Origin of the sequence: Escherichia sp. WS33 (assembly GCF_046486385.1) — a bacterium.
Lineage (GTDB): Bacteria > Pseudomonadota > Gammaproteobacteria > Enterobacterales > Enterobacteriaceae > ECMA0423.
This window is the reverse complement of the sequence record NZ_JBJQLJ010000013.1, coordinates 57672-113722: the sequence shown is the minus strand read 5'-3', so window position 1 is coordinate 113722 and position 56051 is coordinate 57672. Positions and strand designations below refer to the sequence as shown.

General features: G+C 51.9%; 59 protein-coding genes and 3 tRNA genes (2 of these 62 cut by a window edge). 41 read left to right on the top strand and 21 right to left on the bottom strand.

Going from position 1 to position 56051, the window contains the following annotated elements:
• From mscM to rsgA, 3 genes are all read right to left on the bottom strand, one after another.
• Window positions 1-2738 carry the 5' portion of a miniconductance mechanosensitive channel MscM gene (gene mscM, locus ACJHXA_RS12830; protein ID WP_001236817.1) on the bottom strand. Its footprint begins 586 nt before the window's first position, so the window shows 2738 of its 3324 coding nt (coding positions 1-2738); the start codon lies at window positions 2736-2738; its stop codon lies off the left edge, out of view.
• A gap of 21 nt (window positions 2739-2759) precedes the next feature.
• Window positions 2760-3728 carry an archaetidylserine decarboxylase gene (asd, locus tag ACJHXA_RS12825; protein ID WP_000934920.1) on the bottom strand — a complete coding sequence of 323 codons (969 nt, stop codon included), beginning with the start codon at window positions 3726-3728 and terminating at the stop codon, window positions 2760-2762.
• 96 nt (window positions 3729-3824) lie between these two features.
• The gene (gene rsgA, locus ACJHXA_RS12820; protein WP_000041970.1) at window positions 3825-4877 is read right to left on the bottom strand and encodes a small ribosomal subunit biogenesis GTPase RsgA; all 1053 of its coding nucleotides are present in this window, start codon (window positions 4875-4877) and stop codon (window positions 3825-3827) included.
• A gap of 94 nt (window positions 4878-4971) precedes the next feature.
• Between rsgA and orn the strand changes: the two genes are divergently transcribed.
• From orn to ACJHXA_RS12795, 5 genes are all read left to right on the top strand, one after another.
• A complete protein-coding gene (orn, locus tag ACJHXA_RS12815) occupies window positions 4972-5517 on the top strand; it encodes an oligoribonuclease (RefSeq protein WP_001295188.1) in 546 nt (181 codons plus the stop codon).
• A gap of 210 nt (window positions 5518-5727) precedes the next feature.
• Window positions 5728-5803 (top strand) — tRNA-Gly (locus ACJHXA_RS12810).
• Between the two features lie 36 nt (window positions 5804-5839).
• A tRNA-Gly gene (locus ACJHXA_RS12805) sits at window positions 5840-5915 on the top strand.
• A 35-nt stretch (window positions 5916-5950) separates the two neighbouring features.
• Window positions 5951-6026: transfer RNA gene (locus tag ACJHXA_RS12800), tRNA-Gly, on the top strand.
• Between the two features lie 233 nt (window positions 6027-6259).
• Window positions 6260-6313 (top strand): hypothetical protein, encoded by a 54-nt coding sequence (locus ACJHXA_RS12795; RefSeq protein WP_010723271.1) that lies wholly within the window; start codon window positions 6260-6262, stop codon window positions 6311-6313.
• On the opposite strand, the gene queG is transcribed toward ACJHXA_RS12795, so the two are convergent.
• Window positions 6296-7435 (bottom strand): tRNA epoxyqueuosine(34) reductase QueG, encoded by a 1140-nt coding sequence (gene queG / locus ACJHXA_RS12790; RefSeq protein ID WP_001294219.1) that lies wholly within the window; start codon window positions 7433-7435, stop codon window positions 6296-6298. The genes ACJHXA_RS12795 and queG overlap by 18 nt on opposite strands.
• Here queG and nnr point away from each other — a divergent pair.
• From nnr to ACJHXA_RS12685, 21 genes are all read left to right on the top strand, one after another.
• Window positions 7434-8981, top strand: a complete 1548-nt coding sequence (nnr, locus tag ACJHXA_RS12785; protein ID WP_001295189.1) for a bifunctional ADP-dependent NAD(P)H-hydrate dehydratase/NAD(P)H-hydrate epimerase — start codon at window positions 7434-7436, stop codon at window positions 8979-8981. The two genes, queG and nnr, sit on opposite strands and share 2 nt — an antisense overlap.
• Window positions 8953-9414 (top strand): tRNA (adenosine(37)-N6)-threonylcarbamoyltransferase complex ATPase subunit type 1 TsaE, encoded by a 462-nt coding sequence (gene tsaE / locus ACJHXA_RS12780; RefSeq protein ID WP_000981977.1) that lies wholly within the window; start codon window positions 8953-8955, stop codon window positions 9412-9414. Before nnr ends, tsaE begins: the two co-directional genes overlap by 29 nt.
• 18 nt (window positions 9415-9432) lie before the next feature.
• Window positions 9433-10770: an N-acetylmuramoyl-L-alanine amidase AmiB gene (gene amiB / locus ACJHXA_RS12775; RefSeq protein WP_000990321.1), complete on the top strand. Its 1338-nt coding sequence runs from the start codon at window positions 9433-9435 to the stop codon at window positions 10768-10770.
• A gap of 9 nt (window positions 10771-10779) precedes the next feature.
• Window positions 10780-12627 carry a DNA mismatch repair endonuclease MutL gene (mutL, locus tag ACJHXA_RS12770; RefSeq protein ID WP_001122499.1) on the top strand — a complete coding sequence of 616 codons (1848 nt, stop codon included), beginning with the start codon at window positions 10780-10782 and terminating at the stop codon, window positions 12625-12627.
• Window positions 12620-13570: a tRNA (adenosine(37)-N6)-dimethylallyltransferase MiaA gene (miaA, locus tag ACJHXA_RS12765; RefSeq protein ID WP_001280345.1), complete on the top strand. Its 951-nt coding sequence runs from the start codon at window positions 12620-12622 to the stop codon at window positions 13568-13570. The genes mutL and miaA overlap by 8 nt, the downstream gene beginning before the upstream one ends.
• An 85-nt stretch (window positions 13571-13655) precedes the next feature.
• Window positions 13656-13964 (top strand): RNA chaperone Hfq, encoded by a 309-nt coding sequence (hfq, locus tag ACJHXA_RS12760; RefSeq protein ID WP_001051883.1) that lies wholly within the window; start codon window positions 13656-13658, stop codon window positions 13962-13964.
• 75 nt (window positions 13965-14039) lie between these two features.
• Entirely contained in the window at window positions 14040-15320 is a 1281-nt protein-coding gene (hflX, locus tag ACJHXA_RS12755) for a ribosome rescue GTPase HflX (RefSeq protein WP_000460360.1), read from the top strand.
• A gap of 85 nt (window positions 15321-15405) precedes the next feature.
• Complete coding sequence (hflK, locus tag ACJHXA_RS12750; RefSeq protein WP_000312488.1) at window positions 15406-16665, top strand: FtsH protease activity modulator HflK; 1260 nt, start codon at window positions 15406-15408, stop codon at window positions 16663-16665.
• Between the two features lie 2 nt (window positions 16666-16667).
• Window positions 16668-17672, top strand: coding sequence for a protease modulator HflC (gene hflC, locus ACJHXA_RS12745; protein WP_001232412.1), 1005 nt, complete (start codon window positions 16668-16670; stop codon window positions 17670-17672).
• An 81-nt stretch (window positions 17673-17753) separates the two neighbouring features.
• Complete coding sequence (locus ACJHXA_RS12740; protein ID WP_001089295.1) at window positions 17754-17951, top strand: DUF2065 domain-containing protein; 198 nt, start codon at window positions 17754-17756, stop codon at window positions 17949-17951.
• Window positions 17952-18054: 103 nt separating this feature from the next.
• Window positions 18055-19353: an adenylosuccinate synthase gene (purA, locus tag ACJHXA_RS12735; RefSeq protein WP_000527955.1), complete on the top strand. Its 1299-nt coding sequence runs from the start codon at window positions 18055-18057 to the stop codon at window positions 19351-19353.
• Between the two features lie 204 nt (window positions 19354-19557).
• Window positions 19558-19983: a nitric oxide-sensing transcriptional repressor NsrR gene (gene nsrR, locus ACJHXA_RS12730; RefSeq protein WP_001177639.1), complete on the top strand. Its 426-nt coding sequence runs from the start codon at window positions 19558-19560 to the stop codon at window positions 19981-19983.
• 38 nt (window positions 19984-20021) lie between these two features.
• Window positions 20022-22463: a ribonuclease R gene (rnr, locus tag ACJHXA_RS12725; protein ID WP_061326750.1), complete on the top strand. Its 2442-nt coding sequence runs from the start codon at window positions 20022-20024 to the stop codon at window positions 22461-22463.
• Between the two features lie 179 nt (window positions 22464-22642).
• Window positions 22643-23374 carry a 23S rRNA (guanosine(2251)-2'-O)-methyltransferase RlmB gene (gene rlmB, locus ACJHXA_RS12720; RefSeq protein ID WP_001293282.1) on the top strand — a complete coding sequence of 244 codons (732 nt, stop codon included), beginning with the start codon at window positions 22643-22645 and terminating at the stop codon, window positions 23372-23374.
• Between the two features lie 126 nt (window positions 23375-23500).
• Complete coding sequence (locus ACJHXA_RS12715; RefSeq protein ID WP_000220137.1) at window positions 23501-23902, top strand: YjfI family protein; 402 nt, start codon at window positions 23501-23503, stop codon at window positions 23900-23902.
• An 18-nt stretch (window positions 23903-23920) separates the two neighbouring features.
• Window positions 23921-24619 carry a PspA/IM30 family protein gene (locus ACJHXA_RS12710; protein WP_000511955.1) on the top strand — a complete coding sequence of 233 codons (699 nt, stop codon included), beginning with the start codon at window positions 23921-23923 and terminating at the stop codon, window positions 24617-24619.
• Window positions 24620-24669: 50 nt separating this feature from the next.
• Window positions 24670-25329 (top strand): YjfK family protein, encoded by a 660-nt coding sequence (locus ACJHXA_RS12705; protein WP_000012553.1) that lies wholly within the window; start codon window positions 24670-24672, stop codon window positions 25327-25329.
• 17 nt (window positions 25330-25346) lie between these two features.
• Window positions 25347-25745, top strand: coding sequence for a DUF350 domain-containing protein (locus ACJHXA_RS12700; RefSeq protein ID WP_000547760.1), 399 nt, complete (start codon window positions 25347-25349; stop codon window positions 25743-25745).
• A gap of 9 nt (window positions 25746-25754) precedes the next feature.
• The gene (locus ACJHXA_RS12695) at window positions 25755-26393 is read left to right on the top strand and encodes a DUF1190 domain-containing protein (RefSeq protein WP_000101653.1); all 639 of its coding nucleotides are present in this window, start codon (window positions 25755-25757) and stop codon (window positions 26391-26393) included.
• A 2-nt stretch (window positions 26394-26395) separates the two neighbouring features.
• Entirely contained in the window at window positions 26396-27559 is a 1164-nt protein-coding gene (locus ACJHXA_RS12690; RefSeq protein WP_000943996.1) for a glutathionylspermidine synthase family protein, read from the top strand.
• Window positions 27560-27642: 83 nt separating this feature from the next.
• The gene (locus tag ACJHXA_RS12685; protein ID WP_001299838.1) at window positions 27643-29268 is read left to right on the top strand and encodes an isovaleryl-CoA dehydrogenase; all 1626 of its coding nucleotides are present in this window, start codon (window positions 27643-27645) and stop codon (window positions 29266-29268) included.
• 116 nt (window positions 29269-29384) lie between these two features.
• Here the strand turns inward: ACJHXA_RS12685 and yjfN are convergent, their stop codons facing one another.
• Entirely contained in the window at window positions 29385-29660 is a 276-nt protein-coding gene (yjfN, locus tag ACJHXA_RS12680) for a DUF1471 family protease activator YjfN (RefSeq protein WP_000811566.1), read from the bottom strand.
• A gap of 148 nt (window positions 29661-29808) precedes the next feature.
• Window positions 29809-30138 (bottom strand): biofilm peroxide resistance protein BsmA, encoded by a 330-nt coding sequence (bsmA, locus tag ACJHXA_RS12675; RefSeq protein ID WP_000254642.1) that lies wholly within the window; start codon window positions 30136-30138, stop codon window positions 29809-29811.
• 181 nt (window positions 30139-30319) lie between these two features.
• Between bsmA and yjfP the strand changes: the two genes are divergently transcribed.
• On the top strand, window positions 30320-31069 hold the full coding sequence (gene yjfP / locus ACJHXA_RS12670; RefSeq protein WP_000569728.1) for an esterase: 750 nt from the start codon (window positions 30320-30322) through the stop codon (window positions 31067-31069).
• Here yjfP and ulaR read toward each other — a convergent pair.
• Together ulaR and ulaG are read right to left on the bottom strand one after the other, a co-directional pair.
• Window positions 31066-31821 (bottom strand): HTH-type transcriptional regulator UlaR, encoded by a 756-nt coding sequence (gene ulaR, locus ACJHXA_RS12665; RefSeq protein WP_000133631.1) that lies wholly within the window; start codon window positions 31819-31821, stop codon window positions 31066-31068. The two genes, yjfP and ulaR, sit on opposite strands and share 4 nt — an antisense overlap.
• 107 nt (window positions 31822-31928) lie before the next feature.
• Complete coding sequence (gene ulaG, locus ACJHXA_RS12660) at window positions 31929-32993, bottom strand: L-ascorbate 6-phosphate lactonase (protein WP_001295191.1); 1065 nt, start codon at window positions 32991-32993, stop codon at window positions 31929-31931.
• 354 nt (window positions 32994-33347) lie between these two features.
• Here ulaG and ulaA point away from each other — a divergent pair, with 354 nt between their 5' ends.
• Genes ulaA through ulaF form a run of 6 tightly spaced genes read left to right on the top strand, consistent with a single transcriptional unit; the run spans window position 33348 to window position 37754 of the window.
• Window positions 33348-34745, top strand: coding sequence for a PTS ascorbate transporter subunit IIC (gene ulaA, locus ACJHXA_RS12655; RefSeq protein ID WP_001296880.1), 1398 nt, complete (start codon window positions 33348-33350; stop codon window positions 34743-34745).
• A gap of 15 nt (window positions 34746-34760) precedes the next feature.
• Window positions 34761-35066 (top strand): PTS ascorbate transporter subunit IIB, encoded by a 306-nt coding sequence (gene ulaB / locus ACJHXA_RS12650; RefSeq protein WP_000218362.1) that lies wholly within the window; start codon window positions 34761-34763, stop codon window positions 35064-35066.
• 9 nt (window positions 35067-35075) lie between these two features.
• Window positions 35076-35540 (top strand): PTS ascorbate transporter subunit IIA, encoded by a 465-nt coding sequence (ulaC, locus tag ACJHXA_RS12645; protein WP_000776520.1) that lies wholly within the window; start codon window positions 35076-35078, stop codon window positions 35538-35540.
• 13 nt (window positions 35541-35553) lie between these two features.
• Window positions 35554-36204, top strand: coding sequence for a 3-keto-L-gulonate-6-phosphate decarboxylase UlaD (gene ulaD / locus ACJHXA_RS12640; protein WP_001502824.1), 651 nt, complete (start codon window positions 35554-35556; stop codon window positions 36202-36204).
• A 9-nt stretch (window positions 36205-36213) separates the two neighbouring features.
• Window positions 36214-37068 (top strand): L-ribulose-5-phosphate 3-epimerase UlaE, encoded by an 855-nt coding sequence (ulaE, locus tag ACJHXA_RS12635; RefSeq protein ID WP_000949539.1) that lies wholly within the window; start codon window positions 36214-36216, stop codon window positions 37066-37068.
• Window positions 37068-37754 (top strand): L-ribulose-5-phosphate 4-epimerase UlaF, encoded by a 687-nt coding sequence (gene ulaF / locus ACJHXA_RS12630; protein ID WP_001170846.1) that lies wholly within the window; start codon window positions 37068-37070, stop codon window positions 37752-37754. Before ulaE ends, ulaF begins: the two co-directional genes overlap by 1 nt.
• A 128-nt stretch (window positions 37755-37882) precedes the next feature.
• Here ulaF and yjfY read toward each other — a convergent pair whose 3' ends face one another.
• Window positions 37883-38158 carry a DUF1471 family protein YjfY gene (gene yjfY, locus ACJHXA_RS12625; protein WP_000492911.1) on the bottom strand — a complete coding sequence of 92 codons (276 nt, stop codon included), beginning with the start codon at window positions 38156-38158 and terminating at the stop codon, window positions 37883-37885.
• A gap of 326 nt (window positions 38159-38484) precedes the next feature.
• Between yjfY and rpsF the strand changes: the two genes are divergently transcribed.
• From rpsF to rplI, 4 genes are read left to right on the top strand one after another with little or no spacing between them, the layout of a single operon-like run.
• Window positions 38485-38880 carry a 30S ribosomal protein S6 gene (rpsF, locus tag ACJHXA_RS12620; RefSeq protein ID WP_001216676.1) on the top strand — a complete coding sequence of 132 codons (396 nt, stop codon included), beginning with the start codon at window positions 38485-38487 and terminating at the stop codon, window positions 38878-38880.
• Window positions 38881-38886: 6 nt separating this feature from the next.
• Window positions 38887-39201, top strand: a complete 315-nt coding sequence (gene priB, locus ACJHXA_RS12615; protein ID WP_001296681.1) for a primosomal replication protein N — start codon at window positions 38887-38889, stop codon at window positions 39199-39201.
• Between the two features lie 4 nt (window positions 39202-39205).
• On the top strand, window positions 39206-39433 hold the full coding sequence (gene rpsR / locus ACJHXA_RS12610; RefSeq protein ID WP_000135199.1) for a 30S ribosomal protein S18: 228 nt from the start codon (window positions 39206-39208) through the stop codon (window positions 39431-39433).
• 41 nt (window positions 39434-39474) lie between these two features.
• The gene (rplI, locus tag ACJHXA_RS12605) at window positions 39475-39924 is read left to right on the top strand and encodes a 50S ribosomal protein L9 (protein ID WP_001196062.1); all 450 of its coding nucleotides are present in this window, start codon (window positions 39475-39477) and stop codon (window positions 39922-39924) included.
• Between the two features lie 111 nt (window positions 39925-40035).
• On the opposite strand, the gene ACJHXA_RS12600 is transcribed toward rplI, so the two are convergent.
• From ACJHXA_RS12600 to ACJHXA_RS12565, 8 genes are read right to left on the bottom strand one after another with little or no spacing between them, the layout of a single operon-like run.
• Window positions 40036-41007 (bottom strand): TRAP transporter substrate-binding protein, encoded by a 972-nt coding sequence (locus ACJHXA_RS12600; protein WP_000695886.1) that lies wholly within the window; start codon window positions 41005-41007, stop codon window positions 40036-40038.
• A gap of 52 nt (window positions 41008-41059) precedes the next feature.
• The gene (locus ACJHXA_RS12595; protein WP_024227757.1) at window positions 41060-42361 is read right to left on the bottom strand and encodes a TRAP transporter large permease; all 1302 of its coding nucleotides are present in this window, start codon (window positions 42359-42361) and stop codon (window positions 41060-41062) included.
• Window positions 42362-42403: 42 nt separating this feature from the next.
• Window positions 42404-42880, bottom strand: coding sequence for a TRAP transporter small permease (locus ACJHXA_RS12590; protein ID WP_001244358.1), 477 nt, complete (start codon window positions 42878-42880; stop codon window positions 42404-42406).
• A gap of 20 nt (window positions 42881-42900) precedes the next feature.
• A complete protein-coding gene (locus ACJHXA_RS12585; RefSeq protein ID WP_103262022.1) occupies window positions 42901-44982 on the bottom strand; it encodes an FAD-binding protein in 2082 nt (693 codons plus the stop codon).
• Window positions 44979-46520 carry an acyl CoA:acetate/3-ketoacid CoA transferase gene (locus tag ACJHXA_RS12580; RefSeq protein ID WP_001226944.1) on the bottom strand — a complete coding sequence of 514 codons (1542 nt, stop codon included), beginning with the start codon at window positions 46518-46520 and terminating at the stop codon, window positions 44979-44981. Before ACJHXA_RS12580 ends, ACJHXA_RS12585 begins: the two co-directional genes overlap by 4 nt.
• 9 nt (window positions 46521-46529) lie before the next feature.
• Window positions 46530-47306 carry an enoyl-CoA hydratase/isomerase family protein gene (locus ACJHXA_RS12575; protein WP_001283566.1) on the bottom strand — a complete coding sequence of 259 codons (777 nt, stop codon included), beginning with the start codon at window positions 47304-47306 and terminating at the stop codon, window positions 46530-46532.
• Window positions 47307-47315: 9 nt separating this feature from the next.
• Window positions 47316-48158, bottom strand: coding sequence for a sugar phosphate isomerase/epimerase family protein (locus tag ACJHXA_RS12570; RefSeq protein WP_001205229.1), 843 nt, complete (start codon window positions 48156-48158; stop codon window positions 47316-47318).
• Between the two features lie 9 nt (window positions 48159-48167).
• Window positions 48168-48959, bottom strand: a complete 792-nt coding sequence (locus ACJHXA_RS12565; protein ID WP_000843401.1) for a 3-ketoacyl-ACP reductase — start codon at window positions 48957-48959, stop codon at window positions 48168-48170.
• A gap of 209 nt (window positions 48960-49168) precedes the next feature.
• Here ACJHXA_RS12565 and ACJHXA_RS12560 point away from each other — a divergent pair, with 209 nt between their 5' ends.
• Entirely contained in the window at window positions 49169-49807 is a 639-nt protein-coding gene (locus ACJHXA_RS12560; protein ID WP_001356012.1) for a TetR/AcrR family transcriptional regulator, read from the top strand.
• On the opposite strand, the gene ACJHXA_RS12555 is transcribed toward ACJHXA_RS12560, so the two are convergent.
• A complete protein-coding gene (locus tag ACJHXA_RS12555; RefSeq protein ID WP_001119492.1) occupies window positions 49808-50437 on the bottom strand; it encodes a LysM-like peptidoglycan-binding domain-containing protein in 630 nt (209 codons plus the stop codon). It abuts the gene before it with no gap.
• Between the two features lie 218 nt (window positions 50438-50655).
• Between ACJHXA_RS12555 and fklB the strand changes: the two genes are divergently transcribed.
• Together fklB and cycA are read left to right on the top strand one after the other, a co-directional pair.
• Window positions 50656-51276, top strand: a complete 621-nt coding sequence (fklB, locus tag ACJHXA_RS12550; RefSeq protein ID WP_000211225.1) for an FKBP-type peptidyl-prolyl cis-trans isomerase — start codon at window positions 50656-50658, stop codon at window positions 51274-51276.
• A 308-nt stretch (window positions 51277-51584) separates the two neighbouring features.
• On the top strand, window positions 51585-52997 hold the full coding sequence (gene cycA / locus ACJHXA_RS12545; protein WP_000228346.1) for a D-serine/D-alanine/glycine transporter: 1413 nt from the start codon (window positions 51585-51587) through the stop codon (window positions 52995-52997).
• A gap of 44 nt (window positions 52998-53041) precedes the next feature.
• On the opposite strand, the gene ytfE is transcribed toward cycA, so the two are convergent.
• The 3 genes from ytfE to qorB all read right to left on the bottom strand — a co-directional run bounded on the left by ytfE (window position 53042) and on the right by qorB (window position 55745).
• Window positions 53042-53704, bottom strand: coding sequence for an iron-sulfur cluster repair protein YtfE (gene ytfE, locus ACJHXA_RS12540; protein ID WP_000331456.1), 663 nt, complete (start codon window positions 53702-53704; stop codon window positions 53042-53044).
• A 107-nt stretch (window positions 53705-53811) separates the two neighbouring features.
• Complete coding sequence (locus ACJHXA_RS12535; protein WP_001297263.1) at window positions 53812-54777, bottom strand: DMT family transporter; 966 nt, start codon at window positions 54775-54777, stop codon at window positions 53812-53814.
• A gap of 107 nt (window positions 54778-54884) precedes the next feature.
• On the bottom strand, window positions 54885-55745 hold the full coding sequence (gene qorB, locus ACJHXA_RS12530; protein WP_000560565.1) for an NAD(P)H:quinone oxidoreductase: 861 nt from the start codon (window positions 55743-55745) through the stop codon (window positions 54885-54887).
• An 88-nt stretch (window positions 55746-55833) separates the two neighbouring features.
• On the opposite strand from qorB, the gene ACJHXA_RS12525 reads away from it, so the two are divergent.
• Window positions 55834-56051: the 5' portion of a winged helix-turn-helix transcriptional regulator gene (locus ACJHXA_RS12525; protein ID WP_000084622.1), read on the top strand. Its footprint extends 163 nt past the window's final position; the window shows 218 of its 381 coding nt (coding positions 1-218); its start codon is at window positions 55834-55836; its stop codon lies off the right edge, out of view.

Sequence of the window (56051 nt, the reverse complement as noted above, 5' to 3'; positions counted from 1 at the left end):
AAACCGAGACCAACACCGAGCGCGGCAACCAGCCACTGCAATTTCGACCACTCAATACCAATCATCGAGAAGCCGACCAGCCCGCCAATCAGCATCAGCAGATATTTGGTGATGGTGGTGATGGCGTAGCCCGTACCCGGCGTTAAATCCAGGTGCTGCAAAATCGCCAGTTCCAGCAGCGCGGGCAGGTTGCGCACCAGCTGCGTGGTGATGATAAACACCAGAATGGCAATCAGCACCGCACCGAGGGTAATTGGCTCCAGACTTTCTACGCCCTGTACCGTGGAGGTGACATCCCACAGCGAAATATTTTCGAGGAAGCCGAAAGCGGAATGGATTTCTGACCACAGCACAATGACAGAAAGCAGGGCGATCAACATCAAAATTGAGCGCACCAGCCGCAAGGATTGCGCACTGATGGCATCGAGATCGACTTCGCTTTCATCGACTTCAATTGCCCCTTCCGGGCTACTGTGATGATGCGCTTCCTCTTCGCCACGCGCGCGTTGCGCTAACATCTCTGCCCGGCGATGCTTCGCCCGGTCAAACGCCAGCCTGCGACGCTGGATCAGCATCCAGCGGCGGATAACGTGATAAACCACCAGTAGCAGGAACCAGATGGCAACCGAGGTTTCAAGCCTCGCTAACAGTGCCTGCGCCGTTGCCAGATAACCCACCGCTGACGCCAGAATGGCAACCAGTGGTGCGCCAATCATCATGTTCCACAGCATATGGTTGGTAATGTTGTCGCCGCTGCCCTCTTTGTTGAGGTACAGCGGGATCCCGGCCTTTTTCAGGCTGAGGGTGACCACCGCCAGCGCACCGCAAATGAGGATAAAGCAAAGCCGTCCCAGCGAACCGGAGAATTCACGGTCGTCGAGGTTATCGAACATCATCAGCGCCATAATCAGCGGCACAATAAGCCCGATGCTCATCAGGTAGTAGCGCATCCCACGGGAAACACGTTCGCGCGGCCAGCCAAAATGAGCGATAAACAAGCCGTTCGGGCGGGCAAAGGTGGCGCAAATCATCACTACCCACAGCAGCGGCACGGTGGCCGTTACGCCATCGCCAATCGCGACCGCCAGCGGATAAGGCCACGCCTCGCGCAAGCCGTAACCCAGCGTCATCCACAGCACCGGCAGCGGTGACGCGACGAGAATCGACCAGAAAAGAGTGCGCAACGTCAGCCAGAAGTGATCCTGAGTCACTTTGCCGACTTTCGCCGCCGAACGTTCAAGAAAACGGGTGAAATAGCGGCGCGAGTAAATACTGCAACCGACCAGAATCAACGCGCCAAACAGCGGCAAAATCGTCTCTTTGCTGGTCAGCATCATCACGCTGGCTTTACCCAACTGACTGAAGGTGTCCAGCGAGATGAGGCGGCGCAGATCCTGGGCGATTTCCAGCGGCCAGGCGATAGTCATCGGGCGCACGTCAGAGGTCCAGAACAGATAGCGGTGCGTCGCTTCGTTCACCTCTTTCAGCGCATCCTCCAGTTGCCCGTTGGAGACTTTCAGCTTGGTCAGTTCCAGCAGTAGCGTGTCTCCACCCTGCAACAATGAGTTCAGCAACTCACGCTGAGTGCGTAGCTGTGCTTCCAGAATACGGTTTTGCTCGGCGGTCAGCGGCTGACCGTCGGCCTGATGAATTTGCCTTAGCTGCGGCTGTTTATTAAGCAGATCCTCATAACGTAACCGTTGCACACGCAACTGCGCCATTTCGGTATCAAGTTGTTGTGGTTTTGGCATTTCCGGCAGCCGTGCCACCTGCGCCCGCAACGCTTCGCCGAGCAGGTTGGACGAGCCCAGCCATTGCGACTGTTCACGCAGCGTATTCAACGCCTGCCGGACCTGTAACGTCTGGCTGGTGGCCTGGCGCTGTTGCGAGGCAACGAGATCCATCCGCTGCGCCTGTTGATTCAGTGCCGCCGATAGTTCGCGGTTAATTTTGAATTGCGCGACGATATCTTTCGGCAAATCGGCACTGTTTTCTGCCAGTAATTCGGTACTTTCCAGCGCCCGCTCCGCCTCAAGCTGACGTTGGCTATTCAACTGATTACGTAAGGCCTGCAAATACGCATCCAGTTGCTGGCTCTCTTTTTCCGCCAGCTCTGAGCGCAAGCGCGCTAATTCCTGACGGTTATTGGCAGACAGCTGCGCCAGTTCCAGTTCATCAACGAGCGCTTTCAGGCGTGCGGAGTCAGACTGCAACGCGAAATTTTGTGCCTGATTGAGCGGAGTATTGCCGGTAAGCGTTCCCAGGCGGCGCTCGATCTCATTTAACTGACGGCGGGCATCGGTTTGCTGTTGCGGCAGTTGATTCAGTGAATCGGCAATCTCGCGGGCGCGCTCCTGCTCTTGCTGGGCCTGACGGCTCTTATCCAGCAACTGACTGCTGACCTGGAGAATTTCCTGATTCAGCGCATCGGTAGACATTCCCGGCGACACGCTGCGCGGCTCGTCACGCATGTTGTTTAATTGTGCGCGCAGAGTAGCGGAGAGTTTCGGGTAATTATCGATAACTTGCTGATATTGTTTGATGCGCTCAAGGGAACCTTTTCGTTCCTCAAGCGCATTTAAGGCAGACTGGAGTGCCTCTATGACTTCTGGCTGCGCGGGTTTCGCCGCTTTTGCCTGCTCCAGTTCCTGGGTGATTTGTTTGCTATCGGGGGCCGTCGCGGCGTACGCCCCCCAACTGAGGCACCAGGCCATCAGAAAAGTGATAATCAGGCGCACGTCAGCGTTTCCTTTGATGGATTAGACCTGGTCTTTTTTGTCGTCAACCAATGGGCTGGCGTCGTGTTCTGCTTCGATCTCTTCAGCAGGAAGCGGGGCAGGTTCAGCGTCTGGCGTAACAAAGGTTTCGGTAGATACTGCCAGCGGCTGGCCAATTTTCGTGACAGACAGGCTTTCCAGTTGCTCAACCAGATTCACTTTACCCGGTGCAAACAGGTTGATAACGGTGGAACCGAGTTTAAAGCGACCCATTTCCTGGCCTTTAAGCAGTGCCACAGAACCGTCGTTTTCCCCGGCAGGCCAGGTCCAGCGCTTGATGATACCTTCGCGCGGCGGCGTAATGGTGCCCGCCCAGACCGTCTCAATGCTGCCAACAATCGTCGCTCCGACCAGAATCTGCGCCATTGGGCCAAATTCGGTATCGAAAAGGCAAATCACGCGTTCGTTACGGGCAAACAGATTCGGCACGTTCTGAGCGGTGAGATGGTTAACGGAGAAGAGATCGCCCGGCACGTAGATCATCTCACGCAGAATACCGTTGCACGGCATGTGTACGCGGTGGTAGTCACGCGGGGAGAGGTAAGTGGTCACAAACGTACCGTTGCGGAACAGGTCCGCCATCAGATAGTTGCCTGCCAGCAAGGCTTCGAGGCTGTAGTTGTGGCCTTTGGCTTGCAGGATTTTATCTTCTTCGATTTTACCCAACTGGCTGATAACGCCATCGGCAGGCATGACCAGGACATTCGGATCGGTATCGATTGGGCGTACTTCGTCACGCAGCGGACGGACAAAGAATTCGTTAAAGGTGCGGTAGCTGGCGGTGTCCGGCTTTTGCGCCTCTTTCATGTCGACCTTGTAGTATTTAACGAACAGATCGATAACCAGTTTTGTCAGCCATCCTGCCCGCTTGCTTGCGCCCCAACCCGCCAGGCGAGTAAGCCATAGTTTCGGCAGAATGTACTGTAGCGAAAGTTTAAATGAATTTAACAAGGTAGCCTCCAGGCCATTGTTTTGTCGTTCCTGATCCGGCCTACATGCCGGATCCTGAAAAAAAGGGGACGATTCTAACGACGGTTAGCTTAATTGTCAGTCATCCGTATCAGAAAAGTTTTTACGCGTTTTTACCTGCGCCATGCTTTCCAGAATACGGTGATAGTTTTCGAAACGGGTTTCCGCGATTTTTCCTTCCTCAACCGCTTCCCGGATAGCGCAGCCCGGATCGGTATCGTGTTTGCAATCGCGATATTTACACAGACCTAAATAGTCATGGAATTCGACAAAGCCCTGAGTGATTTGTTCCGGCTCCAGGTGCCAGAGGCCGAACTCACGCACACCAGGGGAATCAATCACATCACCGCCGTGCGGGAAGTGATACAGTCGTGCGGCGGTCGTGGTGTGCTGACCGAGACCCGAGTTGTCAGAGACATCGTTGGTCAGGATCTCTTTTTGCAGCCCCAGCAACGCGTTCAGCAGGCTGGATTTGCCGACGCCAGACTGGCCGGCAAAAATGCTGATGCGCCCGGTCAACGCCTCTTCCAGCGGTTTTAGCCCATCCTGAGTATGGCTGGAAACCATCAATACGCGATAACCAATGTTGCGGTAGATATCCATCTGCTCGTTGACGAACGCCATGCCTTCGTCGTCCAGCAGGTCTATCTTATTGAGCACAATAATCGGCTCAATCTGCAAGGTTTCGCAGGCCACCAGGTAACGGTCGATAATATTGAGCGACAGCTCCGGCAAAATGGCGGAGACAATGACAATCTGGTCGATGTTGGCGGCAATAGGTTTCACGCCGTCGTAGAAATCCGGACGCGTCAACACTGAGGTGCGCTCATGCACCGCTTCCACGATCCCTTTGACATTTACGCCTTCCGCCGCCGGTTTACCCGGACGCCAGACTACGCGGTCGCCGGTTACCAGCGAACGGATGGTACGGCGAATATTGCAGCGGTGAACGTCGCCATCGGCGGATTCCACATCAGCGTGCATACCAAAGCGGCTGATGACGATACCTTCATCAGGCTCGCCAAACAGATTGTCGTCGTAGTCGGGCTTCTCCTTAGACGTTTTAAGACGACGCTGGTGATTGGCGTTCACGCGGCGCTGCTGGCCTTTGGAGAGTTTATTTTTACTCAATCGTACAGACTCCTGGTCGCCCCTGATGGGCAAAACATCTATGATACACGCAATTGTGGATCAATATAGTCACTGTGAATGGGTGGAAAATAGCATGAGTGCCAATGAAAACAACCTGATTTGGATCGATCTTGAGATGACCGGTCTGGATCCCGAGCGCGATCGCATTATTGAGATTGCCACGCTGGTGACCGATGCCAACCTGAATATTCTGGCAGAAGGGCCGACCATTGCAGTACACCAGTCTGATGAACAGCTGGCGCTGATGGATGACTGGAACGTGCGCACCCATACCGCCAGCGGGCTGGTAGAGCGCGTGAAAGCGAGCACGATGGGCGATCGGGAAGCTGAACTGGCAACGCTCGAATTTTTAAAACAGTGGGTGCCTGCGGGAAAATCGCCGATTTGCGGTAACAGCATCGGTCAGGACCGTCGTTTCCTGTTTAAATACATGCCGGAGCTGGAAGCCTACTTCCACTACCGTTATCTCGATGTCAGCACCCTGAAAGAGCTGGCGCGCCGCTGGAAGCCGGAAATTCTGGATGGTTTTACCAAGCAGGGGACGCATCAGGCGATGGATGATATCCGTGAATCGGTGGCGGAGCTGGCTTACTACCGCGAGCATTTTATCAAGCTGTAAAATTTTTCCTGGTCACGTAAGCGCCGGAATCCACTTGCGGCGGCGTGATTTTGACGCTAAATTGAACGTCTTGCTGATAATTTCAGCACTTGAGATAAAAACGCAAAAAAAACTTTTTTGGGGGGTTGCAGAGGGAAAGATTTCTCGTATAATGCGCCTCCCGTAACGACGCAGAAATGCGAAAATTACGAAAGCAAAATTAAGTAGTACGCGGGAATAGCTCAGTTGGTAGAGCACGACCTTGCCAAGGTCGGGGTCGCGAGTTCGAGTCTCGTTTCCCGCTCCAAAATTTGAAAAGTGCTGCAAAGCACAGACCACCCAAGCGGGAATAGCTCAGTTGGTAGAGCACGACCTTGCCAAGGTCGGGGTCGCGAGTTCGAGTCTCGTTTCCCGCTCCAAAATTTGAAAGTGCTGTAAGGCACAGACCACCCAAGCGGGAATAGCTCAGTTGGTAGAGCACGACCTTGCCAAGGTCGGGGTCGCGAGTTCGAGTCTCGTTTCCCGCTCCAAATTCTTCTCTCAATAAAATATCCACAGCGATGCGATGCGTTATTGCTGGTTTTCGTTGTCTCTGACAAACTCTTGTAAACAGAGTTATCCACAGCCTCAGGCTGTAATCTTAATTTCAAAGAAACTTCGCACGGTGAATAGTATTTTTTTAACCTATTGATAGATAAGTTAAAAATTAAGATTCCGTTTTGTCGAGTCGATCACTTGACGATTTTATTCGTCTTGAATTGCAATGCGTTTTTATTTTTATTCACAAGCTGTGGATGAATCAGGCGTCACGCGGTAACCCTTTTTCAATCACCCGAACCAGACGCTGTTTTTTCGGCAATTGCACTTCGACTATGCACGCATTTCGTCTCTCTATTTGCTGCGCAATCGCCCACGCTATGTGCTCATCGAGAAGTGGGTGCTCACCTTTACGACTTTCCAGCGCTGTCAAAATCGTTTCATCCCAAGGGGCATTGCCTAATGCTACGGCGATATTACGCAGCCAACGCAGGTGACCAATACGACGAATCGCCGATCCTTCCGTGACTTTTAAAAACTTCTCTTCGCTCCAGGCGAATAACTCAATGAGTTCCGGTGCGTGTAGCGGCTTACGCGGGCTGAAATCCTCTTCTGTGGTGAGTTGTGAATAGCGATTCCACGGGCAGATAAGCTGGCAGTCATCGCAACCGTAAATACGGTTTCCCATTAACGGTCGCAACTCTTCCGGGATCGCCCCTTCAAGTTCGATGGTGAGATAAGAGATACAGCGGCGAGCATCGACGGTATATGGCTCGACGATGGCACCGGTCGGGCAAATCGTCATACAGGCCACGCATTTACCGCATCCTTCCTCGACTGGTTGATCCACGGGCAGCGGAATATCGACCAGCAATTCGCCTAAAAAGAAGAAAGAACCGGCCTCGCGATTGAGGATAAGTGAGTGCTTACCTGTCCAGCCGAGCCCAGCTTTTTCAGCTAACGGGCGCTCGAGAATAGGCGCAGAATCGACAAACGGTCTAAAATTCAGCGAAACACAATGTTGCTGAATCATCTCGCCCAGCTTTTTGAGTCGGTTGCGCAGAAGTTTGTGATAGTCACGGCCCAGCGCATAACGGCTAACATAGCCGAGTTTGGGGTTTTTCAGCGTGCTGGCAAATGCGGCGTTAGCAGGAAGGTAATTCATCCGCACGCTGATCACGCGCAGCGTACCGGGCAATAACTCATGGGGGCGAGCGCGCAGCATACCGTGACGTGCCATCCAGTCCATTTCGCCGTGGTATTGTTTGTCCAGCCATGCTTGCAGTTTGGGCTCGGACTCGCTGAGATCGGTATCGGTAATACCTACCTGCTGAAAGCCCAGTTCCAGTCCCCACTGTTTAATTTTTTGCGCTAACTGATTGAGATCGAGGGGCTCTGACATGACGGACCATACAATGAAGAAAAACCCCGTAAGTATACCACACACCGTCTGGTACGCCGACGATATCCGCCGCGGAGAACGCGAGGCGGCAGATGTGCTGGGGCTCACACTCTATGAGCTGATGCTTCGCGCTGGCGAGGCCGCATTCCAGGTGTGTCGTTCGGCGTATCCTGACGCCCGCCACTGGCTGGTGCTGTGCGGTCATGGTAATAACGGCGGCGATGGCTACGTGGTCGCGCGACTGGCCAAAGCGGTCGGCATTGAGGTCACGTTGTTGGCCCAGGAGAGCGACAAACCGTTGCCGGAAGAGGCCGCGCTGGCACGCGAAGCATGGTTAAACGCGGGTGGCGAGATCCATGCTTCGAATATTGTCTGGCCCGAATCGGTAGATCTGATTGTTGATGCGCTGCTCGGTACCGGTTTGCGGCAAGCGCCCCGCGAATCCATTAGCCAGTTAATCGACCACGCTAATTCCCATCCTGCGCCGATTGTGGCGGTTGATATCCCTTCCGGCCTGCTGGCTGAAACTGGCGCTACGCCAGGCGCGGTGATCAACGCCGATCACACCATCACTTTTATTGCGCTGAAACCAGGCTTGCTCACTGGAAAAGCGCGGGATGTTACCGGACAACTGCATTTTGACTCACTGGGGCTGGATAGTTGGCTGGCAGGTCAGGAGACGAAAATTCAGCGGTTTTCGGCAGAACAACTTTCTCACTGGCTAAAACCGCGTCGCCCGACTTCGCATAAAGGCGATCACGGGCGGCTGGTAATTATCGGTGGCGATCACGGCACGGCGGGGGCTATTCGTATGACGGGGGAAGCGGCGCTACGTGCTGGTGCTGGTTTAGTCCGAGTACTGACCCGCAGTGAAAACATTGCGCCGCTGCTGACTGCACGACCGGAATTGATGGTGCATGAACTGACGATGGACTCTCTTACCGAAAGCCTGGAATGGGCCGATGTGGTGGTGATTGGTCCCGGTCTGGGCCAGCAAGAGTGGGGGAAAAAAGCACTGCAAAAAGTTGAGAATTTTCGCAAACCGATGTTGTGGGATGCCGATGCATTGAACCTGCTGGCAATCAATCCCGATAAGCGTCACAATCGCGTGATCACGCCGCATCCTGGCGAGGCCGCACGGTTGTTAGGCTGTTCCGTCGCTGAAATTGAAAGTGACCGCTTACATTGCGCCAAACGTCTGGTACAACGTTATGGCGGCGTAGCGGTGCTGAAAGGTGCCGGAACCGTGGTCGCCGCCCATCCTGACGCTTTAGGCATTATTGATGCCGGAAATGCAGGCATGGCGAGCGGCGGCATGGGCGATGTGCTCTCTGGTATTATTGGCGCATTGCTTGGGCAAAAACTGTCGCCGTATGATGCCGCCTGTGCGGGCTGTGTCGCGCACGGTGCTGCAGCTGACGTACTGGCGGCGCGTTTTGGAACGCGCGGGATGCTGGCAACCGATCTCTTTTCCACGCTACAGCGTATTGTTAACCCGGAAGTGACTGATAAAAACCATGATGAATCGAGTAATTCCGCTCCCTGATGAGCAGGCAACATTAGACCTGGGCGAGCGGGTAGCGAAAGCCTGCGATGGCGCAACCGTAATCTATCTGTATGGCGATTTAGGCGCAGGTAAAACCACCTTTAGCCGGGGCTTTTTACAAGCTCTGGGTCATCAGGGTAATGTCAAAAGCCCCACTTATACGCTGGTCGAACCCTATACGCTCGACAATTTAATGGTTTATCACTTTGATTTGTACCGCCTTGCCGATCCCGAGGAGCTGGAGTTTATGGGGATTCGCGATTATTTTGCCAACGATGCCATCTGCCTGGTGGAGTGGCCACAACAAGGTACTGGTGTTCTTCCTGACCCGGATGTCGAAATACACATTGATTATCAGGCACAAGGCCGTGAGGCGCGCGTGAGTGCGGTTTCCTCTGCGGGTGAATTGTTGCTGGCGCGTTTAGCCGGTTAACCTTTGAAAGGTGGCGGGATGATGTATCGCATCAGAAATTGGTTGGTAGCGACGCTGCTGCTGCTGTGCACGCCGGTGGGTGCCGCGACGCTCTCTGATATTCAGGTTTCTAACGGTAATCAACAGGCGCGGATAACGTTGAGTTTTATTGGCGATCCTGATTATGCGTTTAGCCATCAAAGCAAACGCACCGTGGCGCTCGATATCAAACAAACGGGCGTGATTCAGGGACTGCCGTTGTTGTTCAGCGGCAATAATCTGGTGAAGGCGATTCGCTCTGGAACGCCTAAAGATGCACAAACGCTACGGCTGGTGGTCGATCTTACCGAAAACGGTAAAACCGAAGCGGTGAAGCGGCAGAATGGCAGCAATTACACTGTCGTCTTTACGATTAACGCCGATGCGCCGCCACCTCCTCCTCCGCCGCCCGTGGTTGCGAAACGCGTTGAAACGCCTGCGGTTGTCGCACCGCGCGTCAGCGAACCGGCGCGCAATCCGTTTAAAACGGAAAGTAACCGCACTACGGGTGTTATCAGCAGTAATACGGTAACGCGTCCGGCAGCGCGCGCGACGGCTAACACTGGCGATAAAATTATCATCGCTATTGATGCCGGACACGGCGGTCAGGACCCTGGCGCTATCGGCCCCGGTGGTACGCGGGAGAAAAATGTCACCATCGCCATCGCGCGTAAATTGCGTACTTTGCTCAATGACGATCCGATGTTTAAGGGCGTTTTAACCCGTGACGGGGATTACTTTATCTCGGTGATGGGGCGCAGTGATGTGGCACGTAAGCAAAACGCCAATTTCCTCGTGTCGATTCACGCTGATGCCGCACCGAACCGCAGTGCGACTGGCGCTTCCGTATGGGTGCTCTCTAACCGTCGCGCCAACAGCGAAATGGCCAGCTGGCTGGAGCAGCACGAGAAACAGTCGGAGCTGCTGGGTGGGGCGGGTGATGTGCTGGCGAACAGTCAGTCTGACCCCTATTTAAGCCAGGCGGTGCTGGATTTACAGTTCGGTCATTCCCAACGGGTAGGGTATGATGTAGCGACCAGTATGATCAGTCAGTTGCAACGCATTGGCGAAATACATAAACGCCGACCAGAACACGCGAGTCTCGGCGTTCTGCGTTCGCCGGATATCCCGTCAGTACTGGTCGAAACCGGTTTTATCAGCAACAACAGCGAAGAACGTTTGCTGGCGAGCGACGATTACCAACAACAGCTGGCAGAAGCCATTTACAAAGGCCTGCGCAATTATTTCCTTGCGCATCCGATGCAATCTGCGCCGCAGGGGGCAACGGCACAAACTGCCAGTACGGTGACGACGCCAGATCGCACGCTGCCAAACTAAGGACGATTGATGCCAATTCAGGTCTTACCGCCACAACTGGCGAACCAGATTGCCGCAGGTGAGGTGGTCGAGCGACCTGCGTCGGTAGTCAAAGAACTGGTGGAAAACAGCCTCGATGCAGGCGCGACGCGTATCGATATTGATATCGAACGCGGTGGGGCGAAACTTATCCGCATTCGTGATAACGGCTGCGGTATCAAAAAAGATGAGCTGGCGCTGGCGCTGGCGCGTCATGCCACCAGTAAAATCGCCTCTCTGGACGATCTCGAAGCCATTATCAGCCTGGGCTTTCGCGGTGAGGCGCTGGCGAGTATCAGTTCGGTTTCCCGCCTGACGCTCACTTCACGCACCGCAGAACAGCAGGAAGCCTGGCAGGCCTATGCCGAAGGGCGCGATATGAACGTGACGGTAAAACCGGCGGCGCATCCTGTGGGGACGACGCTGGAGGTGCTGGATCTGTTCTACAACACCCCGGCGCGGCGCAAATTCCTGCGCACCGAGAAAACCGAATTTAACCACATTGATGAGATCATCCGCCGCATTGCGCTGGCGCGTTTCGACGTCACGATCAACCTGTCGCATAACGGTAAAATTGTGCGTCAGTACCGCGCAGTGCCGGAAGGCGGGCAAAAAGAACGGCGCTTAGGCGCGATTTGCGGCACCGCTTTTCTTGAACAAGCGCTGGCGATTGAATGGCAACACGGCGATCTCACGCTACGCGGCTGGGTGGCCGATCCAAATCACACCACGCCCGCACTGGCAGAAATTCAGTATTGCTACGTGAACGGTCGCATGATGCGCGATCGCCTGATCAATCACGCGATCCGCCAGGCCTGCGAAGACAAACTGGGGGCCGATCAGCAACCGGCATTTGTGCTGTATCTGGAGATCGACCCACATCAGGTGGACGTCAACGTGCACCCCGCCAAACACGAAGTGCGTTTTCATCAGTCGCGTCTGGTGCATGACTTTATCTATCAAGGCGTGCTGAGCGTGTTACAGCAGCAACTGGAAACGCCGCTACCGCTGGACGATGAACCCCAACCTGCACCGCGTGCCATCCCGGAAAACCGCGTGGCGGCGGGGCGCAATCACTTTGCAGAACCGGCAGCTCGGGAGCCGGTAGCTCCGCGTTACACTCCTGCGCCAGCATCAGGCAGTCGTCCGGCTGCCCCCTGGCCGAATGCGCAGCCAGGCTACCAGAAACAGCAAGGTGAAGTGTATCGCCAGCTTTTGCAAACGCCCGCGCCGATGCAAAAACCAAAAGCGCCGGAACCGCAGGAACCTGCACTTGCGGCGAACAGTCAGAGTTTTGGTCGGGTACTGACTATCGTCCATTCCGACTGTGCGTTGCTGGAGCGCGACGGCAACATTTCACTTTTAGCCTTGCCAGTGGCAGAACGTTGGCTGCGTCAGGCGCAACTGACGCCGGGTGAAGCGCCAGTTTGCGCCCAGCCGTTGCTGATTCCGTTGCGGCTAAAAGTTTCTGGCGAAGAAAAATCGGCATTAGAAAAAGCGCAGTCTGCCCTGGCGGAATTGGGTATTGATTTCCAGTCAGATGCACAGCATGTGACCATCAGGGCCGTGCCTTTACCCTTACGCCAACAAAATTTACAAATCTTGATTCCTGAACTGATAGGCTACCTGGCGAAGCAGTCCGTATTCGAACCTGGCAATATTGCGCAGTGGATTGCACGAAATCTGATGAGCGAACATGCGCAGTGGTCAATGGCACAGGCCATAACCCTGCTGGCGGACGTGGAACGGTTATGTCCGCAACTTGTGAAAACGCCGCCGGGTGGTCTGTTACAATCTGTTGATTTACATCCGGCGATAAAAGCCCTGAAAGATGAGTGATATCAGTAAGGCGAGCCTGCCTAAGGCGATTTTTTTGATGGGGCCGACGGCCTCCGGTAAAACGGCGTTAGCCATTGAGCTGCGTAAAATTTTACCAGTAGAGTTGATAAGCGTTGATTCTGCCCTTATTTACAAAGGGATGGATATCGGGACGGCGAAGCCGAACGCTGAAGAGTTACTCGCCGCGCCGCACCGATTGCTGGATATTCGCGATCCGTCGCAGGCTTACTCGGCTGCTGATTTTCGCCGCGATGCGCTGGCGGAAATGGCCGATATCACCGCGGCGGGGCGGATCCCACTGTTAGTGGGCGGTACGATGTTGTATTTCAAGGCATTGCTGGAAGGGTTGTCGCCGCTACCGTCGGCAGACCCGGAAGTGCGGGCCAGAATTGAGCAACAGGCGGCAGAGCAAGGTTGGGAGTCATTGCATCGTCAACTTCAGGAGGTAGATCCGGTTGCGGCAGCAAGGATTCATCCAAATGATCCACAAAGGCTTTCCCGGGCACTGGAAGTTTTTTTCATTTCGGGTAAAACTTTAACGGAACTGACGCAAACGTCAGGAGACGCTCTACCGTATCAGGTGCATCAGTTCGCCATCGCCCCGGCGAGCCGTGAACTGCTCCATCAACGCATTGAGCAGCGTTTTCATCAGATGTTGGCTTCAGGTTTTGAAGCAGAAGTCCGGGCGCTTTTTGCCCGAGGAGATTTGCATACGGACTTGCCTTCCATTCGTTGCGTGGGTTATCGCCAGATGTGGTCTTACCTTGAAGGCGAAATCTCATACGATGAAATGGTTTATCGAGGTGTTTGCGCCACGAGACAGTTGGCGAAGCGGCAGATAACCTGGCTGCGTGGTTGGGAAGGGGTTCACTGGCTTGACAGTGAAAAACCAGAACAGGCGCGTGACGAAGTATTACAGGTTGTTGGTGCTATCGCAGGCTGAATGTGTACAATTGAGACGTATCGTGCGCAATTTTTTCAGAATCGAAAGGTTCAAAGTACAAATAAGCATATAAGGAAAAGAGAGAATGGCTAAGGGGCAATCTTTACAAGATCCGTTCCTGAACGCACTGCGTCGGGAACGTGTTCCAGTTTCTATTTATTTGGTGAATGGTATTAAGCTGCAAGGGCAAATCGAGTCTTTTGATCAGTTCGTGATCCTGTTGAAAAACACGGTCAGCCAGATGGTTTACAAGCACGCGATTTCTACTGTTGTCCCGTCTCGTCCGGTTTCTCATCACAGTAACAACGCCGGTGGCGGTACCAGCAGTAACTACCATCATGGTAGCAGCGCGCAGAATACTTCCGCGCAACAGGACAGCGAAGAAACCGAATAAGGTTTCGGGCTGTTTTTTTACACGGGGAGCCAGCGATCCTGCGTTCCCCGCTGATCTATTTAGAGGGTTATACGCTTGTTTGACCGTTATGATGCTGGTGAGCAGGCGGTACTGGTACACATCTATTTTACGCAAGACAAAGATATGGAAGACCTCCAGGAGTTTGAATCTCTGGTCTCTTCCGCCGGTGTCGAAGCATTGCAGGTGATTACCGGTAGCCGTAAAGCGCCGCACCCAAAGTATTTTGTAGGTGAAGGTAAAGCAGTTGAAATTGCGGAAGCTGTCAAAGCGACGGGTGCTTCGGTCGTTCTTTTTGACCATGCCCTGAGCCCGGCGCAAGAGCGTAACCTGGAGCGTTTGTGCGAGTGTCGTGTTATCGACCGCACCGGCCTTATTTTAGATATTTTCGCCCAACGTGCGCGTACCCATGAGGGTAAGTTGCAGGTTGAGCTGGCGCAGCTGCGCCATCTGGCTACGCGCCTGGTGCGTGGCTGGACCCACCTTGAAAGACAGAAAGGCGGGATAGGTTTGCGTGGTCCGGGTGAAACCCAGCTCGAAACCGACCGTCGTTTGTTGCGTAATCGCATCGTGCAGATACAGTCGCGCCTGGAAAGAGTTGAAAAGCAGCGTGAGCAGGGGCGGCAATCGCGTATCAAAGCCGACGTTCCTACTGTTTCGCTGGTGGGATATACCAACGCCGGTAAATCTACCCTTTTCAATCGCATCACCGAAGCGCGGGTCTACGCGGCAGACCAGTTGTTTGCCACCCTCGACCCGACGTTGCGGCGTATTGACGTTGCAGATGTCGGTGAAACCGTGTTGGCAGATACCGTAGGGTTTATTCGCCACCTGCCGCACGATCTGGTTGCAGCATTTAAAGCCACGTTACAAGAGACGCGGCAAGCCACATTACTGCTGCACGTCATTGATGCGGCGGATGTGCGTGTACAAGAAAACATCGAAGCGGTGAATACGGTTCTTGAAGAGATCGACGCTCACGAGATCCCAACCCTGCTGGTGATGAACAAGATCGATATGCTGGAAGATTTCGAACCGCGTATTGATCGGGACGAAGAGAACAAACCGATCCGTGTCTGGCTTTCCGCACAGACCGGAGCGGGGATACCACAGCTTTTTCAGGCTTTGACGGAGCGGCTTTCCGGCGAGGTGGCGCAGCATACATTGCGTCTGCCACCGCAGGAAGGGCGTCTGAGAAGTCGTTTTTATCAGCTTCAGGCAATAGAAAAAGAGTGGATGGAGGAGGACGGCAGCGTAAGTCTGCAAGTTCGTATGCCGATCGTTGACTGGCGTCGCCTCTGTAAACAAGAACCGGCGTTGATCGATTACCTGATCTAACGGCGTAGCGTCTGAAGCGTGGAGTCATATCCTCTGGCGTCGAAAGACAACAGGGATCACCGCATAACAAATATGGAGCACAAACATGGCGTGGAATCAGCCCGGTAATAACGGACAAGACCGCGACCCGTGGGGAAGCAGCAAACCTGGCGGCAACTCTGAGGGAAATGGAAACAAAGGCGGTCGCGATCAAGGGCCACCTGATTTAGATGATATCTTCCGCAAACTGAGCAAAAAGCTCGGTGGTCTGGGCGGCGGTAAAGGCACCGGATCTGGCGGTGGCAGTTCATCGCAAGGCCCGCGCCCGCAGCTTGGCGGTCGTGTCGTTACCATCGCAGCGGCAGCGATTGTCATTATCTGGGCGGCCAGTGGTTTCTATACCATTAAAGAAGCCGAACGCGGCGTGGTAACACGCTTTGGTAAATTCAGCCATCTGGTTGAGCCGGGTCTGAACTGGAAACCGACGTTTATCGACGAAGTCAAACCGGTAAACGTGGAAGCCGTGCGTGAACTGGCCGCTTCCGGTGTGATGTTGACGTCGGACGAGAACGTAGTGCGCGTTGAGATGAACGTGCAGTACCGCGTTACCAATCCGGAAAAATATCTGTATAGCGTGACCAGCCCGGATGACAGTCTGCGTCAGGCTACCGACAGCGCCCTGCGCGGGGTTATCGGTAAATACACCATGGACCGCATTCTGACGGAAGGTCGTACCGTGATTCGTAGCGATACTCAGCGCGAACTGGAAGAGACTATCCGTCCGTATGACATGGGTATCACGCTGCTGGACGTCAACTTCCAGGCTGCTCGTCCGCCGGAAGAAGTAAAAGCGGCGTTTGACGATGCGATTGCCGCGCGTGAAAACGAACAGCAATACATTCGTGAAGCAGAAGCGTATACCAACGAAGTTCAGCCGCGTGCGAACGGTCAGGCGCAACGTATCCTCGAAGAGGCGCGTGCGTACAAGGCCCAGACCATCCTGGAAGCTCAGGGTGAAGTGGCGCGCTTTGCTAAACTTCTGCCGGAATATAAAGCCGCGCCGGAAATTACTCGCGAGCGTCTGTATATCGAGACGATGGAAAAAGTGTTGGGTAACACCCGCAAAGTGCTGGTTAACGATAAAGGTGGCAACCTGATGGTTCTGCCGTTAGACCAGATGCTGAAAGGTGGTAACGCCCCTGCGGCGAAGAGCGATAACGGTGCCAGCAATCTGCTGCGTTTGCCGCCAGCCTCTTCCTCCACAACCAGTGGAGCAAGCAACACGTCGTCCACCAGTCAGGGCGATATTATGGACCAACGCCGCGCCAACGCGCAGCGTAACGACTACCAGCGTCAGGGGGAATAACGATGCGTAAGTCAGTTATCGCGATTATCATCATCGTGCTGGTAGTGCTTTACATGTCTGTCTTTGTCGTCAAAGAAGGTGAGCGCGGTATTACGCTGCGTTTTGGTAAGGTACTGCGTGACGATGACAACAAACCTCTGGTTTATGAGCCGGGTCTGCATTTCAAGATACCGTTCATTGAAACGGTGAAAATGCTCGACGCACGTATTCAGACCATGGACAACCAGGCCGACCGCTTTGTGACCAAAGAGAAGAAAGACCTGATCGTCGACTCTTACATCAAATGGCGCATCAGCGATTTCAGCCGTTACTACCTGGCAACGGGTGGTGGCGACATTTCGCAAGCGGAAGTGCTGTTGAAACGTAAGTTCTCTGACCGTCTGCGTTCTGAAATTGGTCGCCTGGACGTGAAAGACATCGTCACCGATTCCCGTGGTCGTCTGACCCTCGAAGTACGTGACGCGCTGAACTCCGGTTCTGCGGGTACAGAAGATGAAGTTACTACCCCGGCAGCGGATAACGCCATTGCCGAAGCGGCAGAGCGCGTAACGGCTGAGACGAAGGGCAAAGTTCCGGTCATCAACCCGAACAGTATGGCGGCGCTGGGTATTGAAGTTGTCGATGTGCGTATCAAGCAGATCAACCTGCCGACCGAAGTGTCTGAAGCGATCTACAACCGTATGCGCGCCGAGCGTGAAGCGGTAGCGCGTCGTCACCGTTCACAAGGTCAGGAAGAAGCGGAAAAACTGCGCGCGACTGCCGACTATGAAGTGACCAGAACGCTGGCAGAAGCTGAGCGTCAGGGCCGCATCATGCGTGGTGAAGGCGATGCCGAAGCAGCCAAACTGTTTGCTGATGCATTCAGTAAAGATCCGGACTTCTACGCATTCATCCGTAGCCTGCGTGCTTATGAGAACAGCTTCTCTGGCAATCAGGACGTGATGGTCATGAGCCCGGATAGCGATTTCTTCCGCTACATGAAGACGCCGACTTCCGCAACGCGTTAATATAACGACTGCGGTACAGGTCAATAAAGCCACCGCATCCTCAGGGATGTCGGTGGTTTTCTTTTTCTATAAGGATAATGAATGAATTCGACAATCTGGCTGGCGCTTGCCCTGGTTTTGGTACTGGAAGGTTTAGGGCCGATGCTTTACCCGAAGGCATGGAAGAAGATGATCTCTGCGATGACCAATTTGCCCGATAATATTTTACGTCGTTTTGGCGGTGGACTTGTGGTTGCGGGCGTTGTGGTCTACTACATGTTGAGGAAAACGATTGGCTGAACAAAAAACAGACTGATCGAGGTCATTTTTGAGTGCAAAAAGTGCTGTAACTCTGAAAAAGCGATGGTAGAATCCATTTTTAAGCAAACGGTGATTTTGAAAAATGGGTAACAACGTCGTCGTACTGGGCACCCAATGGGGTGACGAAGGTAAAGGTAAGATCGTCGATCTTCTGACTGAACGGGCTAAATATGTTGTACGCTACCAGGGCGGTCACAACGCAGGCCATACTCTCGTAATCAACGGTGAAAAAACCGTTCTCCATCTTATTCCATCAGGTATTCTCCGCGAGAATGTAACCAGCATCATCGGTAACGGTGTTGTGCTGTCTCCGGCCGCGCTGATGAAAGAGATGAAAGAACTGGAAGACCGTGGCATCCCCGTTCGTGAGCGTCTGCTGCTGTCTGAAGCATGTCCGCTGATCCTTGATTATCACGTTGCGCTGGATAACGCGCGTGAGAAAGCGCGTGGCGCGAAAGCGATCGGCACCACCGGTCGTGGTATCGGGCCTGCTTATGAAGATAAAGTAGCACGTCGCGGTCTGCGTGTTGGCGACCTTTTCGACAAAGAAACCTTCGCTGAAAAACTGAAAGAAGTGATGGAATATCACAACTTCCAGTTGGTTAACTACTACAAAGCTGAAGCGGTTGATTACCAGAAAGTTCTGGATGATACGATGGCTGTTGCCGACATCCTGACTTCTATGGTGGTTGACGTTTCTGACCTGCTCGACCAGGCGCGTCAGCGTGGCGATTTCGTCATGTTTGAAGGTGCGCAGGGTACGCTGCTGGATATCGACCACGGTACTTATCCGTACGTAACTTCTTCCAACACCACTGCTGGTGGCGTGGCGACCGGTTCCGGCCTGGGCCCGCGTTATGTTGATTACGTTCTGGGTATCCTCAAAGCTTACTCCACTCGTGTAGGTGCAGGTCCGTTCCCGACCGAACTGTTTGATGAAACTGGCGAGTTCCTCTGCAAGCAGGGTAACGAATTCGGCGCAACTACGGGGCGTCGTCGTCGTACCGGCTGGCTGGACACCGTTGCCGTTCGTCGTGCGGTACAGCTGAACTCCCTGTCTGGCTTCTGCCTGACTAAACTGGACGTTCTGGATGGCCTGAAAGAGGTTAAACTCTGCGTGGCTTACCGTATGCCGGATGGTCGCGAAGTGACTACCACTCCGCTGGCAGCTGACGACTGGAAAGGTGTAGAGCCGATTTACGAAACCATGCCGGGCTGGTCTGAATCCACCTTCGGCGTGAAAGATCGTAGCGGTCTGCCGCAGGCGGCGCTGAACTACATCAAGCGTATTGAAGAGCTGACTGGTGTGCCGATCGATATCATCTCTACCGGTCCGGATCGTACTGAAACCATGATTCTGCGCGATCCGTTCGACGCGTAATTCTGGTACGCCTGGCAGATATTTTGCCTGCCGGGCTAACAGTGTGATACATTGCTGTGTCGGTTAAGCCATTACGCTATCCGACACAGTGTTAAATCCTCGCTTTTTTCCTTCCCCGAACTGAAATAAATTAGCGACACAGCTTGTGGCTGGTTTATCATCAATATAAATGTATTTTTTCCCGATTTCCCTTTTGAGGTTGATGTGCAGTTAACGAGTTTCACTGATTACGGATTACGTGCGCTGATCTACATGGCGTCATTGCCAGAAGGGCGGATGACCAGTATTTCTGAAGTGACTGACGTCTACGGCGTCTCCCGTAATCATATGGTCAAAATAATCAATCAACTTAGTCGTGCCGGCTACGTGACTGCTGTTCGTGGAAAAAATGGCGGCATTCGCCTGGGTAAACCGGCGAGTGCGATACGTATTGGTGATGTGGTGCGCGAGCTGGAGCCCTTATCGCTGGTGAATTGCAGCAGTGAGTTTTGCCACATTACACCTGCCTGTCGGTTGAAACAGGCGCTTTCTAAGGCCGTGCAAAGTTTTCTTACGGAACTGGATAACTACACGCTTGCCGATTTGGTTGAAGAGAATCAACCGCTTTATAAATTATTGCTGGTGGAGTGACGAAAATCTTCATCAGAGATGACAACGGAGGAACCGAGATGTCACAAGATCCTTTCCAGGAACGCGAAGCTGAAAAATACGCGAATCCCATCCCTAGTCGGGAATTTATCCTCGAACATTTAACCAAACGTGAAAAACCGGCCAGCCGTGATGAGCTGGCGGTAGAACTGCACATTGAAGGCGAAGAGCAGCTTGAAGGCCTGCGTCGCCGCCTGCGCGCGATGGAGCGCGATGGTCAACTGGTCTTCACTCGTCGTCAGTGCTATGCGCTGCCGGAACGCCTCGACCTGGTGAAAGGTACCGTTATTGGCCACCGTGATGGCTACGGCTTTCTGCGGGTTGAAGGGCGTAAAGATGATTTGTATCTCTCCAGCGAGCAGATGAAAACCTGCATTCATGGCGATCAGGTGCTGGCGCAGCCGCTGGGCGCTGACCGTAAAGGTCGTCGTGAAGCGCGTATTGTCCGTGTACTGGTGCCAAAAACCAGCCAGATTGTTGGTCGCTACTTTACCGAAGCGGGCGTCGGCTTTGTGGTTCCTGACGACAGCCGTCTGAGCTTCGATATCTTAATCCCGCCCGATCAGATCATGGACGCGCGGATGGGCTTTGTGGTGGTTGTTGAACTGACCCAACGCCCGACTCGCCGTACCAAAGCGGTGGGTAAAATCGTCGAAGTCCTTGGCGATAATATGGGCACCGGCATGGCGGTTGATATCGCTCTGCGTACCCATGAAATTCCGTACATCTGGCCGCAGGCTGTTGAGCAACAGGTTGCCGGGCTGAAAGAAGAAGTGCCGGAAGAAGCAAAAGCGGGCCGTGTCGATTTGCGCGATTTACCGCTGGTCACCATTGATGGCGAAGACGCCCGTGACTTTGACGATGCAGTTTACTGCGAGAAAAAACGCGGCGGCGGCTGGCGTTTATGGGTCGCGATTGCCGACGTCAGCTACTATGTGCGTCCGCCAACGCCGCTGGACAGAGAAGCGCGTAATCGTGGTACGTCGGTGTACTTCCCTTCGCAGGTTATCCCGATGCTGCCGGAAGTGCTCTCTAACGGCCTGTGCTCGCTCAACCCGCAGGTAGACCGCCTGTGTATGGTGTGCGAGATGACGGTTTCGTCGAAAGGCCGCCTGACGGGCTACAAATTCTACGAAGCGGTGATGAGCTCTCACGCGCGTCTGACCTACACCAAAGTCTGGCATATTCTGCAGGGCGATCAGGATCTGCGCGAGCAGTACGCCCCGCTGGTTAAGCATCTCGAAGAGTTGCATAACCTCTATAAAGTGCTGGATAAAGCCCGTGAAGAACGCGGTGGGATCTCATTTGAGAGCGAAGAAGCGAAGTTCATTTTCAACGCTGAACGCCGTATTGAACGTATCGAACAGACCCAGCGTAACGACGCGCACAAATTAATTGAAGAGTGCATGATTCTGGCGAATATCTCGGCGGCGCGTTTCGTTGAGAAAGCGAAAGAACCGGCACTGTTCCGTATTCACGACAAGCCGAGCACCGAAGCGATTACCTCTTTCCGTTCAGTGCTGGCGGAGCTGGGGCTGGAGCTGCCGGGTGGTAACAAGCCGGAACCGCGTGACTACGCGGAACTGCTGGAGTCGGTTGCCGACCGTCCTGATGCAGAAATGCTGCAAACCATGCTGCTACGCTCGATGAAACAGGCGATTTACGATCCAGAAAACCGTGGTCACTTCGGTCTGGCATTGCAGTCCTATGCGCACTTTACTTCGCCGATTCGTCGTTATCCTGACCTGACGCTGCACCGCGCCATTAAATATCTGCTGGCGAAAGAGCAGGGGCATCAGGGCAACACCACTGAAACCGGCGGCTACCATTATTCGATGGAAGAGATGTTGCAACTGGGTCAGCACTGTTCGATGGCGGAACGTCGTGCCGACGAAGCAACGCGCGATGTCGCTGACTGGCTGAAGTGTGACTTCATGCTCGACCAGGTAGGTAACGTCTTTAAAGGCGTAATTTCCAGCGTCACTGGCTTTGGCTTCTTCGTCCGTCTGGACGACTTGTTCATTGATGGTCTGGTCCATGTCTCTTCGCTGGACAATGACTACTATCGCTTTGACCAGGTAGGGCAACGCCTGATGGGGGAATCCAGCGGCCAGACTTATCGCCTGGGCGATCGCGTGGAAGTTCGCGTCGAAGCGGTTAATATGGACGAGCGCAAAATCGACTTTAGTCTGATCTCCAGTGAACGCGCACCGCGCAACGTCGGTAAAACGGCGCGCGAGAAAGCGAAAAAAGGCGATGCAGGCAAAAAAGGCGGCAAGCGTCGTCAGGTCGGTAAAAAGGTAAACTTTGAGCCAGACAGCGCCTTCCGCGGTGAGAAAAAAACGAAGCCGAAAGCGGCGAAGAAAGACGCGAGAAAAGCGAAAAAGCCATCGGCGAAAACGCAGAAAATAGCCGCAGCGACCAAAGCGAAGCGTGCGGCGAAGAAAAAAGTGGCAGAGTGATCAATACCCTCTTTAAAAGAAGAGGGTTAGATTGCTGACAAAATGCGCTTTGTTCATGCCGGATGCGGCGTGAACGCCTTATCCGGCCTACATAATCACGCAAATTCAATATATTGCAGAGATCATGTAGGCCGGATAAACGTAGTGCATCAGGCAAAACGTAAACAACGAGTACATTAATGAGCGAAATGATTTACGGCATCCACGCAGTGCAGGCCCTGCTGGAGCGCGCCCCTGAACGTTTTCAGGAAGTCTTTATTTTAAAAGGCCGTGAAGATAAACGTCTGTTACCGCTGATTCACGCCCTTGAGTCTCAGGGCGTGGTTATCCAGTTGGCAAACCGCCAATATCTCGACGAGAAAAGCGACGGTGCCGTGCATCAGGGCATTATCGCCCGCGTGAAGCCAGGACGTCAGTATCAGGAAAACGATCTGCCGGATCTGATCGCTTCGCTCGATCAACCGTTCCTGCTGATCCTCGACGGTGTAACCGATCCGCACAACCTCGGCGCGTGCCTGCGTAGCGCGGACGCTGCTGGCGTTCACGCGGTGATTGTGCCGAAAGATCGCTCCGCACAGCTCAACGCTACGGCGAAAAAAGTAGCCTGCGGCGCGGCAGAAAGCGTTCCACTGATTCGGGTGACTAACCTTGCGCGCACCATGCGTATGTTGCAGGAAGAGAATATCTGGATCGTCGGTACGGCAGGCGAGGCGGATCATACACTCTATCAGAGCAAAATGACCGGACGCCTGGCGCTGGTGATGGGCGCGGAAGGTGAAGGTATGCGTCGCCTGACCCGTGAACATTGCGATGAGTTGATCAGCATCCCAATGGCAGGAAGTGTTTCTTCCCTGAACGTTTCGGTTGCAACCGGAATTTGCTTATTTGAAGCGGTTCGTCAGCGCAGCTAGTTCGTCTGAATTATGAAAAGCCATCCAGATTTGGATGGTTTTTTTTTGTCTATAGCTGGTAAGATAATTACGTACTGCAAATATTCATTTTATTAATATTTAAACTAAATCTATATGGAATAATATATGACATGGAATCCGTTGGCGCTGGCGACGGCGCTGCAAACTGTACCTGAACAAAATATTGATGTGACAAATAGCGAGAGCGCATTAATTATTAAAATGAATGATTATGGCGATTTGCAAATCAATATTCTTTTTACTTCCCGCCAAATGATTATCGAAACCTTTATTTGTCCGGTAAGTAGTATCAGCAATCCAGATGAATTTAATACCTTCTTATTAAGAAATCAGAAGATGATGCCGTTGTCATCGGTAGGAATCTCCAGCGTGCAACAGGAAGAGTATTACATTGTTTTCGGGGCGTTATCGCTTAAATCTTCTCTTGAAGATATCCTGCTTGAGATAACCTCGCTGGTAGATAACGCATTGGATCTGGCTGAAATTACAGAAGAATATTCACACTAATTACAAGGACGGGTATTTATGGGAATTTTAAAAAGTTTATTTACGCTGGGGAAATCGTTTATCTCCCAGGCGGAAGAATCCATTGAAGAAACCCAGGGCGTGCGCATGCTGGAACAGCATATTCGTGACGCTAAAGCTGAACTCGATAAAGCCGGAAAATCTCGCGTTGATCTGCTGGCGCGGGTGAAATTAAGTCACGATAAGCTGAAAGATTTACGTGAGCGCAAAGCCAGTCTGGAAGCCCGTGCGCTGGAAGCGTTAAGCAAGAACGTTAATCCGTCGTTGATTAACGAAGTTGCTGAAGAAATCGCGCGCCTTGAGAATCTCATTACCGCTGAAGAGCAAGTGTTGTCGAATCTGGAAGTCTCCCGTGATGGCGTGGAAAAAGCAGTTACAGCGACAGCGCAGCGTATCGCTCAGTTTGAGCAGCAAATGGAAGTCGTTAAAGCCACTGAAGCCATGCAGCGTGCACAACAGGCTGTAACAACCTCTACCGTTGGCGCATCTTCCAGCGTTTCGACAGCGGCAGAATCCTTAAAACGCCTGCAAACGCGTCAGGCCGAACGTCAGGCTCGCCTGGATGCTGCTGCACAGTTGGAAAAAGTCGCAGACGGTCGCGATCTTGATGAAAAGCTGGCGGAAGCCGGAATTGGCGGTAGCAATAAAAGTAGCGCCCAGGATGTATTAGCAAGACTGCAACGCCAACAGGGCGAGTAATTTTTTTGCCAGCCTCGCTAAAAGGCTGGCAACTATTTTAAGGATAAAATATGTCTGGTTTTTTCCAGCGTCTGTTTGGCAAGGATAATAAGCCTGCTATCGCTCGCGGTCCGCTGGGACTTCATCTCAATAGTGGCTTTACGCTCGACACGTTAGCGTTTCGTTTGCTGGAAGATGAATTGCTGATTGCGCTGCCGGGTGAGGAATTTACGGTAGCCGCTGTCAGCCACATCGATCTGGGCGGCGGTAGTCAGATTTTCCGCTACTACACTTCAGGCGATGAATTTCTGCAAATCAATACCACCGGCGGCGAAGATATTGATGACATTGATGATATCAAGCTCTTTGTCTATGAAGAGAGCTACGGTATCAGTAAAGAGAGTCACTGGCGCGAGGCGATCAACGCCAAAGTGATGGGGGCAATGATCTTAAACTGGCAGGAAAAACGCTGGCAGCGATTTTTTAACAGCGAAGAACCGGGAAATATCGAACCCGTCTACATGCTGGAAAAAGTAGAAAATCAAAACCATGCCAAATGGGAGGTCCATAATTTTACCATGGGCTACCAACGCCAAGTAACCGAAGATACTTACGAATATTTGCTGTTAAATGGTGAGGAATCTTTTAACGATCTCGGCGAGCCAGAGTGGTTATTTTCGCGCGCGTTGGGTGTCGATATCCCGCTGACATCACTTCATATTATTGGTTAATTACAAGGACGTTTACAATGCATATACTGGATTCACTTCTTGCCTTTAGCGCCTATTTTTTTATTGGCGTGGCTATGGTGATTATTTTTCTTTTTATCTATTCTAAAATTACACCGCACAACGAATGGCAGTTAATCAAAAACAATAATACCGCGGCTTCACTGGCGTTCAGTGGTACATTGTTAGGTTACGTTATCCCATTATCCAGTGCGGCAATCAATGCGGTGAGTATTCCAGACTATTTCGCCTGGGGCGGGATTGCACTGGTGATTCAGTTACTCGTTTTTGCTGGTGTCAGACTTTATATGCCCGCATTAAGCGAAAAAATTATTAATCACAATACCGCAGCAGGAATGTTTATGGGAACCGCCGCGCTGGCTGGCGGTATTTTTAACGCAGCTTGTATGACATGGTAATGGACGATCATGGCCAGAAAACGCAAATCAAGAAATAACAGTAAAATTGGTCACGGAGCGATCAGTCGCATTGGAAGACCGCATAATCCTTTTGAGCCGCGCCGCAATCGCTACGCACAAAAATACTTAACGTTGGTGCTAATGGGCGGTGCCGTTTTTTTAATAGTCAAAGGATGGAGTGAAAGTAGCGATGTCGATAACGACGGCGACGGAACGTTTTACTCGACAGTGCAGGATTGTATTGATGACGGTAATAATGCCGACATTTGCGCGCGTGGCTGGAATAACGCCAAAGCGGCGTTTTATGCCGATGTTCCGAAGAATATGACTCAGCAGAACTGTCAGTCTAAGTATGAAAATTGTTACTACGACAACGTTGAACAGAGTTGGATCCCGGTAATATCTGGATTTTTGTTAAGCCGGGTTATTCGTAAAGATCGCGATGAGCAGTTTGTTTATAACAGCGGCGGATCCTCATTTGCTTCCCGCCCCGTCTGGCGCAACACTTCCGGTGATTACTCCTGGCGCTCCGGTTCTGGCAAAAAAGAGTCTTACTCTTCAGGCGGCTTTACCACCAAAAAAGCGTCAACCGTTTCGCGCGGCGGCTATGGTCGTTCTTCCAGCGCCCGTGGGCATTGGGGAGGCTAATCATGCTGAGACACAACGTTCCTGTGCGACGGGATCTGGACCAGATCGCCGCTAACAACGGTTTCGACTTTCATATCATCGACAATGAAATCTATTGGGATGAGAGTCGGGCTTACCGTTTTACTCTGCGCCAGATTGAAGAGCAGATCGAAAAACCGACTGCGGAACTGCATCAGATGTGCCTTGAGGTGGTGGATCGCGCGGTTAAAGACGAAGAGATCCTGACGCAACTGGCGATCCCGCCGTTGTACTGGGATGTGATCGCCGAAAGCTGGCGCGCACGCGATCCTTCGCTGTATGGCCGGATGGATTTTGCCTGGTGTGGCAATGCGCCGGTGAAGCTGCTGGAGTACAACGCCGATACGCCGACCTCGTTGTATGAGTCGGCTTATTTCCAGTGGTTGTGGCTGGAGGATGCCCGGCGCAGCGGCATTATTCCGCGTGATGCCGATCAGTACAATGCCATTCAGGAACGCCTGATGTCGCGCTTTAGTGAGCTTTACAGTCGGGAACCGTTTTATTTTTGCTGCTGTCAGGACACCGATGAAGACAGGACTACCGTGCTGTACTTGCAGGACTGCGCCCAGCAGGCAGGGCAGGAGTCGCGGTTTATCTACATTGAAGATCTCGGTTTGGGCGTCGGCGGCGTACTGACCGATCTTGATGATAATGTCATCCAGCGTGCATTTAAGCTGTATCCGCTGGAGTGGATGATGCGTGACGATAACGGTCCGCTGCTGCGCAAGCGTCGCGAGCAATGGGTGGAGCCGTTATGGAAAAGTATCTTGAGTAATAAAGGGCTAATGCCGCTGCTTTGGCGCTTCTTCCCTGGTCATCCTAACCTTCTTGCATCCTGGTTTGAAGGTGAAAAACCGCAGATTGCCGCTGGCGAAAGCTATGTGCGTAAACCGATCTACTCGCGCGAAGGCGGCAACGTCACCATTTTCGACGGTCAGAATAACGTCGTTGACCACGCTGATGGTGATTACGCCGATGAACCGATGATCTACCAGGCGTTTCAACCTCTGCCGCGATTTGGCGATAGCTACACACTCATCGGTAGCTGGATTGTCGATGATGAAGCGTGCGGAATGGGGATCCGTGAAGATAACACGCTGATCACCAAAGACACCTCTCGTTTCGTTCCGCATTACATTGCTGGCTAAGAATGTTTTAGCAATCTCTTTCTGTCAGGAATCCATGGCAGTGACCATACTAAAGGTGACTGCCATTGATGGAGGGAGACACAGTGCACTGGCAAACTCACACCGTTTTTAATCAACCTATACCATTAAATAACAGCAACTTATACCTGTCTGATGGCGCGCTCTGCGAAGCGGTAACGCGTGAAGGTGCTGGCTGGGATAGCGATTTTCTAGCCAGTATTGGTCAGCAGTTAGGAACGGCTGAATCCCTTGAACTGGGGCGGCTGGCGAATGTGAATCCGCCTGAATTATTGCGCTACGATGCGCAAGGACGCCGTCTGGACGATGTGCGTTTTCACCCCGCCTGGCACCTGCTGATGCAGGCGCTATGTACCAATCGGGTGCACAATCTTGCCTGGGAAGAAGACGCTCGCTCCGGCGCATTTGTGGCGCGCGCGGCGCGTTTTATGTTACATGCGCAGGTTGAGGCGGGGTCGTTATGTCCGATAACCATGACCTTTGCCGCCACGCCATTGTTGTTACAGATGTTACCCACGCCGTTTCAGGACTGGACCACGCCGCTGCTGAGCGATCGCTACGATTCTCACTTATTGCCAGGTGGGCAAAAACGCGGTTTGTTGATTGGCATGGGAATGACGGAAAAGCAGGGCGGTTCCGATGTCATGAGCAACACCACCCGCGCAGAGCGCCTGGAAGATGGCTCTTATCGGCTGGTGGGGCATAAATGGTTTTTCTCGGTGCCGCAAAGCGATGCGCATCTGGTGCTGGCGCAGACTACGGGCGGTTTGTCCTGCTTTTTTGTGCCGCGCTTTTTGCCTGACGGGCAACGCAACGCGATTCGCCTCGAGCGGCTGAAAGATAAGCTGGGTAATCGCTCTAACGCCAGCTGCGAAGTGGAGTTTCAGGATGCCATTGGCTGGTTGTTGGGGCAGGAAGGGGAAGGAATTCGTCTGATCCTGAAAATGGGTGGGATGACGCGTTTTGATTGCGCCCTGGGTAGCCATGCCATGATGCGCCGTGCGTTCTCGCTGGCGATTTATCATGCACATCAACGCCATGTTTTTGGTAATCCATTGATCCAACAGCCCCTTATGCGTCATGTCTTAAGTCGCATGGCACTTCAGCTTGAAGGGCAAACGGCGTTGCTGTTTCGTCTTGCGCGAGCGTGGGACCGGCGTGCCGATGCCAAAGAAGCTCTGTGGGCGCGTTTATTTACACCTGCGGCAAAATTTGTGATCTGCAAAAGAGGTATGCCGTTTGTGGCCGAAGCGATGGAGGTGCTGGGCGGCATTGGTTATTGCGAGGAGAGCGAGCTGCCGCGGCTTTACCGGGAGATGCCGGTAAACAGTATTTGGGAAGGTTCCGGCAATATTATGTGCCTGGATGTGCTGCGCGTTCTCAATAAACAAGCGGGCGTATACGACTTATTGTCGGAAGCATTTGTGGAAGTGAAAGGGCAGGATCGCTATTTTGATCGCGCGGTTCGTCGTTTACAGCAGCAGCTGCGTAAGCCAGCTGAAGAACTGGGGCGAGAGATTACTCATCAGCTATTCCTGCTGGGCTGCGGTGCGCAAATGTTGAAATATGCCTCTCCGCCAATGGCGCAGGCGTGGTGTCAGGTGATGTTAGATACGCGCGGCGGCGTACGGTTGTCAGAGCAGATCCAGAATGATTTATTGCTGCGGGCGACGGGGGGAGTGTGTGTGTAAGCGTATACGACTGATGCGACGCTGGTTTCGATTAACTCAATGAAATATGTGAAAATTGTAGGCCGGACAAGGCGCTCGCGCCGCATCCGGCATTGTTCATTTGCTGTAGATGACACTCATGCATACAGGATCGCCTGTACGCGCCAGTTATCAGGCTGCTGGTCTTCGTACATGGTAATAATGCGGTACCATGACGCACCTTGTTCATCGGCCTTTAACGCCACGATACGTTCCACGTCCTGCGGATCCCCTGAAATATTGCTAACTGAGATCTGACCTATTTCATTCAGGCCCGTCACGCAGTCAGCACTGGCGAATTCTGCAGACTGTGCCGTGGCGCTCGCAGGATAAGTCACTAATTGCAGCGAGGGTGAGGCAAGTAATTGTTTCATCGTCAGCTCCATTTTTCGTTTCCCCACATGTTGCAGGGCATTCCATCGCGGTAATAAACGCCCAGGCTTCCAGCCGGTAATTTATTGTGCACAGGTAAACGCATAGGGACGCAAAGCAATGTAAAGCTGACTATGTAAGTTGTCTGATTTATTTACGGTACAAAATGGCTTGTGAATACCACTGTCCTGTCACGATGGTTTCGTCCACCATGACGACAACGTAATAATCAGCTTTTGCAGCGACAGCTTTCGCTCTGATTTCTGCTAAAGCGTCATCCGGAGAACCCCGAACCATCGTGCTTACGCTACCTATTCGCTGTAACCCTTGCGTCTGGTCGCGGCGAATCTCTTGCGGATGGTTCGTTACTGGCGGTGCTGGCTGTGGCGTACCTTGCAGTGCGCTACAGGCACTTAACATCAACACCAATAATAAACTGGCAAACCGGTAAATAACGCTATTACGTTTCCTGCTAACCATAGTGTAGTGCCTTATTAATTTAACTTTGGGGGAATGTTCCCGAATTGTTACCTGGTACGCGATTTTCGAATGAAAACGTGACGAAAGCGTAACCCACATCTCAACATTATGAACTAATACCGCCAGCAGAAACTTGTGCTAAGGATTTCTTCATGTCATACCAGACAAAAAGGAGAGACAGATGATTGAAATAGAATCACGCGAGCTGGCAGATATTCCCGTTCTTCATGCTTATCCTGTCGGGCAAAAAGATACCCCGTTACCGTGCGTAATTTTTTATCACGGCTTTACTTCATCCAGCCTGGTGTATAGCTATTTTGCCGTTGCGCTGGCGCAGGCTGGTTTGCGGGTGATCATGCCGGATGCGCCCGATCACGGTAGCCGTTTTAGTAGCGACGAAGCGCGGCGGTTAAATCAATTCTGGCAAATCTTGCTACAAAGTATGCAGGAATTCACTACTTTACGTGCGGCAATAGCCGAAGAAAACTGGCTGCTTGATGACCGTCTGGCAGTCGGTGGCGCGTCGATGGGCGCGATGACGGCACTGGGAATTACCGCTCGCCACCCCACGGTGAAATGTACCGCCAGCATGATGGGATCGGGCTATTTTACATCGCTCGCCCGTTCACTGTTTCCACCGCTGATACCTGAAACGGCAGCACAGCAGAATGAATTCAATAACATTATCGCGCCGCTGGCAGAGTGGGAAGCGACAAACCACCTGGAACAACTTGGGGACAGACCTCTACTGCTGTGGCATGGCCTCGACGATGACGTTGTGCCTGCCGACGAATCACTACGTTTGCAGCAGGCCTTAAGCGAGACGGGACGGGATAAACTGCTAACCTGTTCATGGCAGCCAGGCGTGCGTCACCGCATTACGCCTGAGGCGTTAGATGCTGCCGTGACATTTTTCCGCCAGCATCTTTAAACACGCAGAATGCTGACCCCTTGCGCTTCCAGTTGTTGCAGGATTTCCGGGTTAGCATTTTTGCCGGTGATCAGCATATCGATTTGATCGGCACGGCTAAAAAGCATTCCCGCGCGTTCGCCAATCTTACTGCTATCAACCAGTACCACCAGTTTCCCTACCACGCTCAGCATCTTCTGCTCTGCCATTGCTGTCAGCATATCGGTTTTATACAACCCTTCTGCGGTCAGCCCTTTTCCGCTGGTAAACATCCAGTGCCCGGCATAGAGACTGTTTTCGCTGCCCTGCGGGCTTAAAGTGATGGACTGACTTTTGTTGTACTGTCCACCCATAATGATCACGCTGTCATGTTCTTGATCGATCAGGTAATTTGCCAGCGGTAGATAATTAGTGATGATTTGCACTGGCTTGCCACACATTTCCCGCCCAAGCAGAAACGCGGTGGAGCCGCAGTTGATGACTACGCTTTCGCCCGGATTAACCAGCTGCGAGGCTGCTTTAGCGATACGTACTTTTTCATCGTGATTCTGCGCCTGATGCAGATTCATCGGCGTCCAGCGCGGGCGCTGCTGGGTAATAGCTTCTGCGCCATTGCGCACCTTTTTCAGTTTGCCGCTTTCGTCAAGTTTATTGATATCGCGTCGCGCAGTGGCAGGCGAAATTCCCAGACGCTCAACGACTTTCTCAACGGTCACAAAGCCCAATTGTGCGAGCATTTCCAGGAGGATTTGATGTCTTTGTGCTTCAGTCATGAGCTATTCCGATAAAATTTGATTTTTTTAGATGATATTTGAAATAGCCAGGAAATACTACGCCGGATAGCGCGAACTTCTCCACGCTATCCGGTATAAACGACAGATTACAGGAATGACTTGAACGGCAGATCCGGTTCAATAGTGAAGCAATCATCGAAACCGCGCGGATAGTGGTACTCGAAGTTGTCTTTATCCAGCGGCCAGGTAAATTTGCCGCCAACCTGCCAGATAAACGGCTTGAAGCCATACTTCAGACGATCTTTTTTCATCTCCCACAGCACGCGGATCTCTTGCGGATCGGCCTGGAAGTTTGACCAGATGTCGTGGTGGAACGGGATAACCACTTTCGCATTCAGGGCTTCACCCATACGCAGCATATCGGCGCTGGTCATTTTGTCGGTAATACCGCGCGGGTTCTCACCATACGATCCTAACGCCACATCGATCTGATGTTCGTTACCGTGCTTCGCATAATAGTTAGAGTAGTGGGAGTCGCCGCTGTGATACAGGGAGCCGCCAGGCGTTTTGAACAGATAGTTCACCGCGCGATCGTCCATGCCGTCCGGCAGTACGCCAGCCGCTTTTTGATCGGCAGGCAGGGTGATCAGTGCAGTACGGTCGAAAGCGTCAAGCGCATGAATTTCAATGTCTTTCACTTTTACAACATCGCCCGGTTTGACCACGATGCAACGCTCTTTCGGTACGCCCCAGCCAATCCACAAATCAACGCAGGTTTTCGGTCCAATGAATGGTACGTCATCAGCACAGTTCTGCATCACGGCAGCAGCGACGTTAACGTCGATATGATCGTTGTGATCGTGAGTCGCCAGTACCGCGTCGATCTGGCGAATCGCAAACGGATCAAGAACAAACGGGGTGGTGCGTAGGTTTGGCTGCAGTTTTTTCACGCCAGCCATGCGCTGCATCTGGTGACCCTGTTTCATTAACGGGTTACCGTGACTTTGTTTGCCAGTGCCGCACCAGAAATCAACGCAAACGTTGGTGCCACCTTCTGATTTCAACCAGATCCCGGTGCAGCCTAGCCACCACATCGCAAATGTGCCAGGGGCGACCTGCTCTTGTTCAATTTCTTCATTCAGCCAGCTACCCCACTCCGGGAAAGTGCTCAGGATCCAGGATTCTCGGGTGATACTTTTCACTTTACTCATCGCCATTTACCTTCATGATAGTTCAATTCGAATCAATATGTGATTGGTTTTGATTAATCCTGACACTATTTTTTCAGGAAGGCAATGACCATTTTTTGACTTTTTGCCAGGGAAGTGGTTGTTGATTTTGAGTGTGGAAAGATTTAATGGAATGTGTAATTCAATTAACTAAATGAATTTAAATGAATAGTTGTTTCGTTGTGTGAATCCCATTCTATCCATGTGGAATTATTTGCGGGTCGCGTCACATTTAATCATAAATAATCTTGTTGTGATTACTTTTGAAAATTAGAGTGAGTGCACAACATTCCGGGTGTGTGGAATACCCGGTTACCTCTTCTTCAGGAGATCGTTATGGAGATCCTCTACAACATCTTTACCGTGTTTTTTAACCAGGTCATGACCAATGCCCCGTTGTTGCTGGGTATTGTGACCTGTCTGGGCTACATCCTACTGCGCAAAAGTGTCAGCGTTATTATTAAAGGCACGATTAAAACCATAATTGGTTTCATGTTGTTGCAGGCAGGGTCCGGCATCCTCACCAGCACCTTCAAACCGGTGGTGGCGAAAATGTCCGAAGTCTACGGCATTAACGGCGCAATTTCCGATACTTACGCGTCGATGATGGCAACCATCGACCGCATGGGCGATGCCTATAGCTGGGTAGGTTACGCGGTGTTGTTAGCGCTGGCGTTGAACATCTGTTACGTGCTGCTGCGTCGCATTACCGGTATTCGTACCATCATGCTGACTGGTCATATCATGTTCCAGCAGGCGGGGCTGATTGCCGTTACGTTGTTTATTTTCGGCTACTCCATGTGGACGACCATTATCTGCACGGCGATTCTGGTTTCGCTCTACTGGGGCATTACCTCCAACATAATGTACAAGCCGACTCAGGAAGTGACGGACGGCTGCGGTTTCTCCATCGGTCACCAGCAACAGTTTGCATCATGGATTGCCTATAAAGTTGCGCCGTTCCTCGGCAAAAAAGAGGAAAGCGTTGAAGACCTCAAACTGCCAGGCTGGCTGAATATTTTCCACGACAACATCGTCTCCACGGCGATTGTGATGACAATCTTCTTTGGTGCCATTCTGCTCTCCTTCGGTATCGACACCGTGCAGGCGATGGCAGGCAAAGTGAACTGGACGGTGTACATCCTGCAAACTGGTTTCTCCTTCGCGGTGGCGATCTTCATCATCACTCAGGGCGTGCGCATGTTTGTGGCGGAACTCTCTGAAGCATTTAACGGTATCTCCCAGCGCCTGATCCCTGGTGCGGTTCTGGCGATTGACTGTGCGGCTATCTATAGCTTCGCGCCGAACGCCGTGGTTTGGGGCTTTATGTGGGGCACCATCGGTCAGCTGATTGCGGTTGGCATCCTGGTCGCCTGCGGTTCCTCGATCCTGATTATTCCAGGCTTTATCCCGATGTTCTTCTCCAACGCCACCATCGGCGTGTTCGCTAACCACTTCGGTGGCTGGCGTGCGGCGCTGAAGATTTGTCTGGTGATGGGGATGATCGAAATCTTTGGTTGCGTCTGGGCGGTGAAACTTACCGGTATGAGTGCCTGGATGGGTATGGCGGACTGGTCGATTCTGGCACCGCCGATGATGCAGGGCTTCTTCTCCATCGGTATCGCCTTTATGGCCGTCATCATTGTAATTGCACTGGCTTATATGTTCTTCGCTGGCCGCGCACTGCGCGCAGAAGAAGATGCAGAAAAACAACTGGCAGAACAGTCTGCTTAATAAGGAGTTTTGATTATGACCGTACGTATTCTGGCTGTGTGTGGCAACGGACAAGGCAGTTCCATGATCATGAAGATGAAAGTGGACCAGTTTTTAACCCAATCAAACATTGACCACACGGTAAACAGCTGCGCGGTTGGCGAATACAAAAGCGAGTTGAGCGGCGCGGATATCATCATCGCTTCTACGCACATTGCGGGCGAAATCACCGTGACCGGCAACAAATACGTGGTTGGTGTGCGCAACATGCTCTCTCCTGCCGACTTTGGCCCGAAACTGCTGGAAGTGATCAAAGAACATTTCCCGCAGGATGTGAAGTAAGGACGCGCCATGAAATTACGTGATTCGCTGGCTGAAAATAAATCCATCCGCCTGCAGGCCGAAGCAAATACCTGGCAGGAAGCGGTGAAAATCGGCGTTGACCTGCTGGTAGCGGCAGATGTGGTAGAGCCGCGTTACTACCAGGCGATTCTGGATGGCGTTGAACAGTTTGGTCCTTATTTCGTTATCGCTCCGGGGCTGGCAATGCCGCACGGGCGTCCGGAAGAGGGCGTTAAGAAAACCGGTTTCTCTCTGGTAACGCTGAAAAAGCCGCTGGAATTTAACCACGACGACAACGATCCGGTGGATATCCTCATCACCATGGCGGCGGTTGATGCCAACACTCACCAGGAAGTGGGCATCATGCAGATCGTCAACCTGTTTGAAGATGAAGAGAATTTCGACCGTTTACGCGCCTGCCGTACCGAGCAGGAAGTACTGGATCTCATTGACCGCACCAACGCGGCAGCTTAAGAAGGAATTGAACATGTCATTACCGATGTTGCAAGTCGTGCTGGACAACCAGACAATGGATAGCGCCTACGAAACCACTCGCCTGATTGCCGAAGAAGTCGACATTATCGAAGTGGGTACCATTCTGTGCGTGGGCGAAGGCGTGCGTGCGGTTCGCGATCTGAAAGCGCTCTACCCGCACAAAATCGTACTGGCTGACGCCAAAATTGCCGATGCAGGCAAAATCCTTTCGCGTATGTGCTTCGAAGCCAACGCTGACTGGGTGACCGTGATTTGTTGTGCGGATATCAACACCGCCAAAGGTGCGCTGGACGTGGCAAAAGAGTTTAACGGCGACGTGCAGATCGAACTGACCGGTTACTGGACCTGGGAACAGGCGCAACAGTGGCGCGATGCAGGTATTCAGCAGGTGGTTTATCACCGCAGCCGTGACGCGCAGGCCGCTGGCGTGGCATGGGGTGAAGCCGATATCACTGCGATCAAACGTCTTTCCGATATGGGCTTCAAAGTCACCGTCACCGGTGGCCTGGCGCTGGAAGATCTGCCGCTGTTCAAAGGCATTCCAATTCATGTGTTTATCGCCGGTCGCAGCATCCGTGATGCCGCTTCTCCGGTTGAAGCCGCGCGTCAGTTCAAACGTTCCATCGCCGAACTGTGGGGCTAAGGAGCGGATATGTTGTCCAAACAAATCCCGCTTGGCATCTATGAAAAAGCGCTCCCCGCCGGGGAGTGCTGGCTGGAACGCCTGCGACTGGCAAAAACGTTGGGCTTCGATTTTGTCGAGATGTCGGTAGATGAAACTGACGAGCGCCTGTCGCGCCTCGACTGGAGCCGCGAGCAGCGTCTGGCGCTGGTGAATGCGATTGTTGAAACCGGCGTGCGTGTGCCGTCCATGTGCCTTTCTGCCCATCGTCGTTTTCCGTTGGGCAGCGAAGATGACGCGGTGCGGGCGCAGGGGCTGGAGATTATGCGTAAAGCCATCCAGTTCGCCCAGGACGTTGGCATTCGCGTGATCCAGCTGGCGGGCTATGACGTTTACTATCAGGAAGCCAATAACGAAACGCGTCGTCGTTTCCGTGACGGCCTGAAAGAGAGCGTTGAGATGGCAAGCCGCGCGCAGGTGACGCTGGCGATGGAGATCATGGATTATCCGTTGATGAACTCCATCAGCAAGGCGCTGGGTTACGCGCACTATCTCAACAACCCGTGGTTCCAGCTCTACCCGGATATCGGCAACCTGTCGGCGTGGGACAACGATGTGCAGATGGAGTTGCAGGCCGGAATCGGGCATATCGTCGCGGTACATGTGAAAGACACCAAACCTGGCGTCTTCAAAAACGTGCCGTTTGGCGAAGGTGTAGTGGATTTCGAACGTTGTTTCGAAACGCTCAAACAGAGTGGCTATTGCGGGCCGTACCTGATTGAGATGTGGAGCGAAACGGCGGAAGACCCGGCGGCAGAAGTGGCGAAAGCGCGTGATTGGGTGAAAGCGCGCATGGCGAAAGCGGGCATGGTGGAGGCGGCATAATGCAAAAGCTAAAACAGCAGGTATTTGAAGCCAACATGGAGCTGCCGCGCTACGGGCTGGTGACCTTTACCTGGGGCAACGTCAGCGCTATCGACCGCGAACGCGGGCTGGTGGTGATCAAGCCCAGCGGCGTTGCCTACGAAACCATGAAAGCGGCCGATATGGTGGTGGTTGATATGAGCGGCAAGGTGGTGGAAGGGGAGTATCGCCCATCTTCCGACACTGCGACGCATCTCGAACTCTACCGTCGTTACCCGTCGCTTGGCGGCATTGTCCATACCCACTCCACTCATGCCACCGCATGGGCGCAGGCGGGGCTGGCAATTCCGGCGCTAGGCACCACGCACGCCGACTACTTCTTTGGCGATATCCCGTGCACGCGCGGATTAAGCGAAGAAGAGGTGCAGGGCGAGTATGAACTGAACACCGGCGAAGTGATTATCGAAACGCTGGGTGACGCCGAGCCGCTGCATACGCCGGGGATTGTGGTGTATCAGCACGGGCCGTTCGCCTGGGGGAAAGATGCTCACGATGCGGTGCATAACGCGGTAGTGATGGAAGAAGTGGCGAAAATGGCGTGGATTGCGCGCAGTATTAACCCACAACTGAATCACATCGACAGCTTCCTCATGAATAAACACTTCATGCGTAAGCACGGTCCTAACGCTTATTACGGGCAGAAGTAAAACACGCGCTGCGGAAATTTCCTTCTTCGGGAGATAACTGGTCTAATTCCGCAGCCGTTTTTCAAAAAAAGCCCCCTGCGAAGGGGGCAAAGCAAACTATGGCAATGTTTCGTTGGTTATACCTGGTGCTAGCGATAAATATCCGCGCTGGCGTGCATATTGCCGTTACTCCCCGGTTCCCGCATCAGAATTACGTGGTAGTACGTTGCGCCCTGCGCATCTGTTTCTTCATTTAATGCCTGACGTGCTTCACTTTCAGTGGCGAAATTATGATTGATATAAATCACGCCTAAGCTTTGCATATCGTCCATATTTCTGGCCTGGTGGTTATTGATTTCAATGGCTGCCCATGTATTTGCACTTAGCAAAAGCACAGCCAGAAGGGCTAAAACTCGACTGAACATAGATACCTCCTCGACGGCTGACTTTGTGTGCTCTCCTCTGTGATGATCTTCTGATTTAATTTTAATCAATGATAAAGAAGTTGATGGTGACCATTTCTGATGCAGTTGTTCAAAAAAACACCATGATGAAGTGTGATGAACTCCAAATCAGCGGTTTAGAGGTTAATTGCGAAAGGGGAGATTTATTTCGGCTCTGCCCTTGAGTTTAGCGGGGCATACAAGTACTATAACGCGTCATTTTTCAGCCGACCTTTAACACGTTCCTTGCCTCCCCGGGATTCGGCTGACCCAGACAGGAGGCTGAATAATCCGTAAGGAGCAATTCGATGCGTCATTACGAAATCGTTTTTATGGTCCATCCTGACCAGAGCGAACAGGTTCCGGGCATGATCGAGCGCTACACTGCTGCCATCACTGGTGCAGAAGGCAAGATCCACCGTCTGGAAGACTGGGGCCGCCGTCAGCTGGCTTACCCGATCAACAAACTGCACAAAGCACACTACGTTCTGATGAACGTTGAAGCTCCGCAGGAAGTGATCGATGAGCTGGAAACTACCTTCCGCTTCAACGATGCCGTTATCCGCAGCATGGTTATGCGTACCAAGCACGCTGTTACCGAAGCATCTCCGATGGTTAAAGCGAAAGACGAGCGCCGTGAGCGTCGCGATGATTTCGCAAACGAAACCGCTGATGATGCTGAAGCTGGGGATTCTGAAGAGTAATTTCTGATGACCAACCGTCTGGTGTTGTCCGGCACCGTGTGCAGGACTCCCCTTCGAAAGGTCAGTCCATCAGGAATTCCTCACTGCCAGTTCGTGCTTGAGCATCGTTCTGTGCAGGAGGAAGCCGGCTTTCACCGGCAGGCATGGTGTCAAATGCCCGTTATTGTTAGCGGACACGAAAACCAGGCCATTACTCACAGTATAACGGTCGGCAGTCGCATAACCGTTCAGGGGTTCATTTCATGCCACAAGGCAAAGAACGGACTGAGCAAAATGGTTTTGCATGCCGAGCAGATTGAATTGATAGATTCTGGAGACTAGCCATATGGCACGTTATTTCCGTCGTCGCAAGTTCTGCCGTTTCACCGCGGAAGGCGTTCAAGAGATCGACTATAAAGATATCGCTACGCTGAAAAACTACATCACCGAAAGCGGTAAGATTGTCCCAAGCCGTATCACCGGTACCCGTGCAAAATACCAGCGTCAGCTGGCTCGCGCTATCAAACGCGCTCGCTACCTGTCCCTGCTGCCGTACACTGATCGCCATCAGTAATCGGTCACGGTCCATTAATACGACTTTGAGAGGATAAGGTAATGCAAGTTATTCTGCTTGATAAAGTAGCAAACCTGGGTAGCCTGGGTGATCAGGTAAACGTTAAAGCGGGCTATGCTCGTAACTTCCTGGTACCGCAGGGTAAAGCTGTTCCAGCTACCAAGAAAAACATTGAATTCTTCGAAGCACGTCGCGCTGAACTGGAAGCTAAACTGGCTGAAGTTCTGGCAGCTGCTAATGCTCGCGCTGAGAAAATCAATGCACTGGAAACTGTTACCATCGCGTCTAAAGCTGGCGACGAAGGTAAACTGTTCGGTTCCATCGGTACTCGCGACATCGCTGACGCTGTAACTGCAGCTGGCGTTGAAGTGGCTAAGAGCGAAGTTCGTCTGCCGAACGGCGTTCTGCGTACCACTGGCGAACACGAAGTGAGCTTCCAGGTTCACAGCGAAGTATTCGCGAAAGTGATCGTAAACGTAGTAGCTGAATAATTCGTTATTCAACGAGACGTAAAAACGCCGACCATTGGTCGGCGTTTTGCTTTTGTAGCGAGCACTTGCAGATATCGATAAGGGCCACAATAAGCAGCCCTACGAAGATAATTACTTAGCTGCCTGAATATCAGCCAGCATTGGGGCAAGGGCTGGGTTGTCCTTAGCGAAGTTTGCGTACATTGGCTGTACTTTCTCGATAAACGGAGCTTTATCTACCTGGTAGACTTTCACGCCCATTTTATCCAGTTTCGCAAATTCTTGTTTCTCTTCCTCGCTCCACAAGTCTTTCATATAGCTCATTGATTCTTTAGCTGCTTTTAATATAACTGCCTGATTTTCCGGGCTAAGTTTATCAAACGCAGCATTGCTCATCAGAACCACATCGGGAACCATAGTGTGTTCGTCAAGGCTGAAGGATTTTGCCACTTCACCGTGACGCATGGTGGTCAGCGCCATCACGCTGTTTTCTGCCATATCGACCACACCCTGCTGTAAGGCTGTATACAACTCGCCGTAATCCAGTGGCGTCGGGTTACCGCCCATGACTTTGATCATTTCAACTGCGCCAGGGCTTGGCTGGACACGGACTTTCATGCCTTTCAGATCGTCTGGTTTCAGTACTGGTTTATTGCCATAGAAACTGCGGGCGCCTCCATCATAAAAAGTCAGCCCGAAATAACCTTTGCTTTTCGTTGAGTCGAGGATTTTTCTCCCGATATCGCCCTGCATGACCTGATAATAATGATCACGATCGCGGAACAAATAAGGCAGGCTAAATAATTTATAGGAATTTTCAAATGCTTCCATTTCTGCCGCATTGGTTTTTACCAGTGGAATAGCGCCAGAACGAATCAGCTCCATTGTTTCTCGTTGAGTACCCAATGTTCCATTTGGATAAATACGAATAGTAATATCACCGTTAGAGTACTCTTTGCTCTTTTTCGCAAAGAACTCCATCGCTTTATGAACAGGATGAGACTTATCCTGATTATGACTCAGTTTTAATGTCACTGCCCAGGACTGGCTTGCGGATAACATAAGAACAGCACCGATAATGCCAGCGGATACTTTTATTTTCATAGATGTTCCTTTTCTAATAAATATGGCGGCAGGTGCCGCTAGTGAATGCGCATCAGTAACCCAGTGCTCTTGGCAATGCCATACTGATTTGCGGAATATAGGTCACCATTGCCAGCACCAATACCATCACGGCATAGAATGGCAGCATAGGTTTGATAATTTTATTAATCGGTAATTTAGATACACTACAACCGACAAATAACACACTGCCTACAGGCGGAGTACAAATACCGATACACATGTTCAGCACCATGACAATACCAAAGTGAATCGGGGCCATGCCCAGTTCGGTGACAACCGGTAAAAATATCGGCGTAAAAATCAGTACCGCCGGTGTCATATCCATAAAAGTGCCGATAATCAACAGGATAATATTGATAATAAGCAGGATTATTATTGGGTTGTCAGAAATAGTGTTAAGCAAATCGAGAATCAGGAAGGGAACGTCAGCGTTTGACATTGCCCATGACATTCCCATCGAAGAACCAATTAATAACAAGACAATTGCAGTGGTAATAACGGATTCCAGAAATATTTTAGGTAAATCTTTAACTGAGATTTCACGATAAAGAACCAGTGCAAGGAAAAGGGTATAAATTACCGCAATTGCGGAGGCTTCGGTTGGAGTAAAAATACCGCTTAGTACGCCACCCATAATTAACACAATCAGGAAAATACTGGGGATAGCCATCCATATCGCAACGCCAGCCTGGCGCAAAGTCGGACGTTCTGGTTTTGGATAACCGCGACGTACAGCGATAATACCGGCTATTACCATCAGTGCCAGACCCAGCAAAATCCCCGGAACATAACCCGCCAGGAACAGTGCGGCAATAGAAGTACCACCACTGACCAGTGAATAGACGATTAACGTATTACTTGGTGGAATAAGCAAACCCGTCGGGGCAGAGGCAACGTTAACCGCAGTACTGAATGCCGGGTCGTAGCCCTCTTTAACCTGTTGCGGATGCATGACGCCGCCCATCGCAGCCGCCGAAGCCACGGCTGAACCAGAAATTGCCCCGAACAGCATATTGGCGAGAATATTACAGTGGGCAAGTGAGCCTGGCAGACGACCGCCGAGAATACGGGCAAAGTTGATTAATCGTCGCGCTATTCCTCCATGATTCATAATGTTGCCAGACAAGATAAAAAATGGGATTGCCAACAACGTAAAACTATCTAACCCGGAGGCTAACTTTTGGGAAACCACACTCAATGCTGAGTTGAAATCGAGTTGTGTGGAAATTGATGCCAGTGTCGATAAACCAATGGCATAAACAATAGGTACACCTAATGCCAACATAAAAAAGAAGGCACCAAATAACACAATAATCGGTAACCAGTAATCCATAATTTCTCCATTCCTACTATGGTTGGTTGTTGTTTGTTATCTTTAGAGTGGTTGTTTAAGTTCGGTTAAAACCATATCTATGGTGTATATAATAATAAGTACACCACTAATCGGGATGCTCATATAGATATATCCCATTTGCCAGCCTAAAGCGGGCGAGGTCTGACCTGAATCGAATGTATCCATCGTTAATAGCCCACCACCATATACCATAATGATGGTTGCGAAGATAATAACGATAATCTGAATACACAAAAATAAATGACGTCGGGCTTTTCCTTTCAGCATCATAGGTAGCAGGTCAATCGCCAGATGCCGGTTTTGCCCTGCGGTGTATGCCCCACCAAAAAGTCCAAGACAAATAAAGAGCAAACGGCTGAGTTCATCTGTAAAAATACTGGGGCTAGTAAATATAAATCGTGCAGCCACCTGCCACGTCACACATGCCACGATGATCGCCAAAATGGTAATGTTCAATGCTGCAAGCAGAGCATTAATAGATCTAATTATATTTCGCATAGTGATTAACCTTTGCAATATCATTCATCCTGTGGCTGGTAAATTGTCCCATTAAAAAAACCAGGCCAGTTTTTTTCAAACCAAATACCTCGGATAATAGGAAACTCACGAACAGGTGTTTCTCTGACGTGAAAGATACCGTTGCAATAATGAATAAGTAGTTTATCTTTTTTATCCTCAGTACGCTCTGAACGAAAGCGCCAGGCATCACAAAAACCATTTCGTGTTTGCGGAATAGAATTTCCATCCCTGTCGAGAATAATACGTGCTCCCCGACTACCACCACCTGCGTCAATATAATGCGTTAATTGCGTTAATACGGCGGCAGAAGTCAGTGCCATATGCCGCCACATAAACAGCTCGGCAACTTCACCCACATGTTTGATAGCCAATCCATGCCGTTGGACAAATTCGCTCAATAGCAGGGCATCGCGAGTGGCGCGTCGGACTTTATCGGCATGGCAAATAAATCCCGCATGGTCAGACATTCGTGCCTGAATTTTTTCTCTCACAACCGACAACGGCATCCCGGTCCCGTTATCGTGCGCCTGAGTAATGATCTCTCTTATAGAAGCCAGTGTAGGAGCTACCAGCTGTGCTATATCTCCATCAATATTCCGCTTTTGCGTGCAACCAATAAAACGTGCCAGACGAACAGCAAAAACCTGCCCGGCATTCAATGCTGCACCACCAGGGCGAGTGACGCCGTGTGTGCCAGCAACTTCCCCCACGGCGAAACAGCCGGGCAGGGAGGTTTGTCCCCAGATATCCACTTCAATGCCGCCATTCATATGCTGATTATTCATGGCAAACTGCAAAGGCTGTGTGGTGAGATCGTAACCGTGCATCTTATACAGCGAGATAGACAGCGGATTCATTCGTTGCAGCCGTTCGATGGGCGATGGTGCCAGAGCGTCGTTATTTTCCAGATACGCGCGAACGTCGTCGTCCAGTCGATCTAATGAGAACGGCAGGTCACCCGGCACCGCTTCAGGATTGCGATTGAAATCCATAAATACCTGACGCCCTGATTGCTGCTCTTGCGCTACTGCCATATCTAACAAGCTGGAGCCAAAATCCATCACCCGCGTGGCGTGGAACGGCCACTGATAGCCTTTACGGAAAATGTTTGAAGCCAGCTCCTGGGTGGTGCGATAGTAATCCGCGAGGAAGTTATACTCGTTACCCTCAGCATCCACGGAATAGATATACGGGATCACCTGTACATAGGTGCCGGATAAATTCCACGGAAACGTGCTACGCGGCGTGCCTATACCAAACTGGCTTTCGGTCAGATTGGTTAGCGTCAGACCTTCCTCCAGCGCCAGCCCCAGCGAGCCGAAGCATTTATGTGGATAAACACTGTCGCGATAAAGCTCGCCAGGCCCTCCTGTTGCCAGTACCACATTGGGCGCAGTCACAATTGCCAGCCCCCATGGGTTATGGGCGCGATGACCGGTCGCGAGGATTGCCCCTGCCACGCGGTCTTCGCCGTTTTCGTCACGCTGATGCAGCAGTTTAATCACTGTTGCACTGGTCAACACTGGAATGGCGAGGCGCTGTACTTCTTCCAACAGCACTTTCACCATTAACCTTGAGGTACGCGGCCCACACGAGGTTGCACGCCCGGCTTCGTCATGGTCGGTTTGATAACGAAGAATCGCGCCATAGCGATCTTCCGGTAATTCCAGACCAAGATATTGCAACCCGCCTAGAGTGTGCAGAGAACCTACCGCTTCGACATAAGCGGTGTCGTGATCCATCGCCCCACCGCTCGCCAGTGCCTCTGCCAGTTTGGTGAAGTTGTCGCCGTTGCCCGCGGTAGCGGCGGTAAATAGTGTCTGTTTATCGGAACCAGAACATGCCGACGTCCCCATATATAACCCGGCGGTAGCGATCAGCACATTTTGCTGGCGGCGTTTAAGTTCAACTGCCGCACGTAATCCTGCTGCACCACTGCCGACTACCAGGGCATCTGTTTGCCAGAGTGGGTAATCAACACCGTCTACCGTGACAACCCATGCGGGCTCTGCCTGTGCAAAACCCTTTGGGAAAGTAACGTGCGTCAGCGCATCAAGGATGGTGTCATCAAGCTGACTCATGCATCCTCCATCGGCGTAAACAGGCTACTTTCCATCAGGCGTGGGTGCTTGATAATTGGACGGAAAGCCATATACGGCAGAATGTCGCGCTCAATCTCCACACCCGGCGCGATTTCAATTAATTCAACGCCTTCTGCCGTTAACTGGAATACTGCGCGTTCAGTGATATACAACACTTCCTGACCACTTTGCTGTGCGTAGGCGGCGCTAAAAGTGATTTTTTCCACCTGGGTAACCAGTTTAGGGATTTGACCTGACTGGGTGATATGCAAGCCATCTGGCGTTACATCAATCTTGCTACCTTTGGCGTCGAACGTGCCGCAGAACACCACTTTACGGGCGTTTTGCGCAATTTCGAGAAAACCGCCGGGACCAATGAGATTGCCATTGAGATGGGATACGTTGACGTTACCGTACTGATCCATCTCTCCCATGCCGAGGAAGGTGATATCGATTCCTCCGCCACTGTAGAACTCAAATTGATCGAGTGATGGAATAATGGCATCGGCGTTGCGGGCGCAGCCGAAAAACGCATCATCCAGCATCATACCGTTATGCACGCCTTGCTCGACGCTCAGCCATAAACTTTGGTAAGGCACGCCTTCGCGCAGCGCTACGCCTGGAATACCCCCAGGAATACCAAAGCCAAAGTTGGTTGAAGCGCCAGCTACCAGTTCGCGTGCCGCCCGACGGGCAATCAGGCGACGTACCGGATGACTAACCAGTTCAATGGCGTCGTTAGAACTCAGACGGCGATGTTGGCCGCTGATGGTCAGGTCGTAACCGCCAAGATAGGTTTGTGGTTGTTCGCGGTGTTCAACGATGCCATCAACCAGAATGCCCGGTAATTTGACCCGGCGTGGTTCAATCGCGCCAGCTTCCAGCACATCGCGTACCTGTACGAACACTTTGCCGCCGCTGTTGTGTGCTGCCAGCGCCATGGAATAGCTATCCATATCAATCGCTTCTTCTTCAAGGCTGACGTTGCCTCGAGGATCGGCATAAGTGCCACGCAAAATCGCGTAATCCACTTTGAAAGGGCGATAACGAAGTTTGGTTTCACCGTCGATTTCAATCAGTTCTACCAGGTCGTCGGTAGTGCATTCATTCGACTTACCGCCGCCATTGCGTGGATCAACAAACGATCCCAGCCCAACGTGGGTAAAAAGCCCCGGACGTCCGGCGCCGATCTCCCGTAGCAGTGCCTGAATCACGCCACCAGGAAAGCAGTAGGCTTCAATCGTGTTATTTTTTACCAGCGCCTGCATTTTGGGCGACCAGGTAAAGTGCCCGGCAATAATGCGTTTGAGCATCTCTGCGTGCGCAAAACGGTTAGTGCCTTTGCAGTCGCGATCGCCAATACCCAGCGAGTGGATTAGCGTCAGGTCGCGAGGGTGTCCGGTTTGCAGGAAACGCGCTTCAATAGCAGCCAGAATATGGTCGGCTTCCACCATGCCGCCGCCGTTACCGCTAATGGCAATGGTTGCGCCGTCCTGAATTTGCGCCGCCAGTGCCTCGGCGGTTGTTATCTTACGCATACAATTTCCTTATTGATTATGGAAGCTCACGCTACTTTTTTCGGCAAAGGCGCGCGTCGCCTGCTGGCAATCCTGAGTGGCGGACATTAATCCGGCCAGTAGCTGGTGCGGGTAATCGGCATGTTTATTTTCCAGTGCCAGAATCAGTTGCTTAATATGCGCCAGTGCCACCGGACCGCATTTTTCCAGCTGCGCTAACTGGTTCGCCATCCAGCTTTCCACCTGTTCTATTTCTACCACTTCATCAATTAAATTCGCCGCCTGGGCTTCCTGCGCCGTCAGGCGTTTACCCAGCATCAGCATCTGGCGACCGACCACCGGACCAACCTGATTAAGCACACGTTCAATGCCCATCCAGCCAGGCACCATGCCGAGCATCACTTCCGGGTTAGAGAATTTCGCGCCGGGGCGGGCAATACGAATATCGCAGCACAAGGCCAGTTCAATACCACCGCCGATGGTATGACCGTTGAGATTCGCAACGGTTAATTGGGGTAAGTTTCGCAGGCGATTAAAAACGTCATTACCGCGTTTAATCCATTTTCTGCCCATATCTAATGGCGAATAGGCCGACCACGATTTAATATCGCCGCCCGCACAAAAGAATTTATCGCCGGTTGCCGTTAATTCGACTAATCGTAATGTGGTGTCGTTTTCAATTTCATTTAAATAATGGTCGAGAGATTCGATCATCTCTTCGTTAATAGCATGACATTTATCTTCACGGTTCAATGTCAGGCGGCAGGAAGCCGCCACTCTGCTGAACAGAACGGGTTGGTCACTCATGATCATTCCTTAACAATAATGCGCGATGCGATCGACGCTAATATCCAGCGTGCTGTTAATATCTTTCTGCCACCAGTAAGGCGAGAATATTTCCAGTTCAATAGCACCATTAAATCCGGCGTTTTCAACCAGCCGACGAATTGACGGAATATTGATGACGCCATCTCCCGGCATACCACGGTCATTGACCAGATCAGTGGTCGGCACTAACCAGTCGGAAACATGAAACGCGAGGATGCGTTTTCCGGCACGCAGGATCTGACTGGCGAGATCCGGGTCCCACCAAACATGGTAGACATCTACCGCCACGCCGAGGCCAAATTCGCCATCGGGATCGAGTTCATCACACCAGTCCAGCGCCTGACGTAACGTGCACAGACAGGAACGATCGGCTGCGGTCATCGGGTGCAGCGGCTCCAGTGCAATTGGCACGCCGACATCTTTCGAATGTGGCAGCAACTGGCGAATCCCTTGTTTCACTTGTTCCCGCGCTTCATATAGATCTTTAGTGCCCGTTGGCAGACCGCCAACCACCTGCATATAACAGGCGGCATTCAGTACAGCGGCGTCGTCCAGCGCCCGGCGGTTATCGTCAATCGCCAGTTTGCGCTCCGCCAGCGTCGGTGCGGTGTAGTAGGTGCTACGGCACAAACCGGAAACGTTCATCTTACTGGCGGCAAGCTGACGGGCGATCTGCTGGAGATCTTCGCCCTGCAACTCCCTGCGCCAGGGGGCAATTGCGCCAATACCGCGTGCAGCGCAGGCATCAATAATGGCGGGTAGCGGCGTTTTATAGCCCAGTGTTGCGGTATTGATACTGAATAAATCCGGGCGTTGTAACAGATCTCTCATGATTCAGCCTCAGAAGCGCGGCATACTTAAGCCGCCGTCGATGGCGACCGCCTGACCACAGGTGTAAATCAGTTTACCTTCCGCCATCGCGCGGACGGTGGAAGCAATATCAGCCGGATAACCCCAACGTCCCCACGGCACCAGACCTTTGGCAATCAGTTCGTCGTAATAAGCCGTTGCCGGAATAGTCATATCAGTTTTGATGAGACCTGGGCGCACTTCATAAACGCCAATTTGTTCATTACAAAGGCGAGCAGCAAATAGACGAGCAGCGGCAGAAACGGCGGTTTTGGCAATGGTGTATTCGCCGCGATTCATCGCCAGCATGATGGCGTTGATGGAACTGACGAAAATAATCGAGCGGTGCGGCAGTTCCGCTTCCGGTTTCGGCTGTGCCAGTAAGCGCTTACTGAATGCCTGAGCAAGGAAGAACGGCGCGCGGGTGTTAATGGCAATGTTTTGATCGAAGCTGTCTGGTTCGAGGTCGAGGAGGTCACCGCGTTTTTTCACTGAAATCCCGGCGTTATTGAGCAGGCAGTCCAGACGCCCCCACTGGTTTTGCGCCGCGTCGAGCATCTCTTCATGCAAGGAGAGATCGCCGACATCGGCAGGGAAGCAAATGACTTCCACGCCTTCTGCCAAACATTCTTGTTGTGTGATATGCAGTTTTTCTACGCTGTCGGCATCGGGACGATCGTTAATCAGCAGGTTAAACCCGCCACGAGCAAGCTCCAGCGCACAGCCCTTTCCAATACCACGAGCGGCTCCGGTAATCACGGCAACTGGACGAGTGGATTTCATACAATAACCCTCTTTTGAATATTGTTTTCTTTAGTGATGATTAGCTTGCGACTGGCAGGTAAAAAGATCAACCATCTAGTTGGTTGATCTGCGAGAGTGATCACAGGTAATTTGATAACTCAATGAAATTACGAATTTTATCCTTTTTGCTGTCGCTGAGATCAAATCCGGTTATGATAGCCATCACGAAGAGGAAGTGGGGAAGTGGAATGTATCTTGATACCAGTCACGCACAAAACCTGAAGGAAAAATTGCTGCTATGTGCGGTTAATGAATTTGCCGAATATGGTTATGAAGGGGCCAGAGTAGATAATATTGTTAAGGCAGCAGGGTGTAGTAAACAGACGGTTTATCACCACTTTGGTAATAAAGAAAATTTGTTTATTGAAGTACTGGAATATACCTGGAACGATATTCGCGAAAAAGAGAGAGAGCTTGACATTTCAGGGCTTTCTCCGGTTATTGCGATCGAGAAAATAATTGATTTTACTTGGGATTATTACATCAATAATCCGTGGTTTTTAAAAATTGTCCATAGTGAAAACCAAAGTAAGGGTGTGCATTATAAAAAATCAAAACGCCTCGCTGAAATTAACCATGCACATTTGCAGTCAATGGCTTCGTTATTAGAAGAAGGGCAGCGACAGAAAACCTTTAAGAAAGATATTGATCCCTTACAAATCAATATTAATATCGCCGCACTGGGTGCATATTATTTAATAAACCAGTACACACTGGGGATGGTTTATCACATTAGCATGGTTTCACCTGAGGCTTTGGAAGCCAGACGCAGAGTGATCAAAGAGACCATCCTGAGCTGGCTTTTGGTGAACCCTGCCCGTGGGTAATCAGCGTGCGCGGATGAAATTACCATCAGGTTGGCGGGTGAACAGTACTTGCTGATTATTTCCCGTATCAATGGTTAAGCCGGTAACCACCCCATTCGCATTTTGACGGATTTTAACAATCTGACCATTTTGCAGGTTACTGAGCGGTTTATCCGCGCCCTCGACCTGGGCCATAGCGTACACATCTGTAGGCGGCAAATTATGGTCGCGGAACAGCTGGGCAAGGGTCTTGCCTGGTTCTACGCGATATGTCCGCCACTGTTGATCGATACCACTTTCCGGTTGGAAAGATTGTGTCTCTGCAACAGGTGGCTCTTCAGGTTGACCTTCCTGAATAGGTTCCGGCGCGACCGGGGCGACCTGATCCGGATCGTTTTGCGGCGTCACTAAATGTGCCTGTAGCTGTGCTTCACCTGGGGGGGGTGATTGCATATCTAACTGCGCTTCGCGGGTGACAACAGGCATCTGGCGTGTTTCATCTCCAGGCAGAAGAATACCGATAATCAGCACTATTGCCGCAATAATGATTCCCCGGCGATGCATCGGCGGCAACGGGTCCATGAGGCGAAAGTTATCTGGTGCGTGCCAGATTTTCACCAGAGTTGGTTTTAGTTCAAAGCGCCCAGGCATGGTTTTCCTCCAGCTCCGCGTCGTGTTCCTCAATCATAGCGCAGTAATAAGCTAACGCTATGATGTCCGTGGTATTACCGCTGTTTTTGTATTCATGCGGATTATCCCTATTGTTTCTGTTTCCCTGGGATTTGTCACTCATCCCGCGACAAAGTTTTACCAGAAGAAGCGTGGCTGATATCCTGCCCGCTACTTTATACCCTAAGAAAGGAAATACGATGACCACCCCAACTTTTGACACCATCGAAGCGCAAGCAAGCTACGGCATTGGTTTGCAGGTAGGGCAACAACTGAGTGAATCTGGCCTGGAAGGGCTGCTGCCAGAAGCACTGGTTGCAGGTATTGCCGATGCGCTGGAAGGCAAACATCCGGCTGTTCCGGTTGATGTGGTGCATCGCGCGCTGCGTGAAATCCACGAGCGCGCCGATGCCGTTCGTCGTCAGCGTTTCCAGGCGATGGCTGCTGAAGGTGTGAAATACCTGGAAGAAAACGCCAAAAAAGAAGGTGTGAATAGCACCGAATCTGGCCTGCAATTCCGCGTGATCAACCAGGGTGAAGGCGCAATTCCGGCACGTACCGACCGCGTTCGTGTTCATTACACCGGTAAACTGATCGACGGCACCGTGTTTGACAGCTCCGTTGCTCGTGGTGAACCCGCTGAATTTCCGGTTAATGGCGTGATCCCTGGCTGGATTGAAGCACTGACTCTGATGCCGGTAGGTTCTAAATGGGAACTGACTATCCCGCAGGAACTGGCATATGGCGAGCGCGGCGCAGGCGCATCCATCCCTCCGTTCAGCACCCTGGTGTTTGAAGTCGAACTGCTGGAAATCCTCTAAGCAGCGCATTCTGTTCCCCTCGAACCAGAGGGGAGCAGGCATTCAGCAATAAACCCTTCAGTTTGCCAAACGGCGCTATTTTGTGTTGCAAAGACCCCGTAAGCGTGTATTTTTGTGAGCTGTTTCGCGTTATCACCGTGATATGACACTCACTTTAAACATAAAATTAACATTAGATCTAAATCTTAGTATTCATCCCGCGTATTGTTACCTAATATCGATGAGTCCCGATACAGATTCGTCGTATCATAGACTGACTAAAGGCCGTAGAGCCTGAACAACACAGACAGGTACAGGAAGAAAAAAACATGGTAGATCAGGTAAAAGTCGTTGCCGATGATCAGGCTCCGGCTGAACAGTCGCTACGGCGCAATCTCACAAACCGACATATTCAGCTTATTGCCATTGGCGGTGCCATTGGTACGGGGTTGTTTATGGGGTCTGGCAAAACGATTAGCCTTGCCGGGCCGTCGATCATTTTCGTTTATATGATCATTGGTTTTATGCTCTTTTTCGTGATGCGGGCAATGGGGGAATTGCTGCTTTCGAATCTGGAATACAAATCTTTTAGTGACTTCGCTTCCGATTTACTCGGGCCGTGGGCAGGATATTTCACTGGCTGGACTTACTGGTTCTGCTGGGTTGTAACCGGTATGGCAGACGTGGTGGCGATCACGGCTTATGCTCAGTTCTGGTTCCCCGATCTCTCCGACTGGGTCGCCTCGCTGGCGGTGATAGTGCTGCTGCTGACGCTCAACCTTGCCACCGTGAAAATGTTCGGTGAGATGGAGTTCTGGTTTGCGATGATCAAAATCGTCGCCATCGTGTCGCTGATTGTCGTCGGCCTGGTCATGGTGGCGATGCACTTTCAGTCACCGACCGGTGTGGAAGCGTCATTCGCGCATTTGTGGAATGACGGCGGCTGGTTCCCGAAAGGTTTAAGTGGCTTCTTTGCCGGATTCCAGATAGCGGTTTTCGCTTTCGTGGGGATTGAGCTGGTAGGTACAACAGCTGCGGAAACCAAAGATCCGGAGAAATCACTGCCGCGTGCAATTAACTCTATTCCGATCCGTATCATTATGTTCTACGTCTTCGCGCTGATTGTAATTATGTCCGTGACGCCGTGGAGTTCGGTAGTCCCGGAGAAAAGCCCGTTTGTTGAACTGTTCGTGTTGGTGGGTTTGCCTGCGGCTGCCAGCGTGATCAACTTTGTGGTGCTGACCTCTGCGGCGTCTTCCGCTAACAGCGGCGTCTTCTCTACCAGCCGTATGCTGTTTGGTCTGGCGCAGGAAGGTGTTGCGCCGAAAGCGTTCGCTAAACTTTCTAAGCGCGCAGTACCCGCGAAAGGGCTGACGTTCTCGTGTATCTGTCTGCTCGGCGGCGTGGTGATGTTGTATGTGAATCCTAGTGTGATTGGCGCGTTCACGATGATTACAACCGTTTCCGCGATTCTGTTTATGTTCGTCTGGACAATTATCCTTTGCTCGTACCTGGTGTACCGCAAACAGCGTCCTCATCTGCATGAGAAGTCGATCTACAAGATGCCGCTCGGCAAGCTGATGTGCTGGGTATGTATGGCGTTCTTTGTGTTCGTGGTCGTGTTGCTGACACTGGAAGATGACACTCGCCAGGCGCTGCTGGTTACCCCGCTGTGGTTTATCGCGCTGGGGTTGGGCTGGCTGTTTATTGGTAAGAAGCGGGCTGCTGAACTGCGGAAATAACCGCATTATCATGCTGGATGGCGCAATGCCATCCAGCTTTTAGATCACTCACCCGCCAGCGCGCGTGGGAACAGTACATTGTTTTCCAGGCTGATGTGATCCATCAGGTCATCAATCAGTTCATTAATGCCGTTATACATCGCTTTCCAGGTGGTGCAGGCTTCCGGCGGCGGTGTGACGTTATTGGTAGTGTGTTTGATTACTTCCAGCAGTTCACCCGCTTCATCGTGCTCGCTTTCCATTACGCTGATTGGCCCCATTGCCTGGCTGCCCATGCCTTGTTTGATCATCGGGAAGAGGATCTGCTCTTCTTTCATCATGTGGCTGGAAAGCTCTTCATGCAGCATAGTCAGGTATTTTGTCAGCCCTTTTGGCACGCTCGGTTTGTCGGCGTGAACGCGCTCGACTTTAGTCGCTTGCAGGATCAGCTCCGGCAACTGCTCGCGGTGACGATCGTGGTAGCGCACGATGATATGGTCAATGATTTCTGCCAGCGGGGCGCTACGCCAGTCTTTCTCAATCGGTTGTTCAGCGAGCTTTGCTAGTTCAGCTTCAATGACCTCAACATCCAGTTCTTTACGTGCCGCCGCGCGCGCCAGCGTCTGCTTACCGCCACAGCAGTAATCCATATCATATTTACGAAACAGAGCTGAAGCGCGAGGAATAGAGAGCGCCAGTTCACCTAAAGGTTGGTCGCGATAAGCCATAGCTGATACCTCATTCTTAATAAGATAAGATGTATTTTAAATGCATCTTTAAGGCAAAAGCTATAACCCTTACGTAGCAGAGGCTTATTTAACTCACTGCCAGCGTGTCAACTTTCTGAGACAGATTCAGTTAAAGGTTTTTCTGGTTTTGCTCTGACCGCGATGACCACGCCAATCACTAACAGCGCGATACCGCTCAGCGTCATTAGCGGCGGCATTTGCTGGCGGAGTAAAAAGGTGTACAGCAAACCTGCCAGCGTTTCGAAAACAATCAGCGGCCCGAGAATCACTGTCGGTAATCGCTGGCTGGCGACGTTCCAGCAGAGTGCGCCAACCCATGAGCAAAGCACGGCTATCGCAATCATCAGACTAATAAACACCAGCGGACGGGGGCCAAAGGGTAGGGAGAAGTCCGGCGTTTGCGTATTCAGCCAGTAACAAGCGACGAGATAGCCGATAAGTGAAACCGGCAGTGTGACCAGCGCCTGCGCTGTTGCCCACATCATCGGATGTTTGTCGGGATTTTCCCGCAGCCAGCGGGCGTTGCGCAGGGCATACCACGCCCAGCAGACCACGGAAACTAACGCTAGCACGATGCCAGAGGTATAACGTGCCCAGTCAAAATCGGGGAGTCCGTGGTTTAACTCAGCAATATTCACACTCGCGAGGCCGATGCCAATACAAATCAGTGCCGGGGCGAGTTTTCCCCACGCGAGTTTGCCGTCGCGCTGGCTATAAAGCAGATTGGCAAAGACAGGAATGACCACCGGCAGGGTGCCGATAATCATCGTGGAAACAGGCGCGCCAGTACGTTGAATGGCACTGGCAAGGCAGAAGTAATAAATGAGGTTGCCCATCATAGTGAGCATCAAGGCGGTAAGCCAGTCGCGACGCGCCAACTGACGCAGACGCACGCGTCCCAGCCAGGCAATGGGCAGCGCAATTAACCCTAACGCCAGATAACGCCCCATCGACTGCAACATCGCCGGGTATTCCGGCACGATCAACGGCCCGACAAAAATAAGCCCCCACATCAACCCTGCTAACAGGGCGTACAGCACGCCGCTAATCATTACTGGCATCCATTGATCTGTCAGAAGAAAGTTCAGGAAGCAGACATGATTGCTCCCGGCATCCCGTCATTATCAGAGAGGATGCGGGAGGATGCCACTTTAATTAACTAGTTATTAACATTAAAAAGATGGCTTACGCTTTCGGCTAACGTTGTCGTTGGGTGGCCAATCAGTTTGCTAAGCGTTTTGCTGTCATCAAACAGACCGCCTTTCGATGCGCCAACGTCAGAATCCGCCAGCATATCCGCCAGTCCGTCGGGCAGTCCGACGCTTTTCAGTGCCGCGGCGAAATCGGCTTCGCTCAGATTTTGATAGGTAACGGATTTTCCGCTCTGTTTGGTCAGCTCTGCCGCTAACTGTGTCAACGTCCAGGCACTATCGCCCGCCAGTTCGTAAACCTTGCCTTCGTGACCGACTTCGCTAATCACGCGTGCCGCAGCTGCCGCATAATCTGCCCGCGTTGCTGAGGCGATTTTGCCATCGCCCGCCGCACCGATAAATACGCCGTGTTCCAGTGCTGCCGGGGCGCTGGCGAGGTAGTTTTCGCTGTACCAGCCGTTGCGCAGCAGGGTGTAAACGATGCCAGAATCAGCCAACATTTTCTCCGTCTCAATGTGCTCATCGGCGAGGCCGAGCGGGGAGGTATCTGCATGTAGCAGGCTGGTATAAGCGATAAATTTCACGCCAGCCGTCTTTGCGGCATTAATAACATTACGATGCTGCGGGGCACGTTGACCCACTTCGCTGGAAGATATCAGCAGTAGTTTTTCCACTCCCTGAAGTGCAGATGTCAGTGCGGCTTCATCGCCGTAGTCAGCCTGACGCACGGTAATGCCTTGTGCTGCCAGGGCCTGGGCTTTTGCCGGATTACGAACGATAGCCACTATTTGGCTGGCAGGAACCGTTTTCATCAAGGATTCAATAACATAGTGACCAAGTTGGCCAGTGGCACCAGTAATAGCGATCATGGGAAGTCTCCATCGTTTTGTCTTGTGTTTAAATACGCTAACACCTAAACTTACTTTTAGTAAGTACATACAAAAAGGTAAGTATGAAATGAGTCAGGTTAGCCTGTCGCAACAACTGAAAGAGGGCAATCTCTTTGCGGAACAGTGCCCGTCGCGCGAGGTGTTGAAACACGTCACCAGCCGTTGGGGGGTGTTGATTCTGGTGGCGCTACGCGAAGGTACTCATCGCTTTAGCGACCTGCGGCGCAAAATCGGCGGGGTGAGCGAAAAGATGCTTGCGCAGTCGTTACAGGCGTTAGAACAGGA

Excerpts from the sequence above, each read along its gene's own strand:
- orn (WP_001295188.1), top strand. The coding sequence starts at position 4,972 with ATGAGTGCCAATGAAAACAACCTGATTTGGATCGATCTTGAGATGACC.
- nnr (WP_001295189.1), top strand. The coding sequence starts at position 7,434 with ATGACGGACCATACAATGAAGAAAAACCCCGTAAGTATACCACACACC.
- queG (WP_001294219.1), bottom strand. The coding sequence starts at position 7,435 with ATGTCAGAGCCCCTCGATCTCAATCAGTTAGCGCAAAAAATTAAACAG.
- tsaE (WP_000981977.1), top strand. The coding sequence starts at position 8,953 with ATGATGAATCGAGTAATTCCGCTCCCTGATGAGCAGGCAACATTAGAC.
- amiB (WP_000990321.1), top strand. The coding sequence starts at position 9,433 with ATGATGTATCGCATCAGAAATTGGTTGGTAGCGACGCTGCTGCTGCTG.
- mutL (WP_001122499.1), top strand. The coding sequence starts at position 10,780 with ATGCCAATTCAGGTCTTACCGCCACAACTGGCGAACCAGATTGCCGCA.
- miaA (WP_001280345.1), top strand. The coding sequence starts at position 12,620 with ATGAGTGATATCAGTAAGGCGAGCCTGCCTAAGGCGATTTTTTTGATG.
- hfq (WP_001051883.1), top strand. The coding sequence starts at position 13,656 with ATGGCTAAGGGGCAATCTTTACAAGATCCGTTCCTGAACGCACTGCGT.
- hflK (WP_000312488.1), top strand. The coding sequence starts at position 15,406 with ATGGCGTGGAATCAGCCCGGTAATAACGGACAAGACCGCGACCCGTGG.
- hflC (WP_001232412.1), top strand. The coding sequence starts at position 16,668 with ATGCGTAAGTCAGTTATCGCGATTATCATCATCGTGCTGGTAGTGCTT.
- ACJHXA_RS12740 (WP_001089295.1), top strand. The coding sequence starts at position 17,754 with ATGAATTCGACAATCTGGCTGGCGCTTGCCCTGGTTTTGGTACTGGAA.
- purA (WP_000527955.1), top strand. The coding sequence starts at position 18,055 with ATGGGTAACAACGTCGTCGTACTGGGCACCCAATGGGGTGACGAAGGT.
- rnr (WP_061326750.1), top strand. The coding sequence starts at position 20,022 with ATGTCACAAGATCCTTTCCAGGAACGCGAAGCTGAAAAATACGCGAAT.
- rlmB (WP_001293282.1), top strand. The coding sequence starts at position 22,643 with ATGAGCGAAATGATTTACGGCATCCACGCAGTGCAGGCCCTGCTGGAG.
- ACJHXA_RS12715 (WP_000220137.1), top strand. The coding sequence starts at position 23,501 with ATGACATGGAATCCGTTGGCGCTGGCGACGGCGCTGCAAACTGTACCT.
- ACJHXA_RS12710 (WP_000511955.1), top strand. The coding sequence starts at position 23,921 with ATGGGAATTTTAAAAAGTTTATTTACGCTGGGGAAATCGTTTATCTCC.
- ACJHXA_RS12705 (WP_000012553.1), top strand. The coding sequence starts at position 24,670 with ATGTCTGGTTTTTTCCAGCGTCTGTTTGGCAAGGATAATAAGCCTGCT.
- ACJHXA_RS12700 (WP_000547760.1), top strand. The coding sequence starts at position 25,347 with ATGCATATACTGGATTCACTTCTTGCCTTTAGCGCCTATTTTTTTATT.
- ACJHXA_RS12695 (WP_000101653.1), top strand. The coding sequence starts at position 25,755 with ATGGCCAGAAAACGCAAATCAAGAAATAACAGTAAAATTGGTCACGGA.
- ACJHXA_RS12690 (WP_000943996.1), top strand. The coding sequence starts at position 26,396 with ATGCTGAGACACAACGTTCCTGTGCGACGGGATCTGGACCAGATCGCC.
- yjfN (WP_000811566.1), bottom strand. The coding sequence starts at position 29,660 with ATGAAACAATTACTTGCCTCACCCTCGCTGCAATTAGTGACTTATCCT.
- bsmA (WP_000254642.1), bottom strand. The coding sequence starts at position 30,138 with ATGGTTAGCAGGAAACGTAATAGCGTTATTTACCGGTTTGCCAGTTTA.
- yjfP (WP_000569728.1), top strand. The coding sequence starts at position 30,320 with ATGATTGAAATAGAATCACGCGAGCTGGCAGATATTCCCGTTCTTCAT.
- ulaR (WP_000133631.1), bottom strand. The coding sequence starts at position 31,821 with ATGACTGAAGCACAAAGACATCAAATCCTCCTGGAAATGCTCGCACAA.
- ulaG (WP_001295191.1), bottom strand. The coding sequence starts at position 32,993 with ATGAGTAAAGTGAAAAGTATCACCCGAGAATCCTGGATCCTGAGCACT.
- ulaA (WP_001296880.1), top strand. The coding sequence starts at position 33,348 with ATGGAGATCCTCTACAACATCTTTACCGTGTTTTTTAACCAGGTCATG.
- ulaB (WP_000218362.1), top strand. The coding sequence starts at position 34,761 with ATGACCGTACGTATTCTGGCTGTGTGTGGCAACGGACAAGGCAGTTCC.
- ulaC (WP_000776520.1), top strand. The coding sequence starts at position 35,076 with ATGAAATTACGTGATTCGCTGGCTGAAAATAAATCCATCCGCCTGCAG.
- ulaD (WP_001502824.1), top strand. The coding sequence starts at position 35,554 with ATGTCATTACCGATGTTGCAAGTCGTGCTGGACAACCAGACAATGGAT.
- ulaE (WP_000949539.1), top strand. The coding sequence starts at position 36,214 with ATGTTGTCCAAACAAATCCCGCTTGGCATCTATGAAAAAGCGCTCCCC.
- ulaF (WP_001170846.1), top strand. The coding sequence starts at position 37,068 with ATGCAAAAGCTAAAACAGCAGGTATTTGAAGCCAACATGGAGCTGCCG.
- yjfY (WP_000492911.1), bottom strand. The coding sequence starts at position 38,158 with ATGTTCAGTCGAGTTTTAGCCCTTCTGGCTGTGCTTTTGCTAAGTGCA.
- rpsF (WP_001216676.1), top strand. The coding sequence starts at position 38,485 with ATGCGTCATTACGAAATCGTTTTTATGGTCCATCCTGACCAGAGCGAA.
- priB (WP_001296681.1), top strand. The coding sequence starts at position 38,887 with ATGACCAACCGTCTGGTGTTGTCCGGCACCGTGTGCAGGACTCCCCTT.
- rpsR (WP_000135199.1), top strand. The coding sequence starts at position 39,206 with ATGGCACGTTATTTCCGTCGTCGCAAGTTCTGCCGTTTCACCGCGGAA.
- rplI (WP_001196062.1), top strand. The coding sequence starts at position 39,475 with ATGCAAGTTATTCTGCTTGATAAAGTAGCAAACCTGGGTAGCCTGGGT.
- ACJHXA_RS12600 (WP_000695886.1), bottom strand. The coding sequence starts at position 41,007 with ATGAAAATAAAAGTATCCGCTGGCATTATCGGTGCTGTTCTTATGTTA.
- ACJHXA_RS12595 (WP_024227757.1), bottom strand. The coding sequence starts at position 42,361 with ATGGATTACTGGTTACCGATTATTGTGTTATTTGGTGCCTTCTTTTTT.
- ACJHXA_RS12590 (WP_001244358.1), bottom strand. The coding sequence starts at position 42,880 with ATGCGAAATATAATTAGATCTATTAATGCTCTGCTTGCAGCATTGAAC.
- ACJHXA_RS12585 (WP_103262022.1), bottom strand. The coding sequence starts at position 44,982 with ATGAGTCAGCTTGATGACACCATCCTTGATGCGCTGACGCACGTTACT.
- ACJHXA_RS12580 (WP_001226944.1), bottom strand. The coding sequence starts at position 46,520 with ATGCGTAAGATAACAACCGCCGAGGCACTGGCGGCGCAAATTCAGGAC.
- ACJHXA_RS12575 (WP_001283566.1), bottom strand. The coding sequence starts at position 47,306 with ATGAGTGACCAACCCGTTCTGTTCAGCAGAGTGGCGGCTTCCTGCCGC.
- ACJHXA_RS12570 (WP_001205229.1), bottom strand. The coding sequence starts at position 48,158 with ATGAGAGATCTGTTACAACGCCCGGATTTATTCAGTATCAATACCGCA.
- ACJHXA_RS12565 (WP_000843401.1), bottom strand. The coding sequence starts at position 48,959 with ATGAAATCCACTCGTCCAGTTGCCGTGATTACCGGAGCCGCTCGTGGT.
- ACJHXA_RS12560 (WP_001356012.1), top strand. The coding sequence starts at position 49,169 with ATGTATCTTGATACCAGTCACGCACAAAACCTGAAGGAAAAATTGCTG.
- ACJHXA_RS12555 (WP_001119492.1), bottom strand. The coding sequence starts at position 50,437 with ATGCCTGGGCGCTTTGAACTAAAACCAACTCTGGTGAAAATCTGGCAC.
- fklB (WP_000211225.1), top strand. The coding sequence starts at position 50,656 with ATGACCACCCCAACTTTTGACACCATCGAAGCGCAAGCAAGCTACGGC.
- cycA (WP_000228346.1), top strand. The coding sequence starts at position 51,585 with ATGGTAGATCAGGTAAAAGTCGTTGCCGATGATCAGGCTCCGGCTGAA.
- ytfE (WP_000331456.1), bottom strand. The coding sequence starts at position 53,704 with ATGGCTTATCGCGACCAACCTTTAGGTGAACTGGCGCTCTCTATTCCT.
- ACJHXA_RS12535 (WP_001297263.1), bottom strand. The coding sequence starts at position 54,777 with ATGATTAGCGGCGTGCTGTACGCCCTGTTAGCAGGGTTGATGTGGGGG.
- qorB (WP_000560565.1), bottom strand. The coding sequence starts at position 55,745 with ATGATCGCTATTACTGGTGCCACTGGCCAACTTGGTCACTATGTTATT.